Genomic DNA, 57,671 nt, shown 5'->3' with positions numbered 1-57,671 from the left:
AGTGCACGGTAGGCATTGCCGCTGTGGTTGGCGTGGTCGATGCGCGCGCCTTCGATCATCAGTACGTAGCCTTCCGGGTGCCTTGAAAGGTTCTTGATCGCCGCTGCGGTCAGTTCGGCCAGGCTCGGCTCACCGCCCGGATCCTGCGGGCGCTCGTACTCGTAGCGCATGTGGTCCGGCTCGAACAGGCCAAGGATGGCCGGCGCATTTGCGGCTGCGGCCAGCTGCTTGCTGTTCCAGACATAGGCACCCTGCGGATGCGCCTGCTGCCATTCCTGGACCAGGCTGCGGCCGTCCAGGCGCTGGCCGACCTTGTCGTCGTATTCCGGGTCGCGCTCTTCCACGGTGGTGAACTCACCACGGCCGCCACCAAGGGCGACAAGCGGACCGCGCCCATAGCGCGAGGTCGACAGCAGCTGCTGGGCGATGTCCTTGCAGCCGGCCGCCTTGGCCGCTTCAGTCAGGTCGGTGTCGTTTTCCCAGTTGCGCTCGGGCGAGTGCGCGTAGGTGGCAGCGGGGGTGGCATGGGTCAGGCGGGCGGTGGATACCACGCCGGTGGCCAGGCCGGCGCTGTCGGCCAGCTGCAGCCAGGTCAGCAGGCCCTTGGACAGGCTGTCGGCACAGTCGGTGCGGCTTCCGGCACTGACGCCGATCGCGCCCATGTGGGTCTTCACGCCGGTGGTGATGGCGGTCATGGTGCCGGCCGAATCAGGCGTCTGCGAATCGGTGTTGTAGGTCTTGCTGAACGCCGTGGCCGGGAAGCGTTCCCAGGACAGCAGGTTCTCCTCGCCGGAGCCGCCCTTGCGCTGGCCCTCGTAGATGCGCGAGGCGGCCACGGTGGTCAGGCTCATGCCGTCACCGAGGAACAGGATGACGTTCTTCGCCTTGCCGGACATCGCACCATTGGCCGCAGCCTGGGCGGCACCGCTGCGGTACCACCACTGCGGGGTCTCGCCGGCCGGATGGGCGACGGGATCGACGGCGACCTTCAGGCCGGCCGGGGCGGACGCGGGGGCAGTGCTGGCGCAGGCGCCCAGCAGGAGGGTGGTGGCGCAGGCGGCCAACAGGGAGACGGAACGACGCATGGACGCTGGGATCTCACAAACTGTAACGGGACATTCATTATGCCCGCCCCAGCAAGGCACGCCGATGACACACTGATTTGCCGGCCGGGCGGTCGTTCTGCGGGCTGCCTTGGGCTATCGTGCCAGCATCCCTTCCTTCCCCTCTGGATTGCCTATGACGCTGGTCTCTGCCTGGCTGCGGATTCCGTTCTGGCAGCGCGTGGTCGGTGGCTTCGTGCTCGGCGCGCTGGCCGGCTGGGCGCTCGGCCCGGCCGCGGAAACGTGGTTCGGCCCGCTCGGTGAGCTGTACGTCACCCTGATCAAGATGATCGCCGTGCCGCTGGTGTTCTTCGCGGTCATCAACGCGATTTCGTCGCTGCACGGGCAGAAGTCCGTGGCCGCGCTCAGTGGGCGCACCTTCCTGTGGTTCGTGATCACCGCCGCGCTGGCAGTGTGTGTCGGCCTGGCCGTGGGTACGGTGCTGCAGCCCGGCGCGGGTGGCCTGCAGTTGTCGATGGCCAGCAACTACGTGCCGCGCGAAGTGCCCAGCGTGGTGCAGGTGCTGCTGGACGTGGTGCCGGCCAATGTCTTCTATGCGCTGTCCGGCATCGGCACCAAGGTCAACGCGGCCGGTGAGACCGTGCTGGCCGCGGGTCGCGGCTCGATCCTGCCGGTGATCTTCTTCGCCGGCCTGGTGGGCTTTGCCATCGTCAAGCTGGGCGAGAAGGTGACCGAGGCGCGCAAGCTGGTCGGCCAGATGAGCGACATCATGATCCAGGTGACCCGCTTTGTGCTGGAAGTCACCCCGATCGGCACCTTCGGCCTGATCGCGGGCCTGGTCGGCAGCTATGGGTTCGAGAAGCTGCTGCCGCTGGGCCATTTCGTGCTGGCGTTGTACGTGGCCTGTGCGCTGCACATCGTGGTGGTCTACAGCGCGCTGCTGCTGGCGCACGGCCTGAACCCGCTGAAGTTCTTCCGTGGCGCCGCACCGGGCATGCAGGTTGCGTTCGTCAGCTCGTCCAGCTTCGCTGCGATGCCGGTGGCGCTGCGTTCGATCACCCACAACCTGGGCGTGAACAAGGACTACGGTTCGTTCGCGGTGCCGCTGGGCGCCAGCATCAAGATGGACGGCTGCGGCGCGATCTATCCGGCGCTGTGCGCGGTGTTCATTTCGCAGTACAGCGGCGTGCCGCTGACCCCGGAGCAGTACGTGGTGGTGCTGATCGCCTCGGTGCTGGGCAGCTTCGGCACCGCCGGCGTGCCGGGTACTGCGGTGATCATGGCCACGGTGGTGCTGAGCGCGGCGAACCTGCCGCTGGAGACCATCGGTTACCTGTATGCCATCGACCGCATCCTGGACATGATGCGCACGATGACGAATGTGACCGGCCAGATGCTGGTGCCGGTGCTCGTGGCCAAGGAAACCGGGCTGCTCGACCAGGCGGTGTATGACAATCCGTCCAGCAATGTGGGCGTGGACGATCCTGACCCGACTCCGCCACGCAGCTGAGGTTGCGTGGAGATGAAAGGCCCGCCTGACCGGCGGGCCTTTTGCTTGGGGATGGCCGACGCGGTGCCGGCCAAGGGGCATTCCTCGTAGATCCACGCCATGCGTGGAGGGAGAGACACAGTGCCGACCAACGGTCGGCACCTACCAGGGCGGTCGGCGGTGGCACAACGAGCAGGTCCCAGTAGATCCACGCTATGCGTGGATGGGGGGCAATGGATTCCTGCCAACAAAAAAGCCGCTGCAGGGCAGCGGCTTCTCGCGTCAGGCGGCGCCGTAGCGCCAGCGGGTCAGAGGTCGACCCGGCGGGCCTGCATGAACTTGTTGCCCCAGTAGCCACTGAGCAGGGTGTCCACGCGCACGTCCTTGCCCGAACTCGGTGCGTGCAGGAAGCGGCCGTCGCCGACATAGATGCCGACATGGTCGACGCGGCCCTTGCGGCCGAAGAACACCAGGTCACCGGCAGCCAGCGCGGTGCGGTCGTTGATCAGTTCGGCGTTGTCATCGTGGGCCATCTCGCGCGAGACGCGCGGCAGCTCGATGCCCAGGGCCGAACGGAACACATAACCGACCAGGCCGCTGCAGTCGAAACCGCTGTCCGGGTTGCTGCCACCCCAACGGTACGGGGTGCCCAGCAGGGTCATCGCGCGGCGCAGCAGCGACTGCACCTTGCCGTTGTCGGCGGCGGTACCGACAACGCTGCCATTGGCGGCGCTGCTGGTGTCGTAGTTGGCGAGCAGGCGGCTGAGGTCGCCGGCCACCACGGCCGAGCGGTCCATCAGCGGAATGGTGTCGTTGGCGGCCAGGTGCGGCAGCAGGGCGGCCAGCGTGGCGCTGGCGGCGGCATCGACGCGGCTGCGCTGCGGAGCGGCAGCCTCGGCCTTGGCGGCCGGTCGGGCGGCGCTCTCGGCCACCGGGGCCGGGGGCACATCGGAACGGTTCGGAGCAGTCTGCGACCAGGCCGGAAGGCTGGTCAGGCACAGTGCCAGGCCAAGCAACAACGGGCGGGCACTGCGTGAAGATACGGAAGTCTGGCCTTCGCTTTTCAGGTCGTCAGTCGTCACGCGTCGGTCACAGGAAAAAAACGATGGGGCATCATGCCCTGTAAAACCGCCGATAAGTTAAAAATTCCGTTAGTAAAACGTTATTTCAGTAGTGATTTACGTCACAGTTTTGAACATATCGCCTGTTCATTTTAGCGAAGGACGCGTTTCGCCCCTGTGTAGTGGTCTTTCCAGTAGGGGCCGCTGAGCGAGTCGAGGCGTACCGTCCCGCCGGTACTCGGCGCGTGCACGAAACGCCCCTCACCTACATAGATGCCGACATGGGTGACGCTGCCTCGGCTGCCAAAGAACACCAGATCGCCGGTGGCCAGGCGCTGCGGATCGATCTTCGGGCCCTGTACGGCGGCCAGGTCGCGCGAGGTGCGCGGCAGTCGCAGGTCCAGCATTTCGCGATAGACATAGGCGACCAGGCCGCTGCAGTCGAAGCCCGAATCCGGGGTGTTGCCGCCATAGCGGTAGGGCGTGCCGACCAGGCTGATGGCCCGCATCAGCACCGAGTTGGCGGCCTCGGGGTTGTCCGGCACGGTCTTCGGCCAGTTCGCCGTCGGCGGGGGCGGCGCCGGGCGGGTGGCCTTGCCGCCGCCACAGGCGGTCATCAACACGGGCAGGGCCAGCAGCAGGGCCGGGGCGAGAAACCGGCGCGGGCCGGACGAAACTGGCGTGATGTGCATGATCTCCGGATAATGCGCCACCTTGGATTGGCCGTCATGATGGCGGCGTCCCCGCCGGGCGACAACCCGCCCCAACCCGCCTGCCTCCGGCAGATCCAGACAGAGTTGCGCATGAAGATCGAAAAAGACCGCGTTGTCCGCTTCCACTACACCGTTTCCGAAGTCGGCCAGGAGCCGATCGAGTCGTCCAAGGACCGCGGCGAGCCGCTGGCGATCCTGATCGGCCACGGCAACATCATCCCGGGCCTGGAAAACGCCATGATGGACAAGGAAGCCGGCGCGACCTTCAACGTCGACGTCAAGGCGGCCGATGCCTACGGCGAGCGTCGTGAAGGTCTGTCCCAGCGCGTGCCGAAGAAGCACTTCGGCAACACCAAGCTGGCCCCGGGCCAGCAGGTCGTGCTGCAGACCAACTTCGGCCCGCGTGCGGTGACCGTGCAGAAGGTCGGCATGAGCGTCGTCGACGTCGACCTGAACCACCCGATGGCCGGCAAGGACCTGCACTTCGACGTCGAGATCGTCGACGTGCGCGAAGCCGGCAAGGAAGAGATCGACCACGGCCACGTCCACGGCGACGGTGGTCACCAGCACTGATCGCAGCGCGATCGTGATGGATGCAGCGGCCCGCTTCGGCGGGCCGTTGCGTTTCTGGAACACGGCGCGGCCATCCATGGCGTACGGGCCGGCGGCATAATGGCGGACCTGCCTGACGGACGCCCCGTGAACGCCGCTTCTCCTTCCCTGCAGCCGGTCGCTTCCGGCGAACGCATCGCCGTGCTGGACGTGCTGCGCGGTGCCGCGCTGCTGGGCATCCTGCTGATGAACATCGAGGCCTTCAGCGGACCGCTGGACCTGGCCTTCACCGGCATCGACGTACATTGGCAGGGCATCGACTACTGGGCCGATGCCTTTGTGTACGTGTTCGTGCAGGGCAAGTTCTTCACCCTGTTCTCGCTGCTGTTCGGCGCCGGCTTCGCGGTGATGGCGCAGCGCGCTGAGGCCGCCGGGCGCGACTTCACCCCGTTCTATCTGCGCCGCAGCGCTGGCTTGCTGCTGATCGGCCTGTGCCACGCGCTGCTGGTCTGGTCCGGCGACATCCTGGTGATGTACGCGTTGGTCTCGTTGCCGTTGCTGGCCTGCCGGGAGGCGCCGCGCAGCTGGCTGCCGTGGATGGGCGTGACCGTCTATCTGGGCGGCGTTGCGCTGATGCTGCTGGTGGGCGCGATGGTGTCGATGGCTTCGGCCGAAGAGGTGCGGGGCATGCTTGCCGAGGCGCAGCAGAGCATCGACCTGCAGCGGCAGGTGTACGGGCAGGGCAGCTGGGCGCAGGCCACTGTGCAGCGCCTGAGCGAGTTCGGCACCTCGATGGGCGCGCTGCTGATCACCGGCCCGGAAGTGCTGGGCATGTTCCTGATCGGCAGCTGGTTCGCCGCCAGCGGCGCGTTGGCGACGCCGGAGCGCTTTCCGCGGCTGTACGCGGTGCTGCGTTGGGGGGCACTGCCGCTGGGCCTCGTGGTCACGCTGCTGGGTATTGCCTGGAAGCCCTACCTGGCGCCGGGTGCCTACGGCCTGCCGGTGACAGCGGCGATGGCGCTGGTGACGATCGGTGGCCTGCCGATGTGCCTGGGTTACCTCGCGTGGATCGTGCATTGGCGTGCGCGGTTGGCCTGGCTGGCACCGGTCGGGCGCATGGCGCTGACCCACTATCTTGGTCAGTCGCTGCTGTGTACCTGGACCTTCTACCACTATGGCCTGGGCAGGTTCGAGATGATGCCGCGCAGCGTGCAGCTGTTGTTCGCGCTGCTGCTGTTTGCCGCGCAGGTGGTCTTCTCGCACCTGTGGCTGCGCCATTTCCGCTTCGGCCCGATCGAGTGGATATGGCGTGCGATGACCTATCGGCAGTGGCCACCGATGCGGCGCAGCACGGAGCAGGGGTGAGCGATGGGCACGCATGCGCTGTGCCGATCGGCCGCGCGCCCGCGCATCCTCACGTCTGGCTTGCAGCGGGGCATGGCATGCTCGGCATCAGCATGAGCGCCGGCACCGGCCAGCTGATCGCCGATCTCGTCTGCGGCCGCACGCCAGCGATCGATCCTGCCCCTTACCGACCCGAGCGATTCCGATGAGCACTGCACCTTATGATTACGACCTGATCGTCCTTGGCGGCGGTTCCGCCGGCCTGGCCGGTGCCATCCGTGCAGCGCAGCATTGCAAGCGCGTGGCGATGCTGGAACCGGGCGAACTGGGCGGTACCTGTGTCAATGTTGGCTGCGTGCCGAAGAAGGCGATGTGGCTGGCGGCCGACCTGCACGAGCGCATCGGCCTGGCCAATGCGATGGGCTTCGATGTCGAGGCACGCCCGGCGCTGTCGTGGAAGGAGCTGGTGATCCATCGCCAGGCCTACATCACCAACATCCACACCAGCTACCACAAGCGCCTGGATGAAACCGGCGTGGTGCGCATCCCTGCGCGCGGCCGTCTGCTTGATGCGCATACCGTGGCCTGCAGTGACGGCGTGCATTACAGCGCCGAGCACATCCTGATCGCCACCGGCGCGCATCCGCTGCGTCCGGATATTCCCGGCGCGGAACTGGGCCTGGTTTCCGATGACTTCTTCGATCTGCGTGCGGCACCGGCCGAGGTGGCGATCATTGGTGGCGGCTACATCGCGGTGGAACTGGCCGGGTTGCTGCAGGCGCTGGGCAGCAAGGTGAGCCTGCTGGTGCGGGGCAAGCGGTTGCTGGAGCGCTTCGACTACGAGCTGACCGACCAGCTGGCCGAGAACCTGAAGCAGCAGGGCGTGCGGATCCACTTCGACTATCGCCTGCGCGAACTGCAGCGCGATGGCGAGCGCGTGCGTGCGTTCGGCCATGACGGCCCGATCGACAGCGTGTTCGATGCGGTGTTCTTTGCCACCGGCCGCCGCGGCAACAGCCGTGATCTGGGCCTGGAAGCGCTCGGCATCGGCATTGGCGAGCACCAGCAGGTGCAGGTGGACGAATGGCAGACCACCTCTGTGCCGAGCGTGCACGCGGTCGGCGACATCGCTGGCAAGGTCGGCCTGACCCCGGTGGCGGTGGCCGCTTCACGGCGGCTGATGGACCGCCTGTTCGGTGGACGTCCGCAATCGAAGATGGATTACGAGAACGTGGCCAGCGTGGTGTTCTCGCATCCGCCGCTGGGTGCAGTGGGCATGAGCGAAGAGGAAGCGCGCGCGCGTTTTGACCAGGTGAGCGTTTACCACAGCCGTTTCCGCCCGATGCTGCAGGCGCTGGCCAACGGCACCCAGCGCAGCCTGTTCAAGATGGTCTGCGCGGGCCCGGAGGAGCGCGTGGTGGGTATCCACCTGCTGGGCGAAGCGGCCGACGAGATCCTGCAGGGCTTCGCGGTGGCGGTGAAGATGGGCGCAACCAAGGCCCAGTTCGACGACACCGTGGCGATCCACCCGACCTCGGCCGAGGAAGTGGTGCTGATGCGCTGAGCCCGCAGTTGTAGAGCCGAGCCCACGCTCGGCTGCTTTTCGCCCAGGCTTGGCGAAGCCGAGCGCAGGCTCGGCTCTACAGGGCACCGGGGGCGCCCGTGCGACAATGGGCGCCCCCACGCCTTACCGGGCCGCTCTGCGCGGCCCGCCGTCGTCCTGATGTCCACGCCCGCTTCCCGCATCGCTACGGCTTCCCCCCGCATCGCGCTGGGGGGTATCGGCCTGGCTGCGATCGGCGCCATTGCTGCTTCCGGCAAGGCCATCATCGTCAAGCTCGGCCTGCGCCACGGCGTGGATGCCACCACGCTGCTCGCCCTGCGCATGCTGATGGCGCTGCCCTTGTTCGCGTTGATGGCCTTGTGGGCCGCGCGCCGGGCCACACCGCTGTCCTGGGCCGACCGCGCCCGCGTGCTGTGGCTGGGCTTCACCGGCTATTACCTGTCCAGCCTGCTCGATTTCCAGGGCCTGCAGTACATCAGCGTGACGCTGGAACGGCTGATCCTGTACTTGAACCCGACCCTGGTGCTGCTGATCAACGTGCTGCTGGCGCGCCAGCGGCCGGGACGCTGGCAGATCGGCGCGCTGGTGCTGAGTTACCTCGGCGTGCTGCTGGCCTTCGGGCACGACCTGCAGCGCGAGGGCGGCCAGATCATCGTCGGCAGCCTGCTGGTGCTGGGCAGTGCGCTCAGCTACGCGCTGTACCTGTTCGGCAGCGGGCAGGTGGTCGCGCGCATCGGTGCAGTGCGGCTGACGGCCTATGCCAGCTGCGTGGCCAGCGTGCTGGTGCTGCTGCATTTCGCGGTGACCCATCCGCTGCCACTGCTGTGGCAGGCACCGGCGCCGGTACAGTGGCTGTCGCTGGTCAATGCCACTGTCTGCACGGTGCTGCCGGTGCTGGCGATCATGTTGGCGGTGCAGCGCGTGGGTTCGTCGCTGGCCGCACAGGTCGGTATGCTGGGCCCTGTTTCCACCATCGTGATGAGCCTATGGCTGCTCGACGAACCGATGGGGCCGGCACAGATCGCCGGCACCGTGCTGGTGCTGATCGGCGTTCTGCTGGTGACCCGCCTGCGGCGCTGACGCCGGAGCAGGCGCGTGCGCGCATCCTGGCGGTGATCCGCGCGATCCCGGCGGGGCAGGTGATGGGCTACGGCCAGGTGGCGATGCGCGCGGGCCTGCCCGGGCGTGCACGCCTGACCGCGCGCATCCTGGGCCAGAACGACGACCCGGACCTGCCCTGGCACCGCGTGCTGCGCTCGGATGGGCGCATCGCCATGGAAGAAGGGTCGGCGGGCTGGCGCGAGCAGTCGCAGCGGCTGCGTGCCGAGGGCGTGGTGGTTGAGAACGGCCGGGTGCAGATGCCCACGACCGATCCGGCGGTAGCGCTGGATGCTGCCGTATGGGGGCCGGGCTGAGCGCCGCTGGCGACTGAACAGGCCGGACCTGCGGGTCGCCAACAAGGCGCGGTGCTGCGGCTATGATGGAGGTCGTTCCATGCCGGTGCTCCCATGTTCCCGCGACTGCCAACCGTCACCAAGGCCCTGCTGATCGCCAACGCGATCCTGTTCCTGCTGCAGCAGCCGTTCCTGCTCGGCATGCAGACCTTTGAGCCGTTCATGCTGCAACCGCTGCAGCAGGGCTTCGATGCGTTCTCGCCGGGCGGCAACTTCCAGCCTTGGCAGCTGCTGACCTATGGCTTCCTGCATGGCAGCTTCGGCCACCTGTTCTTCAACATGCTGGCGGTCTTCATGTTCGGTGCGCCACTGGAGCAGACCTGGGGCGAGAAGCGCTTCCTGCTGTATTACCTGGTCTGCGTGGCCGGTGCCGGTGTCTGCCAGCTGCTGGTGGGTACGCTGCTGGAGAACCCGGCCACGGTGCTGGGTGCCTCTGGCGGCGTGTTCGGCCTGCTGCTGGCCTACGGCATGCTGTTCCCGAACCAGCGGGTGATGCTGCTGTTCCCACCAATCCCGATGAAGGCGCGCACCTTCGTGATCCTGTTCGGCGTGGGCGAACTGGTGCTGGGCATGACCGGCTGGCAGCCGGGCGTGGCCCACTTCGCGCACCTCGGCGGCATGCTGTTCGGCTGGTTGCTGATTCGCTACTGGCGCGGGCAGCCGCCGTTCAACAAGCGCCGACCGCCCGGCCCACCGAAGCGCCCGAACCATCTGCGCAGCGTCAAATGATCCGAAGGATCATTTGACGCTGTAGGTGCCGACCGTTGGTCGGCACGCCTTCTCCCACGCGGGTAGGTGCCGACCTTGGTCGGCACGCCCTCACAGATCCTGCAACACCACCTGCGCCGCATTGTGACCTGGCGCGCCGGTCACGCCACCGCCGGGATGCGTACCCGACCCGCACAGGTAAAGGCCGGGCAGGGCACCACGATAGCCAGCCTGGCCAACCATCGGCCGTGCCGAGAACAACTGGTTGGCACTGAGCGCTCCGTGGAAGATGTCGCCGCCGATCAGGCCGAAGGTGCGCTCCAGATCCAGCGGTGACAGCACCTGGCGGCCCAGTACGCTGCCAGCGAAACCCGGCGCATACCGTTCAACGGTGGCGATCATCAGATCGGCCACCGTTTCACGATGATCATCCCAGTGACGCCCGCCGGGCAGCACGGGCGCCACGTGCTGGCAGAACAGGCTGGCGACGTGCTTCCCCGGCGGCGCCAGCGAATCGTCCAGCGTGCTGGGAATGAGCATTTCCACGATCGGTTCGCGTGACCAGCCATCGCGACGCGCATCCAGCCAGGCACGGTCCATGTAATCCAGGCTTGGGGCCATGATGATGCCGGCGCTGAGGTGATCGCCGGGACCGGGCAGAGCGCGGAAGTCCGGCAGCTGCGACAGCGCGACATTCATCCGGAACGTGCCGGAACCGCAGCGCCAGTTCGCCATGCGTTCGCGCGTTGCGACCGGTACCTGCTCCGGTGCCAGCATCTGCTCGTACAGCAGCTTTGGATTGACGTTGGCGATCATCGCGCGTGCGCGCAGGATTTCGCCGTTGGCCAGCGCCACGCCCACGACACGACCCTGCTCGATCAGCAGGCGTTGCACACCGGCATCCACGCGCAGCTCAGCCCCGGCCTCCCGCGCGGCAGTGGCGATGGCCTGGCTGATCGCGCCCATGCCACCGATCGCATGGCCCCACGCACCTTTCATGCCATTGCACTGGCCGAATACGTGGTGCAGCAGCACGTAGGCACTGCCCGGTGTATACGGGCTTGCGTAGTTGCCGACGATGCCATCGAAGCCGAACAGCGCCTTGATCGGCTCGCTTTCGAACCAGCGGTCCAGGTACTCGGCCGCCGACAGCGTGAAAAGGTCCAGCAGCTCCTGCCGCAGCGAGGCATCCAGCGTGGCCAGTTCACGACCGAGACGGCCCATCTGCCACAGGGCGGGCAGGGCACGCCAACCGCCTGCTGCACCCAGGTCCGGCGGCGCGCGCAGGGCCCAGGCGCGCAGCACATCAGCGAAGATCCCCAGGCGCGCTTCGTATTCGGGTAGCCGCTGTGCATCCCGCTCGGAGAACTTCGCGACCCCGGCCTGGGTGCGGCCCGGTGCGGACAGCAGGTAGCGGCCGTCCGGCAATGGCAGGAAGTTGTTGGCCGGGCGACTGATGATGCGCAGCCCATGCGCATGCAGCTGCAGGTCGTCGATTACCTTTGGTTGCAGCAGCGACACCGTGTATGACGCCACCGAGTTGCGGAACCCGGGGTGGAATTCCTCGGTGACCGCCGCGCCGCCGAGAACGCCACGACGTTCCAGCACCAGCACCTTCTTGCCAGCGCGTGCGAGATAGGCCGCGCAGACCAGGCCGTTGTGGCCGCCACCGATGATGATCGCATCCCAGGACATCAGCACCTCGGAAAAAGGGGACGGAGGGGATTAAGTCGCAATCCGCATCTGCGCACAGGGGGGAAGAAACGACTTAATCCCCTCCGTCCCCTTTTTTGATTGCCGCTTCGATGGTGGCGATGTCGATCTTCTTCATCGGCATCATCGCATTGAAGGCGCGCTTGGCCAGTGCCTTGTCCTGGCTGGTCACCGCTTCGATCAACATGCGTGGGCTGATCTGCCAGGAAACGCCCCATCGGTCCTTGCACCAACCGCACTGGCTCTCCTGTCCGCCGTTGCTGACGATGGCGTTCCACAAGCGGTCAGTCTCGGCCTGGTCCTCGGTCTGGATCTGGAAGGAGAAGGCTTCGCTGTGCTTGAACGCGGTGCCGCCGTTGAGGCCGACGCAGGGGATGCCGCAGACCGTGAATTCGACCGTCAGTAAGTTGCCTTCCTTGCCGTCCGGGTAGTCGCCCGGGGCGTGGTGGACAGCGGTCACCGCGCTGTCGGGCAGGAGGCTGGCATAGAAGGTGGCGGCCTCGAGCGCGCCGTTGTCGTACCAGATACAGATCGTGTTCTTGTGTGCCATGTCCGGCTCCGCGTTGGACGAAGCCGCAGCGATAGCACGCGCAGTGTTAACCCGGGATCGTGCTGCACCCGCAAAAAAAGAGCGCCCGAAGGCGCCCTTTGTACTACCAGTGCGGCCGCGGGCTCAGCGCCAGACCTTGATCTGGTCGGCTTCGCTGCGCTGCATCGGCTGCCCGGCCTTGCAACTGAAGGTGGCACCGAACGCCGGCAGGTTGGCCAGCGTGCCGTTGCTGCGCCACAGGCCCGGTGCGCGGATGTCGGCGGTCAGGCGGCGCGCGGCCTCGTTCGGCGACAGCTGCTGTGCCCACAGTGCCGACCAGGCGCGGAAGAAGCCCTGCTGCTGTGCCTGCTTGGCCTTCGGTTCCTGCGCCGTATACGCCGCCCAGGCCAGTTCCAGGCCGGCGATGTCGGCTAGGTTCTCTTCCTGGGTCAGCGTGCCGTTGACCTTGGCACCCTTTACGCCCGGGAAGTCGTAGGCGCTGTACTGCGCGGCCACGCGATTGCCGAGCAGGGTCCAGGCGGTCTTGTCGGCCGGGGTCCACCAGCTGCGCAGTTCGCCCTTGGCATCGACCAGCGCGCCCTTGGCATCGATCGCACGGGTCAGCTCGTGGCCGACCAGTCCACCGAAGCTGCCGAACTTGTCGGCGGCGTCGGCCTTGGCGTTGAACACCGGGTCCTGCAGGATCGCGGCGGTGACGATCAGGCGGTTCTGCGCCAGGTCGTAGGCCAGCGACGGCTGCTGCGGCAGCACGTCCCAGCGGCGGTCGGCATTGCCCTTGCCGATGCGCTTCATTTCCTCGCGGTGGCGCCAGGTCGATGCAATCAGCATGTTGCCACCAAACGAGCCGCGCCCCATCGGCTGCACGCTGTAGTCCAGGTCGCGCAGTGGAGTGCCGATCTCGATCTTCAGCGCAGCCAGCTTGGCCTGCGCTTCGGTCTTGGCTTCGGCACTCATCCAGCTGCTGTTCTTTACCGCCTCGATCTGTACTTCGCGCACCTTGTCGACGATCCATGCGGCCTGGCGACGATCTTCGGCCGACAGGTAGCGGGCGGCGTACTCGCGGCCGACCATCGGGCCGGCGGCCACATTGATTGCATCCAGCACGGATTCCCAGCGCTGCGGCGGCAGGGTCTGGCCACGCAGCACACGGCCACGGAATTCGAACTCGGCGTCGCGGTAGGCCTTGGACAGGTACGGCGCCATCGAGTCGCCCACGCGCCAGCGCAGGTAAGCTCTCCACTGCTCCGGCTTGAGCTTGGTGACCATGCCATCGAGCTGCTTGAACAGGCCTGGGTCGGCCAGCGAGACCAGGTCATCGTCCACGCCCTGTGCCTTCAGGAACGCGTCCAGCTGCAGGTTGCGGTAGCGGCTGTTGAGCTCCTTGGTGGAGATCGGCGCGTAGTTGTTGAACGGGTTGTTGATGCCGGCCAGCGACTGCGCGTTGCGCGCCAGCTCGGTCTCCAGCGCGATCACCGCCTGCGATTCGGCATCCAGCTTGGCCGCCGGGGTGCCGGTCAGCGCCAGGATCTGCTTGACGTAGTTGCGGTAGCGGCCCATCAGCGCCACGGTATCGGCGTCGGTGCGGGTATAGAACGCCGGATCCGGCAGGCCCATGCCGCCCTGCATGAAGTAACCGATGTGGCGGTCCAGTGCCTTCAGGTCGACGTCAGGGCCGAAGTTGAAGGCGACCGGGATGCCCACCTGGTGCAGCGCGGCGATCGAGGCCGGCACATCCTTGGCCTTCTTGATGGCGTTGATGCGGGTCAGCAGCGGGGCGATTGGATTGGAACCGTCCGCTTCCACGGCGGCTTCGTCAAGGCCGCTGGCCCAGAAGTCACCCAGCAGCTTCTGCACGTTGCCCTGCGGCGACTTCATCGCGGCATCGAGCAGGTCGCGCTGCTGCTGGCGGCTGCGGTCGACCAGCTGGCCCAGCGCGGTAGTGGCGCCGGTCTGCGGAACCGGGTTGGCCTTCAGCCAGCCTGCATTGGTGGTGTTGTAGAAGTCGCTGCACTGGGCGCTGACGGCCGGGGCGCGTGCGGCCTTCTTCTTGGCGGCGGCAAACGCATCGTGGGTCGGGACCAGAGTCGCCAGGCTGATGCCCAGGGCGATGGCAAGCGGACGGAAGTTGGGCATGTGGAACGAATCCGTGATGGATTGAGGGCGCGCGCACTATAGCAAGCCGGGCATGGGCGCGGCATGCACGCATCACGGTGGCTCCGCCGAGCCGTGCGCCGACCAAGGTCGGCATCTTCCAACGGCGTGGGCCATGCGTGGATGACGGGCGCTGTGAAAAACAAAGGCCCGGGAATTCCCGGGCCCTTGCAGGTACGCCGCAACGTCAGCCGTTGCTTACCAGATCACCACCTGCTGCTCGCCGGTGCGGGCCATCGGCGAACCGGCCTTGCACTGGAACGCGGCGGCGAAGGTCGGCAGGTTCGACGGCGCACCCATGGCCCGGAACTGCGCCGGGGCGTGCGGGTCGGTGGCCAGGCGGACCTTGGCGTTTTCCGGGGTGTACTTGGTGCGCCACACGGTGGCCCAGTTGAAGAAGAAGCGCTGGTCTCGGGTGAAGCCATCGACCTTCGCATCTTCCTTGCCGGCGGAGGCCTTCTGCAGGGCGTCGTAGGCGGTGGCCAGGCCACCCAGGTCGGCGATGTTCTCGCCCAGGGTCAGGTGGCCGTTCACGGCCTGGCCGTCCACCTTGTACTGGTCGAACTGCTTGACCAGCTTGCCGGTCAGGCCTTCGAAGTTCTTCTTGTCGGCCGGGGTCCACCAGTCTTCCATGTTGCCGGTCGGCCCGAAGCGCGCACCCTGGTCGTCGTAGCCGTGGGTCATCTCATGACCGATCACCGCACCGATGCCGCCGTAGTTCAGCGCGTCGTCGGCCTTCGGATCGAAGAACGGCGGCTGCAGGATGGCGGCCGGGAACACGATCTCGTTCTGCAGCGGGTTGTAGTAGGCGTTGACGGTCTGCGGGGTCATGCCCCACTCGGTCTTGTCCACCGGCTTGCCGATCTTGGACAGGTTGAACTTGTAGTTGAACTCGTTGGCCGCGCGCACGTTGCCGAGGAAGCTGTCGCGCTGGGTCTGCAGGCCCGACCAGTCGCGCCACTTGTCCGGGTAACCGATCTTCGGGGTGAAGGTCTCCCACTTGGCGATGGCCTTGGCCTTGGTTTCCTCGCTCATCCAGCTCAGGCCCTGGATGCGGTCCTTCAGCGCGGCGGCCAGGTTCTTTACCAGTTCTTCCATCTTCGCCTTGGCTTCCGGCGAGAAGGCAACCTTCACGTACAGCTGGCCGAAGGCTTCACCGGCATCATTCTCGATGGTGCCCAGCACGCGCTTCCAGCGCGGCTTCTGTTCCTTCTGGCCGTTGAGGGTCTTGCCGTAGAACTCGTAGTTCTCCTGCACGAAGGCGTCAGCCAGGTACGGCGAGGCACTGTCCACGGTGTGGAAGCGCAGGTAGGCGCGCCACACCGACGGGTCGGTATCGCCCAGCGCTTTGCTCACTTCCTCATGGAAAGCCGGCATGGCCAGCGAGAACTTCTCCGGTGCGGCCACGCCCTGCGACTTGAAGAACTCGGTCCAGCTGAAGTTCGGGGTCAGCTTGTCGGCGTCGGCCAGGGTGACCGGGTTGTAGTACAGCTCGACGTTGCGCGACAGCTCGACGCGCGACTTGGAAGCCTTGGCCAGGCGGGTTTCGAACTTGACCACGTCCTCGGCCTGCTTGGCCGCGTCGGCCGCGGCGACGCCGGACAGCTCCAGCACCTTGGCGACGTGCGCCTGGTAGGCCTTCAGCTTGTCGGCGTTCTTGGCATCGGTGTAATAGGTGGTATCCGGCAGGCCCAGGCCGCCCTGGCTGGCGTAGGCCATGTTCATGGCCGAGTTCTTGAAGTCCGCTTCGGCACCGAAGCCGAACAGGACGTTGTCACCCTTGGCGGCGCTGGTGCGCAGGTAATTGGCGATCGCTGCCTTGTCCTGCAGGCCGTCGATCGCCGCCAGGTCCGCCTTCAGCGGCTCGATGCCCTGCGCGTTGATCTTCGCTTCGTCCATGCCGGTCGCCCACAGGTCGCCGACGATCTTCTCGATGTGGTTCGGGTTCTTGACCTGCGCGACCTGTTCGGCCAGCTGGTGCTGCACGGCCACCGAACGCTCGTCGAGGATGGTGAACGCGCCCCAGCTGGTGCGGTCGCCCGGGATTTCGTTGGCGGCCAGCCACTTGCTGTTGACGTAGTCGCCAAAGGCGGTGCAGGCGTCCTTGGTGGTGTCCAGGTCGCTCGGCTGGAAGGCGTTGTAGGCCGGCAGCTTGCTCTCGTCCAGCTTATAGGTGGTGGCTTCGGCGGTGGCCGGGGCGGAGGCGGCGGCATCCTTGGCCGGGGTTTCAGTCTTGCCGCAGCCAACCAGCGCGGCCGAAACGGCCAGGGTCAGCAGCACGATCTTGGGAGTACGGGTCACTTGAATGGCCTCCAGGCCGAGTGAGTCAGGGAGTGGCCGCAGGTGCGACCGTGGGCCGAACGATACGCCGCCGGCCAGACCTGCAAGGGTGTCGAAGGTCATGTCCCCGCGCAAGGGCCAGAACGTGCAAGGGCGCCCGCCGGGCGCCCCTGCTGTAGGCCGGTAACGCTTACAGGCCGCCGCCGCCGCAGCCTTTGCCCAGGTAGTCGTCTATCAGCTGCAACTGGTCGGCCATGATGCGGCGCGTCCAGGCCGGCCCGTGGGCGTAGTCGGCGATGGCGTGGAACTCGACCGGCTGGCCGGAACCTTTCGCCTTGTTCACGAACCACTCCGACTGTTCGATCGGCACCGTGCGGTCGCGATCGCCGTGGTAGACCATCAACGGGATCTTCATCTCGCCGGCCTTGTCCACCGGGTTCAGGCCGGCCACCGTGGGGGCCTGGGCCTGGCGGAAGAATGGGTTGGTATAGAAGCGCGACCAGATCTTCTTGATATCCGAGACGCCGGCGCCGGCAATGGCGCATTTGTACAGGCCGTTGGGGCGCACCGAGGCCGCAAACGCCGAATAGCCGCCATAGGAGAAGCCGAACATGGCGATGTGGCCGGGGCGGGCGATCTTCTGGTCGATCATCCACTGCGCGCCGTCGTCCTTGTCATCCTGCATCTTCTGGCCCCACTCGGCGTCACCGGCCATCCACAGCTTGCGGCCCCAGTCGGCCGAGCCACGGAACTGCGGGCGCAGCACCGCCATGCAGCGCGATGCCATCAGCGGGACCCACATCGAGCCATCGAAGTCCATGCCATCGCGCGCCCAGGGCCCGCCGTGCGGATGCACGACCGCCTTCCAGGGGCCGGCGCCGCACAGCTCGGTGCTGGGCGTGGTGAGGAATGCAGGAATGTCCAGCCCGTCGCGTGCCTTGTAGTAGACCAGCCGGGTCTGGCCCAGCGCGGCAGGCTGGATCTGCGGGTAGGTCTTCGCCAGCAGGGTCAGCTTGCCGTCGTGCAGCAGGTGGTATTCGGGCGGATTGGAAGGCCCGGAGGTAACGACCAGCACGTTGGAAAGGTCCGCCGTGTAGTCGACGATGCGCAGGCTCACGCCGGTATCGTAGTTGGCGGTGAAGCGCTGGCCGTTGGCGGTATCGACCATCGCCAGCGGTTCCTGGGTGATGCCCAGGGCCTGGCGCAGGCCCTGGTCCAGCGCCTTCATGCGCGGCGAGGTCCACTGCATGTCGTCACCGCGCGGACCGGCGTAGCCGATGCCCATGATCTCGCCGAACGGCACCGCACCCTTGCGGAAGCGGTTGATCAGCATCGAACCGGCGTTGAACAGCTTGTGCTCGAACAGCACTTCCTTCTGCTTGCGCGCGCTGATGTCGTACTCATACACGATCGCCTTGTCGCGGCCGACATTGCTGAGCACGAAGGCGATGTTCGGGTCGTCGGCAAAGCCGATCACCTGGTTGACGTCGCGGTTCTTCACATAGGAGCGAAAGTGCTCTTCCCAGGTACCGGTGGCGGGCGACCGGAACTCGGTGGCGACGTAGGCACCGGTGCCGTCGACATCCTGGCGCAGGCGTGCGCGCAGCTCGCTGTCGAGGTCGGTGATGTAGCCGGCCACGCGCTCTTCGGTCTTCTGGATGCGCTGCGAGGTGAAGTTGCGCAGGTCGACCTTGTAGACGTCACCGGAGCTGCTGCCACTGCCGTTGACCACCAGGATGTGGTCCGGATCGTTGGGCAGGGTGTCCAGTACCGTGGCGTTGGCCAGGGCCTGCTCGAGCTCCTCGCTGCGGCTGCTGGCACGTGGCGGCGTGATCGGCTCCTTCCATAGCTTGCCTTCGATGTCGGTGATGAAGAACTTGCTGACGAAGGTCTTGGTCACCCGGTCCGCGCGCAGGTCGTAGGGCTGCCACAGCACCACCGCCAGCTGCCCGTTCTTGATGAACGACACGCTCTGGAACTTCATGCGGTTGGCGCCGATCACCGTTGGCGGCTTGTCCAGTGCATCGGTGCGCCACACCACGATCACGCGCTCTTCGCCATTGGCCCGCAGGCCGGCGATGTGCTGGCCATCCGGCGATAGCGACAGGCTGGAGATGGCGGGGAAGGCCGCCATCTGCTCAATGGTCGGAGCTTCGGGCTTGGCGTGCAGGGACGGGGAAACACTGGCCAGGGCCGCCAGCAACAGGGTTCGCTTCATTGCAACCTCGGAATGCAGTGGCAGCTGCCTGTGGAAAAGGCAGTGCCTGAAATGGAACCGCCGCCCCGAAGGGCGGCGGTTGCAGGGAGCAGGATCAGAACGAACGCGTGATGTTCAGGAAGTAGCTGCGACCGAAGTAGTCAAAGCCGCTGTACAACAGCGCGTTGCCGACGGTGCTGTAGACACCCTGGGAGATGGTCGGCGGCTTGCGGTCGGCGAAGTTGCGCACGCCACCGGTGACCGACCACTTATCCGCTTCATACTTCACCGAGATGGCCTGCAGGAAGTAGTTCGGGGTGTACAGCTTGTACGCCGAGGTAGCCGGATCGAAGTCACCCGGGTTGCGCTCCTCGTAGTACGCGTAGCTGTCCATCTTGTCGATCCAGTCCAGGCCGTAACGCACCTGCCAGTTCTTCCACTTGTAGCTCAGGTCCAGCGAGGCGGTGTTTTCCGGACGCGACAGCATGCCGTTGTAGTCCACCAGCGGATCGTCGGAGAAGACCTTGCTGGCCTGTTCCAGGTAGTGGGTGAACTGCAGCGTGGTGCGCAGGGTGCCCGGGCCGATTTCGCGGACATAGCGGGTGGTGAAGTCCAGGCCACGGACCTTGTCGGTGGACAGGTTGATGAAGCCGTTGGTCACCACCAGCTGGTTGTTGACCGGGTTGCGGGCCACCAGGCGGCACAGACCCGAACCGGAGGAGAAGTCGGCACTGCCGCTGTCATAGCAGCGCGACAGGATGTTCGCGCCGCCCGCGCTGTCGACGCCGTTCTTCACTTCGATGTCGAAGTAGTCGGCGGCGAAGGACAGGTCACCGAAGCCGCTGCCGAATTCTGGCTGGATCACCACGCCCAGGGTCTTGGCCTTGGAGGTTTCGGCTTCCAGGCCGGCCTCGGCACCACCCTGGGTGACCACGGTCACGCCCTGGGTGGCTAGGTAGTCCGGTGCCAGGCCCAGCGATGCGCAGTTCTGGTAGCGCGGCGAGCTCGGGTTGCGATCACCATACTCGTTGCAGGGGTCGGCACTGCTGCTCAGGAAGCCGGTGGTGCCGCCCAGGAACTGTTCGAACAGCGCCGGTGCGCGGTAGGAGGTGCCGTACGAAGCACGGAACGACAGCCACTTCACCGGCGTCCACAGCGCGCCGATCTTGTAGGTCTCATCCGAGCCGTAGGACTTGTAGTCGGTGTAGCGGCCGGACAGGTTGACCGTCAGTTCCTCGGCAGCGGTGACGCCGGACAGCAGCGGCAGTTCCAGTTCGCCGTAGGCCTCGAGCACCGAGTCCGAACCGCGGGTCGGGGTGGCGTTGGTCAGGTTGTACAGGTCGGCATTGATCGAGTACGGCGACGGGGTGTCGTCGATCCGTGCCTTGCGGTACTCGACGCCGAACGCGCCGCCGGCCGAGCCGTAGGGCATGTCGAACAGCGGGCCGTTGACGTTGAAGTTGACCGTGGTTTCCTTGTACAGCGTGTTGCCGGTGACCGGCACGAACACCCAGTCCTTCCAGTCTTGCGGCAGCTTGCCGCCGATGGTGTTGGTGTTCAGCGCCGGCGCGGCGATGCAGCCGTTGGAAGCGTCGCGGCAGACATAGCCACCTGCACCGTTGGAGACCACGTCCAGGCTCTGGCGCAGGCGGCTGGTCAGGAAGCTTTCAAAGGTGTAGTCGGCGTCGCTGCGGGCGTGCATGACGTTGAAGTCATAGTTCCACTCCGAGCTCAGGTGGCCACGCAGGCCGGCATTGAAGCGCAGGAAGTCGACGTTCTGCTTGTTGGTGTCGTTGCCGAAGCCGATGAACGCACGCACGCCCAGGTTCCTGCCGCTGGTCTGGTCGGTCGGGGCGCCGGCTACGCTGTCACGCAGGTTGGCCGGGATCAGCGGGCTGCCCACGGCGTAGTCCAGGGTCAGCTGGCGGTAACCGGTCTGGGTCGACTTGCGCTTGTTGCCCAGGAACTCGTAGTACAGCTCGGCATCACCCAGTGCATTGAGGTCGAAGCCGCCCTGGAAGTACAGGGTGTGGGTCTTGGTCGGCGAGATCAGCGACTCGTTGCGCATGGCCGGGTCGAAGGTGTCGCGGGTGTTCAGGTCCACGCCTTCGTAGCCGACCAGGCCGGTGGTGATCGCCGCGTTCGGGCGCCAGCGGTTGAAGCGGGTGCCGACGCCGCCCGGAGCGGCCACACCGGTACGGGTGTTGGTGCCGATGGTGTTCAGGGTGGTGCCGCCGGCATCGAGCGACCAGCACTTGGGCTTGCCGGTCAGCGGATCGATGAAGTCACCGCTGCCCCAGGAGTCGCCGGCCTCGATGTCACGGTACATGTCGGTCGGGCAGCCGCCTGCCCAACTGCGGTCGGCCAGGGTCAGTTCGTTGCGGGTGTAGTACTCATACGAACCGGAGAAGTGCGAGCGCTCGCCGGTGGAACCGAACATGATCGAGTAACGGCGCTCTTCACCGCCGCCACCGTCGGTGGCGTTGTGCTGCGCTTCGAAGGTGACACCGTCGACCTTGGTCTTGGTGATGATGTTGATCACGCCGGCCACGGCGTCGGAGCCGTAGATGGACGAGGCGCCGTCCTTCAGGATCTCGACGCGGTCGACGATCGAGTTCGGCAGCACGTTCAGGTCGGTCGAGCCGACCGAGCCGCGGGTACCGGCCGGCGATACGCGGCGGCCGTTGAGCAGGATCAGGGTGCGGGTCGGGCCGAGGCCGCGCAGGCCCAGGGTGTTGGCGCCCGGGCCGCCGTCGGTGACGTAGCCGCCGTAGGCGTTGTTGATCTGTGCCGCACCGGCGGTGACCGCCGTGCTCTGCAGGGCGGCGGTGGTCGAGTTGAAGCCGGCCAGGGTGGTTTCTTCACGGGTGACGACCTGCACCGGCGAAACCGAGTTGAACACGTCGCGGCTGATGCGCGAACCGGTGACGGTCACCGTGTCCAGGTTGGTGGCCTTCGACTTGGGCGCTTCCTCGGTCTGCGTCGTGCTGGAGGCGTCTTGGGCGATCGCCGGGGCGGCTGCGGCGAGCAGCACGGCAGAGGCGAGGGCGAAGCTCAGCGGATGCTTGCTGAGCGACTTGCGATTGATCATCTGAAATCCCCTTGAATCGAATGATTGCGTCGTACACCGGGACTGGTCCTTGTCGACGTCTCCGTGTGTCCCTTGCCCAGTGTCGGCAGCGTGCCGCCGCCCGGCGCTGGTACCGGCTTCACGTGCCGATGACTCGAGATTAACATCACATTAACCAAGGCTGTCAAGCATTCATGATGCAGTCATGGAGGTGTGATTCGTCAGCCGCGCTGACTGCGAGAACGCGCGTCGAAATCAACGTATCTGTTTGATCTGTATCGCATTGTCACCATTCCGTTCGAAAGTGACTTTTTTCTGAACGGGACGGTTCGGCCTGATCGTAGGCAAAAAAAAAGGCCCCGCCGAAGCGGGGCCTGGTCCAGACACGCGGTCCGGAATACGACGGGATCAGAAGTCGTACTTGACCTGGGCCGAGATCTGACGGCCGTAGACGCTGTAGAAGCCGTCGTTGAACGGGGTCGATTCGTTGCCCGGGTAGTTGTAGCGCTGGCCTTCCGGCAGCTTGTTGAACACGTTGTTGACCATCAGCGACAGGGTCAGATCGTCCTGTGCCTGGTAGTTCAGGCTCATGTTGTACGTGGTGTACGAGCCCCACTTGCCGGCCTTGGCGCCGGAGGAGTGGACGTAGTCATAGCTGCGGCCGGTGTAGGCCAGGTAGTTCGGGGTGCTGCCGACGTAGTTGGCGTACACGGTGGTGGTGAACTTGGAGATGGCCCAGCCCACCGACACGTCGCCGCGTACCTTGGCGAAGTTGTCGTAGTACCACATGTTGTACGGATCGCTCAGCAGGTCCAGCTTCTGCGCACCCGGCAGGGCCACCACTTCACGCTTGAGCATGTTGGTGTAGTTGCCGGAGAACATCAGCGAACCGAAGCGGCCCAGGTCCTGCTGGTACTTGGCACCGACGGTCACCGCTTCCAGGTTCTGGCTGGCCACGTTGAGCTTCGGGGTGTACACGCGGGTCAGGTTGCCACCGGCGTCGCGGGTCACCCAGTCGGTCACGTTCTGGCAGCTGGCCGAGGTGTTGTTCGGCAGGCCGTTGTGGCACTGGTACTCGGCCAGCAGCAGCTGGTCGGTGCTCAGGGTCTTGACCTCGTTCTTGATCTTCCAGTTGTAGTAGTCGACCGACAGCGAGAAGTTGCTCACCGGGGCCCACACCACGCCTGCGCTCCACACGTCGGCGGTGATCGGCTTCAGGTCCGGGTTGCCGGACTTTTCGCTGTACACCGAGGTGGTCTTGTAGAACGAGCAGGCTTCGTCACGCAGCGCGTAACCCATCTGGCTGCAGCGGTAGTAGTCGTTCTGGCCGGAGGCGAACGAGCCGCTCATCCCCTGGAAGGCATCGGACAGGGTCGGCGCGCGGAACGCGGTGCCGTACTTGCCGCGCAGCAGCAGGCTTTCCACCGGACGGTATTCCAGGCCGATGCTGTAGGTGGCCTTGTCGACGGTCTTGTCGGCGATCTTGAAGGCGTCATAGCGGCCCGAGGCGCTGATGGTCAGCGACTCGAACACCGGCATGCGCAGTTCGCTGGTCACCGCGTAGTTGCTGCGGTGGCCGGCACCGGCCACGGCGCTGGCGCCCCACGCGTTGCCATCGACGAAGGCCTGGTCGGGCGAGTAGTCCCAACCTTCGCTGCCGCCTTCCAGCACGACGGCCAGGCCGGCGTCGCCGCCCGGCAGGGAGAACAGCGAACCGTTGGTCACCTGCACGCGACCCAAGTTCTGCCAGGTCTTGCTGCGGTGGGTGCCATAGCCGGTGAAGCTGGCGAACTGGTCCGGGGTGATCGGCGAGTAGAAGGCGGTGTAGTTCGGGTTGTAGATGCCGAAGCCATCAGCAGTGGTGCCCAGGCGCGGGCCCAGCACGGTGTCGCCGAAGAAGCCTTCGATCTTGTCTTTCCAGCGCGCGAAGCGGTTCTGGTCCAGACGGTATTCGCCGCGGGTGAAGCTGGCGCTGTAGTCCCAGTCGCCGACCATGCCCTTGCCGCCCAGGGTGACCTGGTAGGAACGGCTCTCATCGGAGTTCAGGATGTTGTTGTAGTGGCCCGGGCCGATTTCTTCCGGCGCGAAGGCGCGCTGCAGGTTCACGACCTTGCCCAGGCCCTGGTCGTAGAAGCCGCCCATCACCGACTTGGTGCCCCACCACAGGGCGCTGGAGCCGGAGGTGAACTCGGTCTTTTCCTTGCTGTACAGCACGTCGGCGAACAGCTGGAAGTTGTCGTTCACGTCGAAGGTCATCGACGAGTAGAACTGGCCGCTGTTCTTGCCGTTCTTCAGGGTCTTGTAGCCGGCGCTGTACACCGAGCCGCACGATTCGCCAGATGCACGCTTGCCGACGGTGGTGGTGCCGTCGTACAGGCCTGCCACGTTGGCGCAGCGGGTCGGGTCCATCATGTACAGCTTGTTGTCGGCGTTGCCGATGACAGCAAAGTCGTTCGACGGCAACTGCGCGGTGTAACCGACCGGGTTGTTCTGCTTGGTGATGTCACGCTGGTAGCCCCAGATCGGGCTGCCGTTTTCGATCTGCACGTTGACCAGCGCGTGGAAGCGGTCGTCGAACGCGTTGAAGCCCTTGGCGGCGCTGAAGCGGATGTTGCTGCCACCACCTTCGGTGTAGGTACCGCCACGGATCGACATCGTGCCGCCGTCCATGCGTTCCTTCAGGATGATGTTGACCACGCCGGCGATCGCGTCCGAGCCGTACAGCGACGACTGGCCGCCCGGCAGGACTTCGATGCGCTCGACGATGTCGATCGGAATGCCGCTGATGTTGTTGAACGACTCGCTGCCGTTGTACAGCGCCGGATAGGAGAGCATCGGGCGGCCGTTGATCAGGTACTTGGTGTAGCCCGGATTCAGGCCGAACATGCCGGCGGCTTCGGCGCCCTGAGTGAACGCACCCGAGGTCTGGCCACCCTGCAGGCCGCCGGTGGTCAGCGATGACTGCTGCAGCACTTCAGCAACACTGCTGAAGCCGCGGGTCTGGATGTCTTCGGCGGTGATGGACATCACCGGGGTCTGGGTTTCGACCTGGGTCTGCGGGATCAGCGAACCGGTGACGGTGATCTTGTCCAGGTTGGTCGCCTTGTCCTGGGCCATTGCCGGGGCGGCGGCCATCAGAGCGGAAATCAGGGCGACGGCGAGCGTGTTGCGACGTGCGGTATTGCTGACGTGTTTCATGTAGTTCCAATGGAGAGCAAAAAACAAAAACGGCACTGCGCATGCGCCATCGCGCGGGCCGGAACAACGGGCTCCGCAGCTCAAAACAGTGCTGATCGAACGTAACATGAACTTAACAATTTGTGCACGAATCCGTCGCAATCCTGAATTTCAGTCAGGTTACGTCCAGCTTGTATGATGTCGGGTTATCCCCCTGACTCCGCCGGTGCTCGTTGTGAACAGTTCTCCCCGCCGTCCCCATGCCAGCCAGGTCCAGAAGGGACTTACGCCGCATGCCCGCATCCGCAATGTCATCGCGGTCGGTTCGGGCAAGGGCGGCGTCGGCAAGTCCACCACCTCGGTGAACCTGGCCGTGGCGCTGCAGCAGCTCGGTGCGCGGGTGGGCGTGCTCGACGCCGACATCTACGGCCCCAGCGTGCCGGCCATGCTGGGGCTGTCCGGCCGCCCGGAAAGCCCGGACAACAAGAGCATCGAGCCTCTGCGTGCGTTCGGCGTGGACACCATGTCGATCGGCTACCTGATCGAAGAAGACACCCCGATGATCTGGCGCGGCCCGATGGCCACCTCGGCGATGACCCAGCTGTTCAACGATACCCTGTGGGACGACCTGGATTTCCTGCTGATCGACCTGCCGCCGGGCACGGGTGACATCCAGCTGACCCTGACCCAGAAGATTCCGTTGGCCGGTGCAGTGATCGTCACCACGCCGCAGGACATCGCCACGCTGGATGCGAAGAAGGCGCTGAAGATGTTCGAGAAGGTCGAGGTGCCGGTGCTGGGCATCGTCGAGAACATGGCGGTGCACACGTGCAGCAGCTGCGGGCACATCGAGCACCTGTTCGGCGAGGGCGGCGGCGAGCGCATGGCCGCGCAGTACGGCGTGCCGCTGCTGGGGTCGCTGCCGCTGCAGATCGGCATCCGCGAGCAGGGCGATGCAGGCACGCCGATCACCGTGGCCCAGCCGGATTCGGCACCGGCCCAGGCCTACCGCCATGCCGCGCAGCGCCTGATCGAGGAAGTCGGCAAGCGCCCGCGGGCCTCGATCCCGATCCTGTCCTCGCTGCTGTAAGTGCTGGGGCAGGGGCCGCCGGCGCAGGCCGGCCCCCTGCTAGAATCCTCGCGCCCCCTCGTACCCCCAGGACAAAGCATGAGCATCAAGAGTGACCGTTGGATCCGCCGCATGTCCGAGCAGCACGGCATGATCGAGCCGTTCGAGGCCGGGCAGGTCAAGCAGGCCAACGGCCAGCGCATCGTCAGCTACGGCACGTCCAGCTATGGCTATGACGTGCGCTGCTCGCGCGAGTTCAAGGTGTTCACCAACATCAACTCGACGATCGTCGATCCCAAGCACTTCGATCCGGGCAGCTTCGTGGATATCGTCGGCGATGAGTGCATCATCCCGCCCAACAGCTTCGCGCTGGCGCGTACCGTGGAGTACTTCCGCATTCCGCGCGATACCCTGGTGGTGTGCCTGGGCAAGAGCACCTACGCGCGCTGCGGCATCATCGTCAACGTGACGCCGCTGGAGCCGGAATGGGAAGGCCACGTCACCCTGGAATTCAGCAACACCACGCCGCTGCCGGCGCGCATCTACGCCAACGAAGGCGTGGCGCAGATGCTGTTCTTCCAGGCGGCCGCCGATGACATCTGCGAGACGTCGTACCGCGACCGTGGCGGCAAGTACCAGGGCCAGACCGGCGTGACCCTGCCGCGGACCTGAAGATTGCAGGCGATTTGTAGAGCCGAGCCATGCTCGGCTTCAAGGCAGGGCAGCCGAGCATGGCCCGGCTCCACATGAAGGAAGGCGGCGCAATGCGCCGCCTTTCTTATTTGCCGCGACCGAACAGCATCGCGATGCCGACACCCACCAGGGCCACCGGCCACCAGGTCAGCAGCAGCTTGGACAGGTTCAGGTGCGTCCAGCCGAGATTACTGGCGAGCATGAACAGGCCGATCAGGATCAGCAGGACGGCGGCAACGAGGTTGAATCGCATCGGGTCGGCGAAGGCTCAGGACAGGGCCGGATATCCTAGCCGTTCCTTCCAGTAGGCGACATGCTGGTCCAGCGCCGCCGGCTCGTAGCGGTGCGCCGGGCCGCTGCCCCAGACCGGGCCCGGCCAGGCCGGATCACCGTCATGGCGGCCGATCACATGGAAGTGCAGCTGGCGCACGATATTGCCCAGCGCCCCGATGTTGATCTTTTCCACCCCGTCGGAGCCCTTCAGGGCCTTGCAGGCGCGGTTGAGCTCGGTGCGCAGCTTGTCCTGCTGCTCGCCGTCCAGCTCGATCCACTCGGTGACCCCGGCCAGGCGCGGTACCAGCACCAGCCAGGGGAATCGTTCGTCGTTCATCAGCCGCACTTGCGACAACGGTCCTTCCGCCACCAGCACGCTATCGGTGGCCAGGCGTGAATCGAGTTCGAATTCGCTCATCCAAGATGCTCCGAGAAGAAGTCCAGGGTGCGTTGCAGCGCCAGGGCGGCGCTGTCTGGATCATACGCATGTCCGACCTCCCGGTTGAAGGCATGATCGGCCGGATAGACGTAGGTGGCCATCTGCGGCAGCTTCTCGCGGTGGGCCTGCACGGCTTCCGGTGGGATGCTGCGGTCCTGGGCGCCGAAGTGGAAGATCACCGGCGCCTTGGGTGTCTCATCAAGGAACTGGACGTTGCGGGCGCCGTAGTAGCTGACCGACGGCAGCCCCAGGCGCACTGCGGACAGCATCGCCACCGTGCCGCCCCAGCAGTAGCCGACGGTGCCCACCTTGCCGTAGGGGGCCAGCCGGGTGGCCGCCGCGCGGACCACTTCCAGCGCCCGCTCCATGCCCAGCGCGCCGACCCGTTCCAGGCCCTGCTTCACGCCGTCGGCGTCGTAGGGCAGCGCGTCCGGATCGGCGTCGGGGCCATCGAGCAGGTCAAAGAACGAGGGCGCCAGCACCGCATAGCCTTCCGCCGCGAAGCGCTCGGCCACGCTGCGGATATGCGGATTGGCGCCGAAGATTTCCTGCACCACCACCAGGCCGCCGCGCGCGGTGCCTTCCGGCAGGGCCTGCCAGGCCCGTACCGGGCCGTGATGCGTATCCAGGGTGATCCACTCGGCCATCGTCATCTTCCTCGTTGCTGGAAACAGAACTGCATTGTCGGTGCTGCGCCGGTTAGCGCGGCGTCAGTGGCTGTGCCGTATCGGTCGGCTGGGCATTCAGAGCGCGGCCGCCAACCCCGGTATACTGGCGCCCTTTCAGGCCCCGGCCCCCAGGAACCCCTGCCATGGCGGCAGGGGCCCAGGCCCCCAGAGTCCCGCGATTTCCATGTCCCAGCTGAAGCCCAAAGTCGGCTTCGTCAGCCTTGGCTGCCCGAAGGCCCTCGTCGATTCCGAGCGCATCCTCACCCAGCTCCGCTCGGAAGGCTACGACATCGTCCCGTCCTACGATTCGGCCGACGTGGTGGTGGTCAACACCTGTGGCTTCATCGATTCTGCGGTGACCGAGTCGCTGGACGCGATCGGCGAGGCGATGAACCAGAACGGCAAGGTGATCGTCACCGGTTGCCTGGGCAAGCGCCCGGAGCAGATCCGCGAGGCGTACCCCAACGTGCTGGCGGTGTCCGGCCCGCAGGATTACCAGAGCGTGATGGAAGCGGTGCATGAAGCACTGCCGCCCAAGCACGATCCGTTCGTGGACCTGGTGCCCGACTACGGTATCAAGCTGACCCCGCGGCACTACGCGTACCTGAAGATTTCCGAGGGCTGCAACCACAAATGCAGCTTCTGCATCATTCCGTCGATGCGCGGCAAGCTGGTTTCGCGCCCGGTCGACGAGGTGCTGCGTGAAGCCGAGCGCCTGGTGCGTGGCGGCGTGCGCGAGCTGCTGGTGGTTTCGCAGGACACCTCGGCCTACGGCGTGGACGTGAAGTACGCCGAAAAGATGTGGCGCGACAAGGCCTACCAGACCCGTTTGAAGGCGCTGTGCGAAGGCCTGTCGGAGCTGGATGCGTGGGTGCGCATGCACTACGTCTACCCGTATCCGCACGTGGATGAAGTGGTGCCGCTGATGGCCGAGAACCGCATCCTGCCGTACCTGGATATCCCGTTCCAGCACGCCAGCCCGCGCATCCTGCGCCTGATGAAGCGCCCCGGCGCGGTGGAGAAGACCCTGGAGCGCGTGCAGAACTGGCGCCGTATCGCGCCGGACATCACTGTGCGTTCGACCTTCATCGTCGGCTTCCCGGGCGAGACCGAAGCCGAGTTCGAGGAACTGCTGTCGTTCCTTGACGAAGCGCAGCTGGATCGCGTCGGTGCGTTCGCCTACTCGCCGGTCGCGGGTGCCACCGCCAACGACCTGCCTGACGCCGTGCCGGAAGAGGTGAAGCAGGAACGCCTGGCCCGTTTCATGGAGAAGCAGGCGCAGATTTCCGCCGCGCGCCTGGAGGCCAAGATCGGCACCGTGCAGCAGTGCCTGGTCGACGGCATCGAAGGCGACATCGCCGTGGCCCGCTCCAAGGCCGATGCCCCGGAGATCGACGGTCTGGTGCACATCCAGAATGCCGACCAGGTGCCGCTGCGCGTGGGCGAATTCGTCGACGTGGAGATCACCGAGAGCGACGAGCATGACCTGTACGGTGACGCGCTGGCGGCCGCCCCCCGTCCGGCGTTCGACCTCAAGGTGCTGTGATCGCAGCGACGGCCGCCACCGGCAACGGCGGCGGTTCACGGCGCTTCGTACCGCCGCCACGTGCGGCGGTAGCTGCACGGCGGTTCGAGCACCCGCTGTTTGCCGGGCTTCAGGACTTCCGTGACCTGCTGGACGGCACCGCATGGCCGTCCATCGCGGCGCTCGATGCACGCCTGGCCGTGCCTGGCAAGCGCCTGGTTGAACAGGACGCCGCGCTGCAGGCCGATGGCCTGCACTACGAAGTGCGTATCGCGCAGGGACGCATCGCCACCCGTGCCGGCAACTGGCACGACCTGTTCAATGCGCTGGTGTGGGCCTCACAGCCGCAGCTGAAGCGCGCGCTCAACGTGCGGCAGTGCCTGCATATCGAGGCGATGCCACCCGGCCAGCGCAACCGCGCGCAGGCCGCCTTGACCCAGTTCGACGAAACCGGCGTGATCGTGCGTGTGCGCGATGACTCACTGCTGGCTGCCTGGGACGCACACGACTGGCCCGCGTTGTTTGACCCGGTGAACTGGCAGAGCGGTGACATCGCCATCACTGTGGTATTCGGGCATGCGCTGATGGAACAGGCACTGCTGCCGGGGCGATTGCTGGTCGGCAAGTGCGTGGTGGTGCAGGGTGATGCCGATGCTGCCTGCGTTGACGTGATGACTGCGGCCATTGCCGAGGGCAGGGCAGTGACCGATCCGCTGCAGCTGCGTCCGCTGCCGTTGGCTGGAATCCCAGGCTGGCACGACGTGCAGGATTCCGCCTTCTACCGCAATGCCGACTATTTCCGCCCGCTGCGTGCAGGGCGCACGTACCCGCCACCGTTGTAGAGCCGAGCCCATGCCCGGCTGCGCGGCGCTTCAGCCGAGCATGGGCTCGGCTCTACAACGGCGGCGAGGTCGGGCATGGCTCGACGCTACACAGGCTCGTACTCCACGCCGATCACTGCAAAGGTGAACTGCCCGCCGGGCAGCTCCACCGAGAACTCATCATCCAGCCGCTTCTTCAGCAGCGCACGCGCCAGGGGGGAATCGATGCTGATCCAGCCCAGGCCCGCATCGGTCTCATCCGGGCCGACAATGCGGTAGCGGCTGGTGTCGCCGCTGTCCACGTTCTCCAGTTCCACCCACGCGCCGAAGAACACTGCCAGCGGATCGGTCGGCGTGGTATCGACCACGCGCAGCGATTCCAGCCGCTTGGTCAGGTAGCGCACGCGGCGGTCGATCTCGCCCAGTTGCTTCTTGCGGTAGGTGTACTCGGCGTTCTCGGAACGGTCGCCTTCTGCGGCAGCGGCGGCGAGCGCTTTCACCACCTCCGGACGGCGCACGCGCCATAGCTCATCCAGTTCGGCCTTCAGTCGCGCATGCCCGGAAGCGGTGATCAGGGCGGTGCTTTTTTCTGCGGGGGGACGCCAACGGGACATGCAATACGACTTCTTTTCTGGATGACGAATGAGAGAGCGGCGTCAGATCCCTTTCCAGCGGAAAGGGCTCTGACCCCAGCAGGGGCAGCTAGCGCTTGCCGCCGAAGATGCCACCGAGGATGCCGCGCACGATCTGGTTGCCCAGCTTGGTGCCGACAGTACGCGTGGTCTGCTTGGCCATGGTCTCGATCATGCCCTGGCGGCGCTTGGTGCCGAAGATCGCGTCCTTGATGGCCTGGCCGAAACCCCCTTCCTGAGCTTCGTCCTGCTCGCGGCTGCGCGCGGCCGGCGCCTGTGCCTGCTCGATGCTCTTCTGCGCGCGCTTGGCCAGCAGTTCGGCGGCCGATTCGCGGTTGATCGCGGTGTCGTAGCGGCTGCCGACCGGGCTGCCGGCGCGTACCTGTGCACGCTCGGCCTCGGTGATCGGTCCCATCCGGCAGCGCGGCGGCGCGATCAACGTCTGCTGCACGGGCATCGGCACGCCCTTGTCCTGCAGCGTGGATACCAGTGCCTCGCCGGTGCCGAGCTGGCTCAGCACCTTGGCCACGTCCAGCTTGGGATTCGGCACGAACGTCTCGGCCGCGGTTTTCACCGCCTTCTGGTCGCGCGGGGTGAACGCACGCAGTGCGTGCTGAACGCGATTGCCCAGCTGGCCGAGAATGTTGCCCGGCACGTCGTCGGGGAACTGCGAGCAGAAGTAAACGCCCACGCCCTTGGAACGGATCAGGCGCACCACCTGCTCGATGCGCTGCACCAGCGACGGCGGTGCATCGTCGAACAGCAGGTGCGCTTCGTCGAAGATGAAGACCAGCTTCGGCTTGTCCAGGTCGCCCACCTCCGGCAGCTGCTCGAACAGCTCCGACAGCAGCCACAGCAGGAAGGTGGAATAGAGCTTCGGCTTGAGCACCAGCTGGTCGGCGGCGAGGATGCCGATCATGCCGCGGCCGTCGTGGTTGACCCGCATGATGTCGGCCAGTTCCAGCGCCGGTTCGCCGAAGAATTGCTCGCCACCGTCCTGCGCCAGGCGCAGCACCGAACGCTGGATCGCCGCGATCGACTGCGCACTGACCAGGCCGTACTCGGTGGAAATGTCCTTGCGCTCCTCGGCAACCAGGCCGAGCAGGGCGCGCAGGTCGTCCATGTCCAGCAGCAGCAGGCCGCGGTCGTCGGCCAGCTTGAATACGATGTCGAGTACCCCGGCCTGGGTGTCGTTCAATTCGAGGATGCGCGACAGCAGGGTCGGGCCCATCTCGCTGACCGTGGTGCGCACCGGGTGGCCCAGCTTGCCGTACAGGTCCCAGAAGATGGTGGGGCTGGCGGCCGGCGCATAGTCGGCCACGCCGATCTCGACGGCACGCTCGAGCAGGTTCTCGGCGCCGCTGCCGGGCACGGCCAGGCCGGAGACATCGCCCTTCACATCGGCCAGGAACACCGGCACGCCCCGTCGCGAGAAGCCCTCGGCCAGGGTCATCAGGGTCACGGTCTTGCCGGTACCGGTGGCGCCGGCCACCAGGCCGTGGCGGTTGCCGAGTTTCGGCAGCAGGGTGACGGCAATATCGTCGGTAATGCCTTTGCCGAGCAGAATCGGATCCATGGTCCAGCCCTTGTGATGAATAGCCCAATGTTAACCGCCGGCAGTGACGGTCCGAAGGTCGGCTTGCCCGGACCTTGGCGGCGCCGCTACTCTGCCTGCCTGTTTTGCACACAGTGCCATCAATGCCCGTTCCTGTCCTGATTTCCCGCGGTTGGCCGCTGCTGGCCCTGGCCGGCCTGGTTTCCCTGGCGCCCGACGCCCACGCACAGCGGGTTTCGGCCCGGGACAAGGTGAAGGTGGATGCGCTGCAGCAGCGCATGACCGCCGCCGAAAAGCGCTACGGCGATGCCCTGCTGCTGGTCGCCAATGCCGACCCCAAGGGCAGCAACGAGGCCGATGCCGCGCTGGAGGACATGGAAGATGTCCTCAACGACTGCGTGAAGCAGAAGGGCTGCCAGATGGGGACCCTGCTGGCCAGCTACAAGCGGCTGCTCAAGCACGACGCCGATGCCGCCGCCAGCGATGACGTGGCCGACGAGAGCGGTGACCGCCTGGAAGCCGACCCGGATCACATCGGCCCGCTTACCGCCGACGTGCCCGAGGCCGCACGCGCTGCCGCGCTGCTGAACGACAAGCGGCACGCCTTCGACACGATGGTCGAGTACAACCCGGCGGTGCAGGCCGGCATCCGCCGCTGGCTGACCGACATGCTCCCGGCGCTGCTGACCAGCTACGAGAATTACCAGAACCTGCGCGCGGTGATGTGGCCGGAGTGGGAAAAGCGCGGCCTGCCCGAGGCGCTGCTGTTCGGGATCATGGCCAAGGAATCCAATGGCCGTGTGCATGCTTCCTCGCGCGCCGGCGCCGCCGGCCTGATGCAGTTCATGCCAGCCACTGGCCGCCGTTTCGGCCTGGGCCCGGACGGCACCGGCTTCGATACCCGCTTCGACGCGCGCAGCGCCGCCGAGGCCAGCGCCAGCTACCTCAACGAGCGCCTGCGCGAACTGAACAACAACGTGGAAATGTCGGTGGCCGCCTATAACGGCGGCGAAGGCCGTGCTGCGCGCGTGTTCAAGCAGAGCGGTGGGCAGAGCTTCTGGACCGACAGCGTCTACAACCAGTTCCCGGGCGAGACCAAGGACTACGTGCCGATGGTGATTGCCGCGGCATGGATCTTCCTGCACCCGCAGCAGTACGGCGTGGAGTTCCCGAAGATCAGCGCGCAGCCGGCCACGCTGCGGCTGGCCAAGTCCACCACCATCTATGAACTGACCATCTGCCTGGGCAGCCACGGTACCCGCGATGGCTACATGCGTGCGTTGCGCAACCTCAACCCGCGCTATGAGGCCGATGGCTGGATCCCGGCCGGCACGCTGATCAATGCCACCACCCGCATCGCCGGCCTGTACCAGCGCAACTGCGTCAGTGGCCCGCGTGCCGACCTCGCCCGCACGCTGATCACCGCTGATCTCAACGCGGCGATCAAGCGCCCGGCCGCGTCGAGCTATACCGGCAGCGTGGCGGTGGGCGGCGTGGTGCCGGTGGCCGACGCGGCTGCATCCACCAGCGTGCCGACCGCACCGGTGGCTGCAGTGGCGGCACCGCGCCCAGCGCCGGCCGCCCGGCCGAAGCCGGCGCGCAGCCACAAGGTGGGCCGGGGGGAGACCCTGGGGGCCATCGCCGCCAAGTTCCAGTGCGACCTGCCGACCCTGGCCCGCGCCAACGGCCTGAAGGCGCCGGCCTACAGCCTGCGCCAGGGCCAGACGCTGAAGCTGCAGGGCTGCGACAAGTAATTCCCAAGACCACTGGAATTTGTATGGACCTCGAAGCCACCCGCAACCTGTTCGCCAACCTCCGCGAGAACACCGACTGGGACATCAACGGCCCGTTGCTGTGGGGGTATTTCTTCGTCCACGCCAGTGCCGAGCCGCTGCAGGCGCTGGCCCAGCACCTGCAGGCACAGGGCTACACCTTCGTGGAACTCTTCGAGCAGGAACCGGAAGAGGGCGACGCGCCGTTCCACGTGCTGCACGTGGAGCGCGTGGAAATCCACGACGAAGCCTCGCTGGACCGCCGCAACCAGGAATTCGCGGCGCTGGCGGCGGAGCACGGCGTGGAAGACTACGACGGCATGGACGTCGGACCGGCCCCGGTCCTGCAGTAACGCGCGACCGGTAGTGCCGGCCGCTGGCCGGCATTCCGTTGTGGAAAAAGGGGACGGAGGGGATTAAGTCGTTTATGCATAAACGACTTAATCCCCTCCGTCCCCTTTTTGTCAGCGCAGCTTTGCCAGGGCCTGGCCCAGCTGCACCGGGCTTTCGGCGCCCAGCTGCGGTGCGAACTCGGCCACGCCCGGCGGCAGCAGCACCACCACGGTCGAGCCGTAATTGAAGCGTGCCATCTCGGCGAAACGCTCCAGCTTGATGCCTTGGCCGCGGTAGTCCTTGCGGGTGATGCGATCGCCGTAGGCCGGGATCTCCTCGCCGCTCCACACGGTTTCCACGCCGGACACCAGCAGCGCGCCGACCATCACGCTGACCATCGGGCCGAAGCTGGTGTCGAAGTGGCAGACCAGGCGCTCGTTGCGTGCGAACAGGCGCGGTACGCCGTTGACGGCCGCAGGACCGACACTGAACAGGCGTCCTGGCACGTGCACGGTTTCACGCAGGGTGCCGGTCCACGGCATGTGCACGCGGTGGTAGTCGCGCGGCGACAGGTACACGGTGGCGTACAGGCCATCGTTGTACGGCTTGGCGTCCTCGTCGCTGCCCAGCAGCTCGGCGGCGGTGAATGACTGGCCCTTGGCCTGGAAGATGCGGCCGGCCTCGATCTTCCCCAGCTGGCTGATGCGGCCGTCGGCCGGCATCACCAGGCTGCGCGGATCGGCATCGGCCACGCGCGCGCCCGGCTTCAGCGCGCGGGTGAAGAACTGGTTGAAGGTTGCGTAGCTGCGCGGGTCCGGGTTGGCCGCTTCGTCCAGATTGACGTTGAACTTGCGGGTGACGGTGTCGATCAGCCAGCGCGACACGCGCGGATCGTCCGAGTACGCCAGCGAGCGTGCCATCGAGGACAGCAGGCGATGGGGCAGGGCGTACGTCAGGGCGGTGGTGAGGCTCATGGGGCGGTTTTCTCGGTCAGCTTGTGCAGGTCGCGGGCGATCGCCGGCGCATTGAACGGGGGGCGCACCAGGCCGGCAAGGCGGCCCTGCGGGTCGAGCACGGCCAGGCTGGCCGAATGCTCGACGGTGTAATCCTCGGGGTTTTCGTCGAAATGCTTGCCCGGCACTTTCTGGAACACGAACCCCAGCGAGGTGGCGAAGCGCTCCAGCGAGGGGATATCGGCGGTGGCGGCCAGGGTGTCCTTGTGGAAGCCGTGCACGTACTCGCCAAGGCGGGTGGCGCTGTCGCGGTCCGGGTCGACCGAGATGAACAGCACGCGTGGGCGCAGGCTGTCGGGCAGGGCTTCCCACTGGTTCTGTGCGCCGGCCAGCTCGGCCAGGGTGGTCGGGCAGACGTCCGGGCAGAAGGTGAAACCCAGGAACACCAGGGTCCAGTGGCCCTTCAGTTCGCCCGGGATCAGGCGGGTGCCGTCGGACTGGGCCAGGTTGAAGTCGGGCAGTTCACGCGGCTGCGGGTACAGGGTGATCGCTTCGGTGGCCGGGGCGTTGGCCGGCGGCTTCGGCGCGAACACCTGCTGGGCGGCGAGCAGGCCGAGCCCCGCGGCCAGGGCGATCAGCAGGATGATGCCGGCGTTGCGATTGAACATGGGGGCTCCCGCGCGAAATGGGCTCCATCATACCGGCTGTGGCCCGATCGTTTCCGCCGCAACGGATGCCGCCGCGGGCGCCAGCCCCTATAATCGGGGGCCACTTTGCCCGCAGTACCGCCATGACCGCTGAAACGGCCGCCGAACTCCACACGATCATCGATCTGATCCGCTACGGCACCAGCCGTTTCAACGAAGCCGGGCTGACCTTCGGGCACAGCTACGACAATGCGCTGGACGAGGCCACCCAACTGGTGCTGCACAGCCTGCACCTGCCGCACGACCTCGGCCCGGCCTACGGCCAGGCACGCCTGCTGCAGGCCGAAAAGCTGCGCGTGCTGGAACTGTTCCAGCGTCGCATCGACGAACGCATCCCCGCTGCCTACCTGACCGGTGAGGCCTGGTTCGCCGGCCTGAGCTTCAAGAGTGACACGCGCGCGCTGGTGCCGCGCTCGCCGATCGCCGAACTGATCGAATGTGGTTTCGAACCGTGGCTGGCCGGCCGCGATGTCAGCCGCGCGCTGGATCTTTGCACCGGTTCGGGCTGCATCGCCATCGCCATGGGCCACTACTACCCGAACTGGGAAGTGGACGGCGTCGACCTGAGTGACGACGCACTGTCGCTGGCCGAGGAGAACAAGGAGCGCCTGCACGCGCACAACGTCACCCTGATCAAGTCGGACCTGTTCAATGGCCTGACCGGCCGCCACTACGACCTGATCGTCACCAACCCGCCGTACGTCACCAACGACGAGACTGATGCCCTGCCGCAGGAATATTCCTACGAGCCGGAAATGGGCCTGCGTGCCGGTGACGATGGCCTGGACCTGGTGCTGAAGATCCTGCGCGACGCCCCGCTGCACCTGAGCGAAGACGGTCTGCTGATCTGTGAAGTGGGTGAGTCCGAACAGCATCTGGTCAAGCTGCTGCCGGAAGTCGATTTTTCCTGGATCGAGTTCAAGGTCGGCCAGATGGGCATCTTTGCGGTCGAATGCCGCGAGCTGATCGCCCACAGCGCACGCATCACCGAACTGGCGGCGCAGCGCCCGTGAGCTCCAATTCGTTCGGCAAGCTGTTCACCGTCACCACGTTCGGCGAGTCGCACGGGCCGGCCATCGGCTGCGTGATCGATGGTTGCCCTCCGGGGCTGGCGCTGGACGCGGCCGAATTCGCCCACGACCTGCAGCGCCGTGCGACCGGCAAGAGCCGGCACACTTCCGCGCGGCGCGAGGCCGACGAGGTCGAGATCCTGTCCGGCGTATACGAGGGCCTGACCACCGGCACCCCGATCGCGCTGCTGATCCGTAACACCGACCAGCGCAGCAAGGATTACGCCAATATCGGCCAGCAGTTCCGCCCGGGCCATGCCGACTACAGTTACTGGCACAAGTACGGCATCCGCGATCCGCGTGGCGGTGGCCGTTCCTCGGCACGCGAGACCACCATGCGCGTGGCCGCCGGCGTGGTCGCCAAGAAGTGGCTGGCCGAGCGTTTCGGCGTCACCGTGCGTGGCTACCTGTCGCAGCTGGGCGACATCACCCCGGCCGGTTTCGAATGGTCGGCGGTGGAAGACAATCCGTTCTTCTGGCCGCACGCCGCACAGGTGCCGGAACTCGAGGCGTACATGGATGCGCTGCGCAAGTCCGGTGATTCGGTCGGTGCGCGCGTGGACGTGGTCGCCGACAACGTGCCGCCGGGCTGGGGTGAGCCGATCTACGGCAAGCTTGATGGCGAACTGGCCGCTGCGCTGATGAGCATCAATGCGGTGAAGGGCGTGGAGATCGGCGACGGATTCGCCAGCGCCGCGCAGAAGGGCACTGAACACCGCGACCTGCTGACCCCGCAAGGCTTCGCCAGCAACCATGCCGGCGGCATCCTCGGTGGCATCTCCACCGGCCAGCCGGTCGTTGCGTCGATCGCCCTGAAGCCGACGTCCAGCCTGCGCCTGCGGGGCCCGTCGCTGGATACGGACGGCAACGTGGTCGAGGTGGTCACCACCGGCCGCCACGATCCCTGCGTCGGCATCCGCGCCACGCCCATCGCCGAAGCGATGGTGGCGCTGGTGCTGATGGATCAGGCGCTGCGTCATCGCGCGCAGTGCGGCGATGTCGGCACGATCACCCCGCGCATTCCCGGGCAGATCGATGGCTGACACGCGGCCGACCGTGTGGGTGAGCCAGCCGCTGATCGAGGCGGCCATCGCGCCGCTGCGCGATCGCGTGCAGCTGCGCAGCACCGACACCGTCACCGCCTGGTCGCCGGACCAGATCGCCGCACAGCTGGCCAGCGCCGACGGCGCGATCATCACCCTCAACGAGCGCATCGGTGCGGCGCAGGTGGCCGATGCCACGCAGCTGCAGGTGATCGCCAATGTCGGCGTCGGCTACAACAACCTGGATGTCGACGCGCTCAGCGCGGCCGGCATCCTGGCCAGCAACACGCCGGACGTGTTGACCGAAACCACCGCCGATCTCGGTTTCGCGCTGCTGATGGCAACCGCGCGCCGGATCACCGAGTCCGAGCGCTGGCTGCGTGAAGGGCAGTGGCAGCAGTGGTCGTTCCAGACCATGCTGGGCGCGGATGTCCATGGCAGCACGCTGGGCATCCTTGGCATGGGCCGCATCGGCCAGGGCATCGCCCGCCGCGGCGCGCACGGTTTCGGCATGAAGGTGCTGTACCACAACCGTTCACGGTTGCCGGCCGACACCGAGGCGTCGCTCCGCGCGACCTATGTGGACCTGGATACACTGCTGGCACAGTCCGACCATCTGGTAACGGTGCTGCCCTACACGCCGGCCTCGCATCACATCATCGACGCAGCTGCGCTGGCGAAGATGAAGCCGACGGCAACCCTGGTGAACATCGCCCGCGGCGGCATCGTCGACGAACTGGCGCTGGCCGACGCACTGGCCAACGGCCACCTGGCGGCCGCTGGCCTGGATGTGTACGAGGGCGAGCCGAAGGTGCGCCCGGAGCTGCTGGCGCTGCGCAACGTGGTGCTCACGCCGCATATCGGCAGCGCCTCGCTGGCCACGCGCACGGCGATGGTACAGCTGGCCGTGGATAATCTGGCTGCCGGGCTCGGCCTGGACGGCGGCCCGTCGCGCATGCCGAGCGCGATCAACGCTGACGCGGCGATGGCCGCGCGCGTGATGCTGGGCAAAAAAACCGGGAAACGATAGGGAACCTCCGCGCGCCCCGCTTGAGGAGGTTCCCCGAACCCAGCTGTCGTGCGTGTTTTCCCCCATTCCCGTTTTCGTGAGAGTTCCCCATGAGCAATGCACAGCGCAGTTTCCACGTCGCCGTCGTCGGTGCCACCGGCGCCGTTGGCGAGACCATGTTGTCGATCCTGGCCGAGCGTGATTTCCCGGTCGGCACCCTGAGCGTCCTCGCCTCCGAGCGTTCGGCCGGTGGCGAGATTGAATTCAACGGCCAGAAGGTCAAGGTCCAGGACCTGGCCACCTTCGATCCGACCGGTGTCGAGATCGCGCTGTTCTCGGCTGGCGGCAGCGTGTCCAAGGAATACGCACCGAAGTTCGCCGCCGCCGGTGCGGTGGTGATCGACAACTCCTCGGCCTTCCGTTACGACGATGACGTGCCGCTGGTGGTGTCCGAGGTCAACCCGGAACAGGTCGCCAACCGTCCGCGTGGCATCATCGCCAACCCTAACTGCTCGACCATGCAGATGCTGGTGGCGCTGGCGCCGCTGCACCGCAAGTACGGTATCGAGCGCATCAATGTGTCCACCTACCAGTCGGTGTCCGGCGGTGGCCGCTCGGCGATGGAGGAACTGGGCAAGCAGACCGGCCAGTTGCTCAGCTTCCAGGAGATCGATCCGCAGCGCTTCCCGGTGCAGATCGCCTTCAACCTGATCCCGCACATCGATGACTTCCAGGACAATGGCTTCACCAAGGAAGAGATGAAGCTGATCTGGGAGACCCGCAAGATCCTCGGCGACGACAGCATCTTGGTGAACCCGACCGCGGTGCGCGTGCCGGTGTTCTACGGCCACTCCGAGTCGGTGGCGATCGAGACCCGCGACAAGGTCACCGTCGCTGAAGCGCGCGCGCTGCTGGAGCAGTCGCCGGGCATCGAAGTGGTGGATCGTCACGAGTCCGGTGGCTATCCGACTCCGGTTACCCATGCTTCGGGGACCGATGCGGTGTACGTCGGCCGCATCCGCGAGGACCTGTCGCACCCGCGTGGCCTGAACCTGTGGATCGTGTCGGACAACGTGCGCAAGGGCGCTGCCCTGAACGCCGTGCAGCTGGCCGAGCTGGTCGCCGCCGAGCAGCGCTGATCACAGCGGTTGCCTCACCGGTAGTGCCGGCCGCTGGCCGGCATTGCCGTGATTGGCATGTGGTGCTACCGGCCAGCGGCCGGCGCTACCGAAGGTCCCCTCGGTGGGTGCGGACCCCGGTCCGCACGCTTTATAGTGTCGCCCATGAATAAACGGGCCAGGGGCGCGAAGCGCCCGCTCCTCTATCTTTCCACCGCGCTGCTGGCCCTGGCCAGCAGTTCGGCGCTTGCCCTGGGCTTGGGTGACATCCGTGTCCTGTCCAAGCCGGGCCAGCCCCTGCTGGCCGAAATCCCGGTAGTCTCGGCCGATCCATCCGAACTGGAGAACCTGCGCGTCGCGCTGGCCTCTGCGGTCACCTTCGAACGCGTCGGCCTGCAGCGGCCGGCCGGGCTGGTCAGCGAGCTGCAGTTCGAACTGACCCGCAATGCGCAGGGCAGGGCGGTGGTGCGGGTGACCTCGCAGACGCCGGTCGAAACCCCGTCGCTGAGCTTCCTGATCGAGGCCGACTGGGGCCAGGGCCGCTTGGTGCGCGAATACTCGGCACTGGTTGATGCGCCCTCCAGCGCACTGGCGGTGGCCGAACCGGAAATCGTCGCGCCGGCCGGTACCCTCTCCAACACCATCGTCCGTGACGTTGCACCGGCACCGGCCGCTGCGGAGAGCGCAAGCGCACCTGCGCCGTCCACTGCGGCAGCGCCGGCACCTGCATCGGCTCGCCCGCGTGCAGGGGCTGCACCCGCTGCCGCGCAGGCAGCCGATGGCAGCGTCATCGTCCAGCGTGGGCAGACCCTGTCGCAGATCGCCAGCGCGGTGGCCCGCGGCAACCAGGTCAGCCGCGACCGCGCGATGATCGCCCTGCTGCGGGCCAACCCGGAGGCCTTCATCCGCGGCAACGTCAACTTGCTCAAGCAAGGCGCCGTACTGCGCATGCCCGGCAGCGATGCACTGGCGGCGGTCGATGCCGCCGAGGCCGCAGCGCTGGTGCGCGAGCACGCCGCGCAGTGGCGGCAGGCGCGCACCGTGCCGCAACCGGCGGGTACCGTCGCCCCGGTGGCCGCGGCCGCAACCACGAACGCTTCTTCCCCGGCCGCGGCCAATGGGGCACGACTTGAAATCGCTCCGGCGCTGGCTTCCGACGCCGCGCGCGCGGGCACAACCACCGGCACTGGAGCCGGCAGCGAGGGTGACATGCTGGGCAACGAACAACTGCGCCAGGCACGCGAGGACATCGCGACCCGCGATGCCGAGATTGGCGAGCTGAAGCAGCGCGTCGCCGACCTGGAAAAACTCAAGGAACAGCAGCAGTCGCTGATCGCGATGAAGGACAACGACCTGGCCGCCGCGCAGCAGCGACTGGCGCAGGCACCGGATACCCGCGATGCGGCAACGCCGTGGTACTGGCTGGGGCTGCCGGTGCTGCTGCTGGCGGCCGGTGCAGCCTGGCTGCTGCGTCGTCGCAAGCCATCGCCGCTGCCGCCGCTGCGCGACGAAGACGATGCCGCCGGCCTGACCGCTGCGGTACCGGCGGGCGCGGCGCTGGATACGCTGGCCGAGCAGTCCTCATGGTCGTCTGTGGTGCCCGAAGCGGGCCGCCAGGAGCCGGCGATGCCGGCTTGGGCGAGCGAAACCGGGGGGCAGGATGACGTGGCTGCCGAACCGGTCGCCGACGTCGCCGCCCAGGCTGACTGGCAGGCGCAGACGCTGCGCGATGACGAAGTGATGGAGCTGCCCGAGGCAGTGACCGACCTGCCGCGCTGGGACGAGCCGGTGGTCACGCAGGAGGATTCCGCGCCGGCCGCCGCCGCGCAGGATGAGCCGCTCGCGCAGGCGGCCCCTGGCGAGGTGGCAGTGCCGGACTACGCGCTGCACGCCGAACAGCAGCCGCAGTTCCGCGGCGTGTTCGACCTGCCGGCCGAGCACCATGACGGCGAGGCTTCGGGCGCAGCGCCGCATGACGCGCTGGCCGCGGCGGCGCATGAAGACGGTACTGCGCCGCCGGCCAGCGATGCCGGCTGGGCGCCGCGCGCCGGCCAGGAACGCCTTGAGCTGGCCATCGCCTACCTCGACCTGGGCGATGCCCAGACCGCGCGTACGTTGCTGCAGGAAGTGGCCGAGGGCGGCGACCTGCACTGCCAGGCCCAGGCCCGCGAACTGCTGGCCCGCCTGCCGTGATCGAACCCGCCGACAAGGACCCCGTCATGAGCCGCGAGCGCCGCATCGACTACGTTGAATTCGCTTCCACGGATCCTGCAGCCAGCCGCGCCTTCTTCGAGAAGGCGTTCGGCTGGTCGTTCGTAGACTATGGCAGCGACTACACCGCGTTCGACGACGGCCGCCTGCAGGGCGGCTTCTTCCGCGGCCAGCCGCTGCGTGCCAGCGATGCCGGTGCCCCGCTGCTGGTGCTGTACGCTGACCAGCTGGCACCGATCGAAGCGGCGGTGCTTGACGCTGGCGGTGAGATCGTGCGGCCGGTGTTTTCCTTCCCCGGCGGCAGCCGTTTCCAGTTCGTCGAGCCTGGTGGCAACGAACTGGCGGTGTGGTCCGAACGCGATCCGGCCTGAGCGCCGCCCCTCCCGCAACATCTGAGGTAGCACATGCGTTACGCGCTTGGCGTCGAGTACGACGGCAGCGATTTCAGGGGCTGGCAGAACCTGGGCGAGGGTGGCCCGAGCGTGCAGGCCAGCCTTGAGCAGGCCCTGTCGTCGGTGGCCGATGCGCCGCTGCAGGTGGTCTGTGCCGGCCGCACCGATGCCGGCGTGCACGGCCAGTGCCAGGTCGTGCATTTCGATACCGACGTGGTGCGCGATCCGCGCGCGTGGATGCTGGGCACTACCACCCGCCTGCCGCGCTCGATCGCAGTGCGCTGGTGCGTGCCGGTGGCCGAGGATTTCCACGCGCGTTTCTCCGCGCGCGCACGCCGCTACCGCTACCGCCTGCTCAACCGCGAAGTGCGGCCCGCGCTGGACCGGCAGACCTTGAGCTGGGAGCGCCGCGCGCTGGACGAGACCCTGATGCACGCCGCCGGCCAGGCCCTGCTCGGTGAGAACGACTTCAGCGCGTTCCGTTCGGTGCAGTGCCAGGCGCTGCACGCCCGGCGTAAGCTGCAGTCACTGCAGGTCAGCCGCCAGGGCGAGGTGATCGAGGTCGCCGTGCAGGGCAATGCATTCCTTCATCACATGGTCCGCAATATCGTCGGATCGCTGATCCTGGTGGGCAGTGGCGAGAAGCCGGTGGAATGGATCGCCGAACTGCTGGCCGGGCGCGATCGCACCGTAGCCGGTCCCACCGCACCGCCGCAGGGCCTGGTGTTCCTTGGGCCCCTGTACCCCGACAACTGGCACCTGCCCGCCGAGGTCACGCTATGAGCCGTTCCTACTACCGCACACGCATCAAGTTCTGTGGCATGACCCGGGCCGGCGACGTCCGCCTGGCCGGTGAGCTGGGCGTGGACGCGGTGGGTTTCATCTTCGCCCGTGAAAGCAGCCGCCGGGTCGCTCCGGCCGAGGCACGCGCGATGCGCCAGGCGATCGCGCCCATGGTCGACGTGGTGGCGCTGTTCCGCAACAACAGCAAGGAAGAAGTGCGCGAGGTGCTGCGCACGGTACGACCGACCCTGCTGCAGTTCCACGGCGAGGAAGACGAGAGCTTCTGCCGCAGCTTCAACATGCCGTACCTGAAGGCGATCGCCATGGGCGGCCGTGAAGAGATCAACGCCCGCACCCTGCAGCTGCGCTATCCCAGCGCCGCCGGCTTCCTGTTCGACAGCCACGCGCCGGGCGGCGGTGGCGGCACCGGCGTGGCTTTTGACTGGGGCCGGATCCCGACCGGCCTGCATCGCCCGTTCCTGCTGGCCGGTGGCCTGAACCCGGAAAACGTCTACGACGCGGTGCTGGGTACCCTGCCGTGGGGCGTGGATGTCTCCAGTGGCATCGAACTGGAGCCGGGCATCAAGGACGGCGACAGGATGCGCACCTTCGTCGAGGAAGTGCGCCGAGCCGATTGCACGGTTCTCGAGTGATTGGCGTCATTATTTGCCGTGATTTGGACCTGGATTTGAGCCTGCACGCATTCTTCACATAGGATGGTCCCAAGCGCGCCTGCCATGAGGGCTGGCGCGGGGATCGACGGGACGCACTCGGCGCGCCCCGAACGGGCGGCCGCAGCCCACAGCCCAGGAGGGCAAGCGATGCAGGAGTTCCTCACCGTCGTGTTCGGTTTTCCGACCCTGCCGTACAGCATCGTGCTGGCGGTGGCGGCGCTGTATTGGGCACTGGCGGCCTTCGGTCTGGTCGACGACGGGTTTGGCGATGCCGGCGCCGATGGGGCGCTGCATGGCGACCCACAAGATCTGCAGGGACTGTCCGCACTGCTGGCGCGTTGGGGCCTCGGTGGGGTTCCCCTCATGCTTGTGGTGACGCTGCTGGGTTTCTTCGCCTGGATCGTCACCTATTTCGTCCATCTGTTCGTGCTGTTGCCGCTGCCGGACCTGCTGCGCTGGGCGATCGGTGCGGTCGTGGCCCTTCTGGCGCCGTTGCCGGCGGTTCCGTTCACCGCGCTGCTGCTGCGCCCCGTCCGCAGGTTCCTGCTGCGCCTGCGCCCGGTGGCGCAGGCCTCGCTGCTGGGGCGTACCGGCGTGGTTGCCTCGCCGAAGGTGGATGCCCGCGGCGGTCACGCCACCTTCGACGATGGCGGCGCCGGACTGGTGCTGCAGGTGCGCAGCGAGATCGAACTGCAGCGTGGCGAGCGCATCGTGCTGGTCGAACACGTGGCTGATCAACACCATTACCGGGTGGTCCGCGCCGACGCGGTCGCCCTCGACTTCCAGGACAACCTGCTTCCGGGCAACAAGGAGAATCACTGATGACGTTGGCAACCATGGCCCCCTTCCTGATCGGCGTAGCCGTGCTGCTGGTCGCACTGCTCGGCCTGGCCGGCCTGTTCAAGGCCTTCTACCGCAAGGTCGACCAGGGCGTGGCCCTGATCGTCAACGACATGAGCTCCACGCCCAAGGTGCACTTCACCGGTGCGCTGATCATCCCGGTGCTGTACCGCGCCGAGCTGATGCGGATCAGCCTGATCACGCTGCAGATCGACCGCCGCGGCAAGGAAGGCCTGATCTGCCGCGACAACATGCGTGCCGATATCGCCGTGGCTTTCTACCTGCGGGTCAACGAGACCCAGGCCGACGTCCTGCGCGTGGCCAAGGCCATCGGTGCCGACCGTGCATCGGACAAGCATGCCGTCGACGAGCTGTTCAACGCCAAGTTCTCCGAAGCGCTGAAGACGGTCGGCAAGAAGTTCGACTTCACCGAACTGTTCGAGAAGCGCCAGGAGTTCCGCGACGAGATCATCGCGGTGATCGGCAATGATCTGAACGGCTACGTCCTTGAGGACGTGGCGATCGACTACCTGGAGCAGACCCCGAAGTCGCTGCTGGACCAGTTCAACATTCTCGATGCGCAGGGCATCCGCAAGATCACCGAATTGACCGCCGCGCAGAACGTGGTGACCAACGAGCTGGAGCAGAACGAGAAGCTCGCCATCACCAAGAAGAACGTGGAAGCGCGCGAAGCGCTGCTGGCCCTGGAACGCCAGCAGGCCGAAGCCGAAGCACGGCAGAAGCGTGAGATCGAGACCATCCGCGCACGCGAGGAGGCCGAGACCGCCAAGGTGCAGGAGGAGCAGCGCCAGTTGTCCGAGAACGCCCGCATCGAAGCGCAGCAGCTGATCGAGATCCGCGACCAGAACCGCCTGCGCGAAGTGGAAGTGGCCGAGCAGAACCGCCAGCGTGCCGTGGCCATCGAGGCCGAGCGCGTGGAGCGCGCACGCCAGCTGGAGCAGGTCACCACCGATCGTGAAGTGCAGCTGCAGGGCGTGGAGCGTGACAAGGTGGTCGAGCAGGGCAAGATGGACGTGGCCAACATCACCCGTGAACGCATCTCCATCGACAAGACCGTGGCGCAGGAAGAGGAGCGCATCAAGGAAGTGCGCGAAGTCTCCGAGGCCGACCGCCAGAAGCAGGTGCTGATCCTGGAAGCCGAGGCCAAGGCGCAGGAAGCGCTGGTGCGCGAAGTCAAGGAAGCGCAGGCGCGCGAGACCGCTTCAAAGCATCGCGCGGTGGAACTGACCACGCTGGCCCAGGCCGAGCATGAAGCGGCCGGCAAGCAGGCCGAAGCCAAGCGCCTGTTGGCCGATGCCCTGCGTGCCGAACAGGCAGCGCCGGGCCTAGCCGAAGCGCAGGTGCGTGAAGCTTCGGCGCTGGCCATCGAGAAGGTCGGCATTGCCGAAGCGCGCGTGATCGAAGCCAAGGCCGAAGCCAGCCTGAAGCAGGGCAGCAACGAAGCCCGCGTTCTGGCCGAGACCCTGCAGGCGCAGGCGCAGGGTGAAGAAAAGATGGGCCTGGCCCGTGCCACCGCCACCGAGTCGCTGGGCAATGCCGAAGCCGGCGTGGTGCAGAAGAAGCTGCTGGCCGAGGCCGAGGGCCTGGTGCGCAAGTTCGAAGCCATCGCCTCGCTGAGTGACCAGGCACGTGGCCATGAAGAGTTCCGCATGATGCTGGACAACAGCCTGAAGCAGGCGCTGGCCTCGATCGAAGCCGGCAAGGAAGTCTCGCGCGAGAACGCCAATGTCATCGCCAGCGCGCTGCGCAACGCCGATATCGACCTGGTCGGCGGCGACGGCGGCATGTTCGAGAACCTGGTCAAGGCGGTGTCGCTGGGCAAGTCGATCGAAGGCTTCGCCGGCAAGAGCCCGATCGTGCAGGAGCTGATGCAGCGCTACCTGGGCGTGGCCGTGGCCGAACCGGCGCCGCGCCAGATCGCCGAGGATGCCGAAGCGGTACCGACCGTGTCGGCTACCGTGGTCGACAGCGCCCGTTGATGCATCGGGCGATGGCCGCCGCCATCGCCCGCCCGCGCCGGCCGCAACCGCGGCCGTCCGCCCGTGAGCCGGAAACCTGCTGATGTCTGAAACCCATCCGTCCGCCGAATCCACTGCGCCGGCGGCCGGCGGCAGCACCGTCGACCAGGCTGTCGCCCAGGGCGGCGCCTACGAAGTCCTGCGCCGCCGCCTGGCCGAGCAGGGCCAGCGCCTGCAGGGCCTGGCCGAAACACTCAACCGCCAGCGCCTGGCCGAGTTCGGCGATAGCCGCCTGGAGGTGGTCGGGCGCTTCCGCATCCGCAGCGACAACAACTGCGTCGGCCGTGACATCGTGCAGGTGGGCCCGGACCGCCTGCTGTTCGGCTACAACGTGTTCATCGGGTTGAAGACCCAGACCCGCATCGAGGATGTGTTCGGCCTGTACCGGCTGGTGCAGGGCAGCGATGGCTACGACGTCGCTGCCCTGGAGCTGAAGGGCAGCTTTCTCGACCAGCCCGGCTTCGTGCACGATTTCAACGAGCTGTATGCCTACTACAAGCACGCGCGCCTGCTGCAGCTGATCGTGGTCGGCGACAAGCTGCTGGCCTCGTTCCAGATCGGCGAGCGCAGCAGCGACGTGCGCGTGTTCCGCTGGGCGCTGTCGCGCGAGGGCGAGCTGACCTACCTGGATGCGCGCGGTGAGCGCGATATCGCACTGCCGCCACCATTCGACTTCGAATGGACCCGGGCGACCCGCGACCTGGCGGTCAACGGCCGCCATTCGCACCTGAACATCCTCGACACCCTGTTCGTGGAGACCACCGGCGGCGACCTCACCATCAAGGTCGAAAACAACACCGAAACCGGGCAGGGCATCTACAGCGAACCCGTGGAGGACAGCACGCAGTCGCTGGACGACGCCCAGTTCGAGTTCGCCCGGGTCGGCTCGCTGGTATTGCTGAAGGTGCTGCCGTACCGCGAGACCGAATGGCGCGGCCTGATCTACAACACGCTGACCGGCGGCATCGTGCGCAATGATGCGATCGTGCAGGCCTGCGTGCAGCTGCCCGAAGACCATGGCGTGATCTTCCCGGGTGGCTATTACCTGCAGGGCGGCGAGCACAAGGCATTTGATGCCTCGATGGCCGGCATGCAGTTCAAGCGCAGCATCCGTTCGCCAAACGGCGAGGACGTGCTGTACATCTTCTACGAGCGCGAAGGCGGGCGCTCGGCGCTGTTCGTCTACAACACCATCCAGCGCGTGCTGCAGAACCCGGTGTTCGGCCATGGCTACGCCTTGATGCAGGACGGGCGCATGGTGCTGTTCCATGCCGAGGGCAGCGAACCGACCCGCATCCATCCGATGCAGGTCTGGCAGACGCCGTTCAGCAGTGACGAGTTCGCCGCCAACCGGCCGCCCGGCAACACGTTCATGGGCCGCATCGGCAACGCCGAGCTGGTGCGCGGCATTTCCAACCTGTTCAACCTGGCGCGCGAGATCGATGGCCAGGACGTGTCGGTACAGCGCTACCAGCGCCTGGTGGCCGATACGCGGCGTCTGTTCGATGCGCACCACTGGCTGGGTGACGCGGCCTGCGATGGCGCCGAGGCGCTGCTGCGGCAGATCAGCGCGACCGGCGAATCGGTGCTGGACGAGTACGAGAAGGTGCAGTCGATCCGTCAGCAATCGGCACAGGCGATGCGGGAGGCCGAGGCCGCGCACAAGGCGCTGCTGGGCCGGCTGCAACCGCAGAACTGGAGCGAGGTGCAGGCCTTCGTCGAGGCCCTCAACGCGATCACCGCATTGCGCGGGCGGCTGCTGACCCTCCGCGAGCTGCGCTACATCGACACCGCGCGCATCGAGGCGATGACCGTCGAACTGGTGGAGGCACAGGACCGTGTTGGCGCCGCCACCGGTGACTTCCTCGCTGGCGAGGAAGCGCTGGCGCCGCTGGCCACTCGCCTGCAGGCGCTGGACGATGCCGCGCAGCAGGCACAGACGGCGCGCCAGCTGGACGAGCAGTTGGAAGGCCTGCGTGGCATGGCGTCCGACCTGGACATGCTGTCCGAGCTGATGGCCGGCCTGAAGGTGGACGATGCCACTGCCCGCACCCGCGTGGTCGAGTCGATCTCGGTGCTGTACGGTCGCCTCAACCAGGCGCGCGCGCGTGCCGACCAGCGCCGCAGGTCACTCGGTTCGGCCGAGGCCGTGGCGCAGTTCGCCGCCCAGTTCGCGCTGTTCTCGCAGTCGATCACCAGCGCGCTGGCGCTGGCCACCGACCCCGAACGTGCCGACGAGCAGTTGTCGCGCCTGCTGGTGCAGCTGGAGGAACTGGAGAGCCAGTTCGGCGAACACGAGCAGTTCCTCGGCGACATCCTGAGCAAGCGCGAAGAGCTGGTCGAGGCCTTCGAAACGCACAAGCAGGCGTTGCTGGATGACCGCCAGCGCAAGGCGCGCTCGGTACTGGATGCGGCCAATCGGATCCTCGACGGCCTGGCCAGGCGCACCGAGCGCTTCGCCACCGCCGATGAGCTCAACGCGTTCTTTGCCGGTGATCCGCTGATCCTCAAGCTGCGTGAGCTGGCCGAGCGCCTGCGCACGCTGCACGACAACGTCAAGGCCGACGACATCGAGGCGCGGCTGAAGGGCGTGCGTGACCAGGCGGTGCGCCAGCTGCGCGACCGCAGTGACCTGTACGAAGCCGGCGGCAACGTGGTGCGGCTGGGCCCGCGCCATCGCTTCAGCGTCAATACGCAGGCACTGGACCTGACCCTGTTGCCGCGTGGCGACACGTTGGCCATCCATCTGACCGGCACCGACTTCCTGGAGACCCTGCACGATCCGGAGCTGGACGCACTCAAGCCGTTCTGGCCGGTCACCCTCGACTCGGAATCGCCCACGCTGTATCGCGGCGAGTATCTGGCCGGCAGCCTGCTGCTGGCCGCGCAGGAGGGGCGCGATGGCCTCGATCTGGCTGCGCTGCAGCACGACGTCGCCAACCCGGAAGCGCTGGATCAGCGTGTGCGTGCGTTCGCCGCACCACGCTATCGCGAAGGCTACGAGCGTGGCATCCATGACCACGATGCGGCACTGATCCTGCGTGCGCTACTGCCCTTGCAGCAGGCGGCCGGCAGCCTGCGTCACGCACCGCGGGTGCGTGCGCTGGCGTTGCTGTTCTGGGCCGCTGAGCAGCGGCGCGAAGCGGTGGCGCAATGGCCGGCGCGGCAGGTGGGCGCCGAGGCGCTGGCACGCCTGCTGGGGTCCGACGAAGGGCGCCTGGCGTTGCGCACAGAAATGGCCGAGGCGCTGCTGGGGTATGCGCAGTCCCACGCGTTGCCGTTCGATGCCGATGCCGCGGAGGCTGCAGCCGCCTATCTGGGCGAAGAACTGGCGGCGGGCGATCCGGTGTTCAGCAGCAGCCGCCACGCGGTGGCGCTGCTGGAGGCATTGGCCGAGCAGCTGGAACAGGCGGGGCAGCGTGAGGCGGTCGAGCGTGCCCTGCAGCGCGGCCAGGATCCACTGGCTACGCGTTGGTCATTGGCTGGGCAGTGGCTGCGCGCAGTGGCGCGGATGCCGGCGCATGCCCAGCATGCCGGCTATGTCGACGAAGCCGCCGCGTTGCTGCTGGTGCAGCGCCAGTTGCGCACCCGTGCCAGCGATGCCGCACTGCAGGCGGAGGTCAATGGCCTGCTGGGTGAACACGCACGCATCAGCAATGGCGCGCTGGTGGTATCGCTGGATGATTTCCTCGCGCGCCTGCAGCAGCACCTGCGTCATTTCGTGCCAGCGTTCCATGCCTACCAGGCGCTGCGCCAGGGCATCATCGGTCGCGAGCGCGAGACCCTGCGGCTTTCCGAGTTCAAGGCGCGGCCGCTGTCCTCGTTCGTACGCAACAAGCTGATCAACGATGTCTACCTGGGCGTGATCGGTGACAACCTGGCCAAGCAGATGGGCACGGTCGGCGAGAACAAGCGCAGCGACCTGATGGGCCTGCTGATGATGATTTCGCCCCCGGGCTATGGCAAGACCACGCTGATGGAATACGTGGCGCACCGCTTGGGCCTGGTCTTCATGAAGATCAACGGCCCGGCGCTGGGCCACGAGGTGCGCTCGCTGGACCCGGCCCAGGCACCGGACGCGACCTCGCGGCAGGAGCTGGAGAAGCTCAACCTGGCGCTGGAAATGGGCAACAACACCATGCTGTATGTGGACGACATCCAGCACACCCATCCCGAGTTCCTGCAGAAGTTCATCTCGCTGTGCGATGGCACCCGCCGTATCGAGGGTGTGTGGCGCGGTCGCACCCGCACCTACGACATGCGCGGCAAGAAGTTCTGCGTGGTGATGGCCGGCAACCCGTACACCGAGTCCGGCGAGGTGTTCAAGATTCCGGACATGCTGGCCAACCGTGCCGACATCTACAACCTCGGTGACGTGCTCGGTGGCATGGAGGCCGCCTTCACCCTCAGCTACATCGAGAACAGCCTGACCTCCAATCCGGTGCTGGCGCCGCTGGCCACGCGCGACATGGCCGACCTGTATGTACTGGTCGACCGCGCGATGGGCAAGGAGGTCTCGACCAACGGCCTCAGCCACGCCTACAGCAGCGCGGAGATCAACGAGATCACCGCCACCCTGCAGCGCATGCTGCGTGTGCGTGACGTGGTCTACCGGGTCAACCAGCAGTACATCGCCAGCGCCGCACAGGACGACCGCTACCGCACCGAGCCGCCGTTCCGCCTGCAGGGCAGCTACCGCAACATGAACAAGCTGGCCGAGAAGATCTCCCCGGTGATGAACGAGGACGAACTGCAGCAGCTGATTTCCGACCACTACCTGGGCGAGGCGCAGCTGCTGACCACCGGTGCCGAAGAGAACCTGTTGAAGCTGGCCGAACTGCGCGGCGTACTGGATGACACGCAGGCGCAGCGCTGGGCACAGATCAAGCGCGACTTCCTGCGCAACAAGGCCATGGGGGCCGACGACAGCGATGTGGGCGGGCGCGTGGTGGCGCAGCTGGCCGATATCGCCACCGCGCTGCAGCTGCCACCGCCCGCGCCGGAAGCGATCGCCGTTGCGGACCCGGCACCGTGGCCGGCGCTGCTGGAGGCCCTGCATCGCCTTTCAGAGGCGCGTCCGGCCGCTGCGCCGGCGCCGGTCGCGGCAGCCCCCGGCGTGCCGGCCACGGCCTTGGCCGAAGACCTGCAGGCGGGGCTGGCGCCGCTGGTGGAGCTGCTGGCGGCATCGCAGGCGCAGCAGGTGCAGGTGTCGCAGACCCTGGCCGCGTTCGCCGGCTGGGCGCGACAGCAGGTCGAGCGGGGCACGCCGAGCGCTGTTGTGGCGCAGCGCGCGCGCGTGCGCCGCGCCGCGACGCCGGAGGAGCGGGCGCTGGATGAGGCGCTGATGCGCCACTTCTACGGCGAGTCATTGCCACCGGAAGACGGCGATGGCATGCCGGCATCCACGCCGAAGCCGCCGCCGCTGCCGTGACCACGCGCGTGCCATTGCCGCCACCGATGCTGCCGGGTACGGTCGATGTCGCTGCGCTGGCCGACTATGGTGCGCCGTTGCTGCAGGCGCTGGCGCGGCGCGAAACGCCGTTGCCACCGGATGCGGGCGAGCGCCTGGTGGCTGCGCTTGCGCGCATCGCGCTGGCCCTGCAGGCCGGCAACCCGGCGCAGATCCGGCAGCAGGAAGGCTGGTGGGGGCGGCTGCTGGGGCGCGATGTCGCTCGCGAAGCAGAAGGGCACGCGCTGCAGTCGCAGCTGGGCGTACTGGCCCTGCAGGCGCGTGAGCAGGCCCAGCACCTGCAGCAGCACATGCAGCTGCGGGCCATGGCCATCGTTGAGCATTCCGCGGCGGCCGCGGCGCTGGACGGCTGGGCCGAACTGGCTGCGTCGCGGCTGACGACGCTGGATATCGCCGGTCAGGCCGCGCTGTCGCACCGGCTGGACCATCTTCGCCGGCTGGCCTCGCTGCGCCGCCTGGAAGCCGGCCAATGGCAGCTGCTGCAGGACCAGGACAACATGCTGCTGCAACGCTTCGCGCGCATCCATGACGTGCTGCTGCCAGCCTGGCGGCAGGCTGCACTGGCGGGCCAGGCCGCTGCGGGCGCTGCGTTGGCCGGCAAGGCTGCCACGTTGCACGCACAGATCGATGACGAGGTGGCCGCGGCTCAGGCTAGACTGCCTTGAGCCGGCCGCCGCTGCCGCTTACCCAACTGCAAGGAGACTGCCCGATGACCCAGGACAGCCAGACCCCCGGTGCCCTCGTACCCGGCACGACCACCGCCACTGCGCTCGACGAAGGTGCACTGCAGGCGCTTGGGCTGGTCCGCGAGGATCTGCCGCGCATCGCCGAGATCCGTCTGGAACTGGACGATCTGCGCCCGGGCAACCTGCAGGTGTTCGGCCGCGAGGCGGCCACGCGCACCGCCGCGTTCTCCAGCCAGTTGCTGGACCAGGTGCGCAATCGTGACCTGGATGCCAGTGGCGAGAAGCTGGGCGAGGTGGTGCGCATCGCGCGCAGCCTGAAGCTGGATGGCTTCGCCCAGCGTTCGAAGGTGCCGGTGATCGGTGGCCTGATCGACCGCATGCGCGCCTCCAAGGGCGAGCTGGTGCAGAAGTTCAGCGACACCAACGCGCAGATCGAACAGCTGCTGGCCGACGTCGGCGTGCAGCAGGCGTTGATGGGCAAGCGCGTGGGCGAGTTCGACCGCATGCACGATATCGTCCGCGAAGAACGTCGTGCGCTCGGCCTGTATGCGGCAGCGGGCAAGCAGCGGCTGGCCGAACTGCAGGCCGAACAGCTGGCCGGGCAGGCCAGCGAGGACCCCCAGCAGCGCATCCGCCAGGGCGAGATCGACAATGCGATCCGGTTGATCGAGAAGCGCGTGTCCGACCTGCAGCTGATGCAGCACGCCGCCGATCAGTCGCTGCCGATGATCCGCCTGATCCAGGCCAACGCGCTGCAGCTGATCGAGAAGTTCAACACCGTCCGCGACATCACCATTCCGTCATGGAAGCGCCAGTTCGCCATCCAGCTCTCGCTGGGCGAACAGAAGGCTGCGGTCGAACTGTCCACGGCCATCGATGACGCCACCAACGAACTGATGCGCCGCAATGCCGACCTGCTGCGCCAGGCCTCGGTGGATACCGCGCGCAGCAACCAGCGCGGCGTGATCGACGTGGCCACGCTGCGCCATGTGCACGACCAGCTGATCGCCACGGTGGAAGAAGTGCGCAGCATCCATCGCGAAGGGATGCAGCAGCGGCAGCAGGCGGAAGCGGAGCTGTCGCGCCTGCGCGAAGACCTGCAGCAGCGCCTGGCCACACCGACCGCCAGCTGAAAAAAGGGGACGGAGGGAATTAAGTCGTTTGTGCCACTTGCGACTTAATTCCCTCCGTCCCCTTTTTGTTGTCATCGGAGTTGCTGGCCCAGCCAGTCGGCGAGCGCATCCACGCGCGCATCAGGTGGTCCGTCCGGTTGCGCCAGCACCCAGAAACCACCAGTGGCGGCAAACCCCCACGGCGCGACCAGTCGTCCGGCGGCCAGGTCCTCGGCCACCAGTGGCTCGGGTGCGATCGCCGGGCCCAGCCCGGCCACCGCTGCCTCCAGCAGGTAGTACAGATGCTCGAAGGCCGTGCCCAGCTGCAGCTTCGCGGGGTCCAGAGAGTGCGCCTGCGCCCACGCCGGCCACGCCTGCGGCCGTGAGCTGGTGTGCAGCAGCGTCTCCTGCAGCAGCGCCGAGGGCGGTACATGCCGCAGGCGCTGCGCGGCCGGATGCGAGGGGGCCACTACCACGCCGACCCGTTCCGGGGCCAGCTCACGCACCTGCCAGCCCCGGGGCCACGGCCCCTGTGCCAGCAGCAGTACCGCATCCAGTGCCGCCTGTGCCTCGGTGAAGCTTCCATCCAGCGCTGACCACTGCAGGCGCACGCCGGGCAGGGCGGCCTGCAGCGCAGGCAGGCGCGGGATCATCCAGCGCGCCAGCACGCTGCCGCTGCAGCCCAGTACCAGCGCCGGGGCCGCCGCCGGCCGCCGCAGTTCGCGCACGCAGTCTTCGATGCCGCCGAAGGCCTCGCTGCACGCTGCCTGCAGCCGCGTGCCCGCAGCGGTCAGGCGCAGGCCGCGACCGGCACGCTGGAACAGCGCCAGGCCGAGATGGTCTTCCAGCAGCTTCAGCTGCCGGCTGACCGCACCGTGGGTGACATGCAGGTCGTGTGCGGCGCGGCCGACGCCGCCGAGACGGGCGGTGGCCTCGAACGCACGCAGCGCATTGAGTGGCGGCAGCAGGGAACGGCTCATGTGAGATTTCCTGACGATATGCGCCAGATAATATCCATTTTCCGGTCAAGACCCGTGCGCTAGAGTATCCACCTGTCTCGAACCAGCGGTCGCTTCCATGTCTGCCTCCCCCATTGCCGACTACCACGCCTTCCCGGATGCCCAGGGCCATTTCGGCCGCTACGGCGGCAGCTTCGTTGCCGAAACCCTGGTGGGTCCGCTGCAGGAACTGGCCCAGGCCTATGACCAGGCCCGCCAGGACCCGTCATTCCAGGCTGCCTACGACCGCGACCTGGCCCACTACGTGGGCCGGCCGAGCCCGATCTACCACGCCCAGCGCCTGAGCGACCATGTCGGCGGCGCGCAGATCCTGCTCAAGCGCGAAGACCTGAACCACACCGGCGCGCACAAGATCAACAACACCATCGGCCAGGCGCTGCTGGCCGCGCGGATGGGCAAGAAGCGCATCATCGCCGAGACCGGTGCCGGCCAGCACGGTGTTGCCAGTGCCACCGTTGCCGCCCGCCTGGGCCTGGAATGCGTGGTGTACATGGGCGCCACCGACATCGAGCGGCAGAAGATCAACGTCTACCGCATGAAGCTGCTTGGCGCGACGGTGGTGCCGGTCACCTCCGGCTCGGCCACCCTGAAGGACGCGCTCAACGAAGCGATGCGCGACTGGGTGACCAACGTGCAGGACACCTTCTACATCATCGGCACCGTGGCCGGCCCGGATCCGTATCCGCGCATGGTCCGTGACTTCAACGCCATCGTTGGCCGCGAGGCACGCGAGCAGATGCTGGCCGAGTATGGCCGCCTGCCCGATGCGATCACCGCGTGCGTCGGCGGCGGCAGCAACGCCATCGGCCTGTTCCACGCCTTCCTCAACGATCGCCAGGTCGAGATCGTCGGCGCCGAAGCCGCCGGCGACGGCATCGGCACCGGCCGCCACGCCGCATCGATCGCCGCCGGTCGGCCGGGCGTGCTGCATGGCAACCGCACCTATGTGCTGTGCGACGACGACGGCCAGATCATCGAGACCCACTCGGTGTCGGCCGGCCTGGACTATCCGGGCGTCGGCCCGGAGCATGCTTTCCTGGCCGATACCGGCCGTGCGCGCTACCTCGGCATCACTGATGAAGAAGCGCTGCAGGCCTTCCACCTGCTGGCGCATACCGAGGGCATCCTGCCGGCACTGGAGTCCAGCCACGCACTGGCACAGGCGATCAAGCTGGCGCGTGAGCGTCCGCGTGACCAGATCGTGCTGTGCAACCTGTCCGGCCGTGGCGACAAGGACGTGCACACCATCGCCGCTCGCGAAGGGCTGGTGCTGTGAGCGCGCTGCTGCGGAACAGCGGGGTGCTTCTGCTGGTGCTGGGCCTGGCCGCGTGCCAGCCGCCGGAACCGCCAGTGCTTGCGCCGGCTGCCAAAGCCACCGCGCAGCCCGCACGGCAGCCGGCCGCCAACGATGACCTCGACCCGATGGCGCGTACGCCGATCGTCGATCCGCCGTCTGCGGAAGAGAGCAACGGCGACAACGCCCCCGCCGTCGCCTCGGTTGCACTGGACCATGCCGGCGAAGTGCTGGTTGGCCAGCACATGGGGGACCTGAAGTCACTGGGGCCGTGGAAGGCACAGGGCGCGAAAGAGTTCTTCGAAGGCGACTGCGAGTACTACGACGGCAGGGGGTTGCCGCCGGGCGTGTCGATGATGACTGACGACGACCGCGTGGTCCGAT

46 protein-coding genes and 1 pseudogene (2 of these 47 running past the window's edge) are annotated in these 57,671 nt (G+C 66.8%); 29 read left to right on the top strand and 18 right to left on the bottom strand.

The window, feature by feature from the left end; translation table 11 throughout:
* Positions 1-1,085: the 5' portion of an alkaline phosphatase gene (locus ROV93_RS08840; RefSeq protein ID WP_072168521.1), read on the bottom strand. Its footprint begins 622 nt before the window's first position; the window shows 1,085 of its 1,707 coding nt (coding positions 1-1,085); its start codon is at positions 1,083-1,085; its stop codon lies off the left edge, out of view.
* A gap of 154 nt (positions 1,086-1,239) precedes the next feature.
* On the opposite strand from ROV93_RS08840, the gene ROV93_RS08835 reads away from it, so the two are divergent.
* Complete coding sequence (locus tag ROV93_RS08835; RefSeq protein ID WP_072168520.1) at positions 1,240-2,574, top strand: dicarboxylate/amino acid:cation symporter; 1,335 nt, start codon at positions 1,240-1,242, stop codon at positions 2,572-2,574.
* 287 nt (positions 2,575-2,861) lie between these two features.
* On the opposite strand, the gene ROV93_RS08830 is transcribed toward ROV93_RS08835, so the two are convergent.
* Positions 2,862-3,569: a C40 family peptidase gene (locus tag ROV93_RS08830; protein ID WP_227836959.1), complete on the bottom strand. Its 708-nt coding sequence runs from the start codon at positions 3,567-3,569 to the stop codon at positions 2,862-2,864.
* Between the two features lie 197 nt (positions 3,570-3,766).
* A complete protein-coding gene (locus ROV93_RS08825; protein WP_005418044.1) occupies positions 3,767-4,306 on the bottom strand; it encodes a C40 family peptidase in 540 nt (179 codons plus the stop codon).
* 111 nt (positions 4,307-4,417) lie between these two features.
* On the opposite strand from ROV93_RS08825, the gene ROV93_RS08820 reads away from it, so the two are divergent.
* The 7 genes and pseudogenes from ROV93_RS08820 to ROV93_RS08790 all read left to right on the top strand — a co-directional run bounded on the left by ROV93_RS08820 (position 4,418) and on the right by ROV93_RS08790 (position 9,970).
* Entirely contained in the window at positions 4,418-4,900 is a 483-nt protein-coding gene (locus ROV93_RS08820) for a peptidylprolyl isomerase (protein WP_005418041.1), read from the top strand.
* Positions 4,901-4,999: 99 nt separating this feature from the next.
* The gene (locus ROV93_RS08815) at positions 5,000-6,244 is read left to right on the top strand and encodes a DUF418 domain-containing protein (protein WP_072168519.1); all 1,245 of its coding nucleotides are present in this window, start codon (positions 5,000-5,002) and stop codon (positions 6,242-6,244) included.
* Positions 6,245-6,270: 26 nt separating this feature from the next.
* Positions 6,271-6,432, top strand: a pseudogene (locus ROV93_RS08810) (amino acid dehydrogenase); the annotation flags it as partial.
* Positions 6,429-7,787, top strand: coding sequence for a glutathione-disulfide reductase (gene gorA / locus ROV93_RS08805; protein WP_180890655.1), 1,359 nt, complete (start codon positions 6,429-6,431; stop codon positions 7,785-7,787). The pseudogene ROV93_RS08810 and the gene gorA, both read left to right, overlap by 4 nt.
* Before the next feature lie 159 nt (positions 7,788-7,946).
* Positions 7,947-8,867 carry a DMT family transporter gene (locus ROV93_RS08800; RefSeq protein WP_061479639.1) on the top strand — a complete coding sequence of 307 codons (921 nt, stop codon included), beginning with the start codon at positions 7,947-7,949 and terminating at the stop codon, positions 8,865-8,867.
* Positions 8,864-9,202 (top strand): MGMT family protein, encoded by a 339-nt coding sequence (locus ROV93_RS08795; RefSeq protein ID WP_227836960.1) that lies wholly within the window; start codon positions 8,864-8,866, stop codon positions 9,200-9,202. Before ROV93_RS08800 ends, ROV93_RS08795 begins: the two co-directional genes overlap by 4 nt.
* Before the next feature lie 93 nt (positions 9,203-9,295).
* Entirely contained in the window at positions 9,296-9,970 is a 675-nt protein-coding gene (locus tag ROV93_RS08790) for a rhomboid family intramembrane serine protease (protein ID WP_005410509.1), read from the top strand.
* Positions 9,971-10,060: 90 nt separating this feature from the next.
* On the opposite strand, the gene ROV93_RS08785 is transcribed toward ROV93_RS08790, so the two are convergent.
* From ROV93_RS08785 to ROV93_RS08755, 7 genes are all read right to left on the bottom strand, one after another.
* Positions 10,061-11,644 carry an NAD(P)/FAD-dependent oxidoreductase gene (locus ROV93_RS08785; RefSeq protein ID WP_072168542.1) on the bottom strand — a complete coding sequence of 528 codons (1,584 nt, stop codon included), beginning with the start codon at positions 11,642-11,644 and terminating at the stop codon, positions 10,061-10,063.
* A gap of 73 nt (positions 11,645-11,717) precedes the next feature.
* Positions 11,718-12,212, bottom strand: coding sequence for a VOC family protein (locus tag ROV93_RS08780; RefSeq protein WP_072168517.1), 495 nt, complete (start codon positions 12,210-12,212; stop codon positions 11,718-11,720).
* Between the two features lie 123 nt (positions 12,213-12,335).
* Complete coding sequence (locus ROV93_RS08775; RefSeq protein WP_312539319.1) at positions 12,336-14,345, bottom strand: M13 family metallopeptidase; 2,010 nt, start codon at positions 14,343-14,345, stop codon at positions 12,336-12,338.
* Positions 14,346-14,561: 216 nt separating this feature from the next.
* Positions 14,562-16,664: a M13-type metalloendopeptidase gene (locus ROV93_RS08770; protein WP_072168541.1), complete on the bottom strand. Its 2,103-nt coding sequence runs from the start codon at positions 16,662-16,664 to the stop codon at positions 14,562-14,564.
* A gap of 169 nt (positions 16,665-16,833) precedes the next feature.
* A complete protein-coding gene (locus ROV93_RS08765) occupies positions 16,834-18,861 on the bottom strand; it encodes a prolyl oligopeptidase family serine peptidase (RefSeq protein WP_312539315.1) in 2,028 nt (675 codons plus the stop codon).
* 94 nt (positions 18,862-18,955) lie between these two features.
* On the bottom strand, positions 18,956-21,931 hold the full coding sequence (locus ROV93_RS08760) for a TonB-dependent receptor (protein WP_005418015.1): 2,976 nt from the start codon (positions 21,929-21,931) through the stop codon (positions 18,956-18,958).
* 387 nt (positions 21,932-22,318) lie between these two features.
* A complete protein-coding gene (locus ROV93_RS08755) occupies positions 22,319-25,108 on the bottom strand; it encodes a TonB-dependent receptor (protein ID WP_072168514.1) in 2,790 nt (929 codons plus the stop codon).
* Positions 25,109-25,322: 214 nt separating this feature from the next.
* On the opposite strand from ROV93_RS08755, the gene apbC reads away from it, so the two are divergent.
* Positions 25,323-26,177: an iron-sulfur cluster carrier protein ApbC gene (apbC, locus tag ROV93_RS08750; protein ID WP_005418013.1), complete on the top strand. Its 855-nt coding sequence runs from the start codon at positions 25,323-25,325 to the stop codon at positions 26,175-26,177.
* Between the two features lie 78 nt (positions 26,178-26,255).
* Complete coding sequence (gene dcd / locus ROV93_RS08745; RefSeq protein WP_005418012.1) at positions 26,256-26,828, top strand: dCTP deaminase; 573 nt, start codon at positions 26,256-26,258, stop codon at positions 26,826-26,828.
* A gap of 106 nt (positions 26,829-26,934) precedes the next feature.
* On the opposite strand, the gene ROV93_RS08740 is transcribed toward dcd, so the two are convergent.
* The 3 genes from ROV93_RS08740 to ROV93_RS08730 are packed head-to-tail and all read right to left on the bottom strand — an operon-like array spanning position 26,935 to position 28,208.
* The gene (locus ROV93_RS08740) at positions 26,935-27,102 is read right to left on the bottom strand and encodes a DUF5668 domain-containing protein (protein ID WP_005418011.1); all 168 of its coding nucleotides are present in this window, start codon (positions 27,100-27,102) and stop codon (positions 26,935-26,937) included.
* A 15-nt stretch (positions 27,103-27,117) separates the two neighbouring features.
* On the bottom strand, positions 27,118-27,540 hold the full coding sequence (locus ROV93_RS08735; RefSeq protein WP_049414742.1) for an HIT family protein: 423 nt from the start codon (positions 27,538-27,540) through the stop codon (positions 27,118-27,120).
* Entirely contained in the window at positions 27,537-28,208 is a 672-nt protein-coding gene (locus tag ROV93_RS08730; protein ID WP_065179170.1) for a dienelactone hydrolase family protein, read from the bottom strand. The genes ROV93_RS08735 and ROV93_RS08730 overlap by 4 nt, the downstream gene beginning before the upstream one ends.
* A gap of 205 nt (positions 28,209-28,413) precedes the next feature.
* Between ROV93_RS08730 and rimO the strand changes: the two genes are divergently transcribed.
* Both rimO and ROV93_RS08720 read left to right on the top strand, forming a co-directional pair.
* Positions 28,414-29,775, top strand: coding sequence for a 30S ribosomal protein S12 methylthiotransferase RimO (gene rimO, locus ROV93_RS08725; RefSeq protein ID WP_312539308.1), 1,362 nt, complete (start codon positions 28,414-28,416; stop codon positions 29,773-29,775).
* The gene (locus tag ROV93_RS08720; protein ID WP_072168512.1) at positions 29,772-30,596 is read left to right on the top strand and encodes a DUF3025 domain-containing protein; all 825 of its coding nucleotides are present in this window, start codon (positions 29,772-29,774) and stop codon (positions 30,594-30,596) included. The genes rimO and ROV93_RS08720 overlap by 4 nt, the downstream gene beginning before the upstream one ends.
* Before the next feature lie 86 nt (positions 30,597-30,682).
* Here ROV93_RS08720 and greB read toward each other — a convergent pair whose 3' ends face one another.
* Complete coding sequence (gene greB / locus ROV93_RS08715; RefSeq protein WP_005418006.1) at positions 30,683-31,189, bottom strand: transcription elongation factor GreB; 507 nt, start codon at positions 31,187-31,189, stop codon at positions 30,683-30,685.
* 88 nt (positions 31,190-31,277) lie between these two features.
* Positions 31,278-32,783 (bottom strand): helicase HerA-like domain-containing protein, encoded by a 1,506-nt coding sequence (locus ROV93_RS08710; RefSeq protein WP_072168511.1) that lies wholly within the window; start codon positions 32,781-32,783, stop codon positions 31,278-31,280.
* A gap of 122 nt (positions 32,784-32,905) precedes the next feature.
* Here ROV93_RS08710 and ROV93_RS08705 point away from each other — a divergent pair, with 122 nt between their 5' ends.
* Together ROV93_RS08705 and ROV93_RS08700 are read left to right on the top strand one after the other, a co-directional pair.
* Positions 32,906-34,516 (top strand): transglycosylase SLT domain-containing protein, encoded by a 1,611-nt coding sequence (locus ROV93_RS08705; protein WP_180890657.1) that lies wholly within the window; start codon positions 32,906-32,908, stop codon positions 34,514-34,516.
* A 23-nt stretch (positions 34,517-34,539) separates the two neighbouring features.
* Entirely contained in the window at positions 34,540-34,887 is a 348-nt protein-coding gene (locus ROV93_RS08700; protein WP_049414732.1) for a ribonuclease E inhibitor RraB, read from the top strand.
* A gap of 111 nt (positions 34,888-34,998) precedes the next feature.
* Here ROV93_RS08700 and asd read toward each other — a convergent pair whose 3' ends face one another.
* Positions 34,999-35,841, bottom strand: coding sequence for an archaetidylserine decarboxylase (gene asd, locus ROV93_RS08695; protein WP_053501139.1), 843 nt, complete (start codon positions 35,839-35,841; stop codon positions 34,999-35,001).
* Complete coding sequence (locus ROV93_RS08690; protein WP_072168509.1) at positions 35,838-36,488, bottom strand: SCO family protein; 651 nt, start codon at positions 36,486-36,488, stop codon at positions 35,838-35,840. The genes asd and ROV93_RS08690 overlap by 4 nt, the downstream gene beginning before the upstream one ends.
* Positions 36,489-36,610: 122 nt before the next feature.
* Between ROV93_RS08690 and prmB the strand changes: the two genes are divergently transcribed.
* From prmB to ROV93_RS08625, 13 genes are all read left to right on the top strand, one after another.
* Positions 36,611-37,540: a 50S ribosomal protein L3 N(5)-glutamine methyltransferase gene (gene prmB / locus ROV93_RS08685; RefSeq protein ID WP_312539298.1), complete on the top strand. Its 930-nt coding sequence runs from the start codon at positions 36,611-36,613 to the stop codon at positions 37,538-37,540.
* On the top strand, positions 37,537-38,640 hold the full coding sequence (gene aroC, locus ROV93_RS08680) for a chorismate synthase (protein ID WP_072168508.1): 1,104 nt from the start codon (positions 37,537-37,539) through the stop codon (positions 38,638-38,640). Before prmB ends, aroC begins: the two co-directional genes overlap by 4 nt.
* Positions 38,633-39,670, top strand: a complete 1,038-nt coding sequence (locus ROV93_RS08675) for a D-glycerate dehydrogenase (RefSeq protein WP_072168507.1) — start codon at positions 38,633-38,635, stop codon at positions 39,668-39,670. Before aroC ends, ROV93_RS08675 begins: the two co-directional genes overlap by 8 nt.
* 89 nt (positions 39,671-39,759) lie before the next feature.
* Positions 39,760-40,788 carry an aspartate-semialdehyde dehydrogenase gene (locus ROV93_RS08670; RefSeq protein ID WP_072168506.1) on the top strand — a complete coding sequence of 343 codons (1,029 nt, stop codon included), beginning with the start codon at positions 39,760-39,762 and terminating at the stop codon, positions 40,786-40,788.
* A gap of 144 nt (positions 40,789-40,932) precedes the next feature.
* A complete protein-coding gene (locus tag ROV93_RS08665; RefSeq protein ID WP_072168505.1) occupies positions 40,933-42,960 on the top strand; it encodes a FimV/HubP family polar landmark protein in 2,028 nt (675 codons plus the stop codon).
* 26 nt (positions 42,961-42,986) lie between these two features.
* Positions 42,987-43,349, top strand: coding sequence for a VOC family protein (locus ROV93_RS08660; RefSeq protein WP_049414720.1), 363 nt, complete (start codon positions 42,987-42,989; stop codon positions 43,347-43,349).
* 33 nt (positions 43,350-43,382) lie between these two features.
* Entirely contained in the window at positions 43,383-44,153 is a 771-nt protein-coding gene (gene truA / locus ROV93_RS08655; RefSeq protein WP_072168504.1) for a tRNA pseudouridine(38-40) synthase TruA, read from the top strand.
* On the top strand, positions 44,150-44,806 hold the full coding sequence (locus tag ROV93_RS08650) for a phosphoribosylanthranilate isomerase (protein ID WP_072168503.1): 657 nt from the start codon (positions 44,150-44,152) through the stop codon (positions 44,804-44,806). Before truA ends, ROV93_RS08650 begins: the two co-directional genes overlap by 4 nt.
* A 168-nt stretch (positions 44,807-44,974) precedes the next feature.
* Entirely contained in the window at positions 44,975-45,649 is a 675-nt protein-coding gene (locus ROV93_RS08645; RefSeq protein WP_072168502.1) for a DUF1449 family protein, read from the top strand.
* A complete protein-coding gene (locus ROV93_RS08640; RefSeq protein ID WP_005417967.1) occupies positions 45,649-47,667 on the top strand; it encodes a hypothetical protein in 2,019 nt (672 codons plus the stop codon). Before ROV93_RS08645 ends, ROV93_RS08640 begins: the two co-directional genes overlap by 1 nt.
* Positions 47,668-47,749: 82 nt before the next feature.
* Positions 47,750-53,137 (top strand): DNA repair ATPase, encoded by a 5,388-nt coding sequence (locus ROV93_RS08635; RefSeq protein ID WP_312539290.1) that lies wholly within the window; start codon positions 47,750-47,752, stop codon positions 53,135-53,137.
* The gene (locus ROV93_RS08630; RefSeq protein WP_072168500.1) at positions 53,134-53,841 is read left to right on the top strand and encodes a cell division protein FtsY; all 708 of its coding nucleotides are present in this window, start codon (positions 53,134-53,136) and stop codon (positions 53,839-53,841) included. The genes ROV93_RS08635 and ROV93_RS08630 overlap by 4 nt, the downstream gene beginning before the upstream one ends.
* A gap of 44 nt (positions 53,842-53,885) precedes the next feature.
* Entirely contained in the window at positions 53,886-54,995 is a 1,110-nt protein-coding gene (locus tag ROV93_RS08625) for a toxic anion resistance protein (protein WP_072168499.1), read from the top strand.
* Between the two features lie 71 nt (positions 54,996-55,066).
* On the opposite strand, the gene ROV93_RS08620 is transcribed toward ROV93_RS08625, so the two are convergent.
* Positions 55,067-55,954, bottom strand: a complete 888-nt coding sequence (locus tag ROV93_RS08620) for a LysR family transcriptional regulator (protein ID WP_072168498.1) — start codon at positions 55,952-55,954, stop codon at positions 55,067-55,069.
* A gap of 97 nt (positions 55,955-56,051) precedes the next feature.
* Here ROV93_RS08620 and trpB point away from each other — a divergent pair, with 97 nt between their 5' ends.
* Both trpB and ROV93_RS08610 read left to right on the top strand, forming a co-directional pair.
* Positions 56,052-57,269, top strand: a complete 1,218-nt coding sequence (gene trpB / locus ROV93_RS08615) for a tryptophan synthase subunit beta (protein ID WP_072168497.1) — start codon at positions 56,052-56,054, stop codon at positions 57,267-57,269.
* Positions 57,266-57,671 carry the 5' portion of a hypothetical protein gene (locus tag ROV93_RS08610; protein ID WP_072168496.1) on the top strand. The gene runs 275 nt beyond the window's last position, so 406 of the gene's 681 nt are visible here — the first part of the coding sequence; its start codon is at positions 57,266-57,268; its stop codon lies off the right edge, out of view. The genes trpB and ROV93_RS08610 overlap by 4 nt, the downstream gene beginning before the upstream one ends.

This window comes from Stenotrophomonas maltophilia group sp. msm4, assembly GCF_032025605.1.
Classification (GTDB): domain Bacteria; phylum Pseudomonadota; class Gammaproteobacteria; order Xanthomonadales; family Xanthomonadaceae; genus Stenotrophomonas; species Stenotrophomonas sepilia.
Note: the sequence above shows the minus strand (reverse complement) of the source record. Positions and strands in the feature narration are given on the sequence as shown.

What these genes read in the sequence shown, in the direction of transcription:
- ROV93_RS08835 (WP_072168520.1), top strand. Translation starts at nt 1,240, where the DNA reads ATGACGCTGGTCTCTGCCTGGCTGCGGATTCCGTTCTGGCAGCGCGTG.
- ROV93_RS08825 (WP_005418044.1), bottom strand. Translation starts at nt 4,306, where the DNA reads ATGCACATCACGCCAGTTTCGTCCGGCCCGCGCCGGTTTCTCGCCCCG.
- ROV93_RS08820 (WP_005418041.1), top strand. Translation starts at nt 4,418, where the DNA reads ATGAAGATCGAAAAAGACCGCGTTGTCCGCTTCCACTACACCGTTTCC.
- ROV93_RS08815 (WP_072168519.1), top strand. Translation starts at nt 5,000, where the DNA reads ATGGCGGACCTGCCTGACGGACGCCCCGTGAACGCCGCTTCTCCTTCC.
- gorA (WP_180890655.1), top strand. Translation starts at nt 6,429, where the DNA reads ATGAGCACTGCACCTTATGATTACGACCTGATCGTCCTTGGCGGCGGT.
- ROV93_RS08800 (WP_061479639.1), top strand. Translation starts at nt 7,947, where the DNA reads ATGTCCACGCCCGCTTCCCGCATCGCTACGGCTTCCCCCCGCATCGCG.
- ROV93_RS08790 (WP_005410509.1), top strand. Translation starts at nt 9,296, where the DNA reads ATGTTCCCGCGACTGCCAACCGTCACCAAGGCCCTGCTGATCGCCAAC.
- ROV93_RS08785 (WP_072168542.1), bottom strand. Translation starts at nt 11,644, where the DNA reads ATGTCCTGGGATGCGATCATCATCGGTGGCGGCCACAACGGCCTGGTC.
- ROV93_RS08780 (WP_072168517.1), bottom strand. Translation starts at nt 12,212, where the DNA reads ATGGCACACAAGAACACGATCTGTATCTGGTACGACAACGGCGCGCTC.
- ROV93_RS08775 (WP_312539319.1), bottom strand. Translation starts at nt 14,345, where the DNA reads ATGCCCAACTTCCGTCCGCTTGCCATCGCCCTGGGCATCAGCCTGGCG.
- ROV93_RS08765 (WP_312539315.1), bottom strand. Translation starts at nt 18,861, where the DNA reads ATGAAGCGAACCCTGTTGCTGGCGGCCCTGGCCAGTGTTTCCCCGTCC.
- ROV93_RS08760 (WP_005418015.1), bottom strand. Translation starts at nt 21,931, where the DNA reads ATGATCAATCGCAAGTCGCTCAGCAAGCATCCGCTGAGCTTCGCCCTC.
- ROV93_RS08755 (WP_072168514.1), bottom strand. Translation starts at nt 25,108, where the DNA reads ATGAAACACGTCAGCAATACCGCACGTCGCAACACGCTCGCCGTCGCC.
- dcd (WP_005418012.1), top strand. Translation starts at nt 26,256, where the DNA reads ATGAGCATCAAGAGTGACCGTTGGATCCGCCGCATGTCCGAGCAGCAC.
- ROV93_RS08740 (WP_005418011.1), bottom strand. Translation starts at nt 27,102, where the DNA reads ATGCGATTCAACCTCGTTGCCGCCGTCCTGCTGATCCTGATCGGCCTG.
- ROV93_RS08735 (WP_049414742.1), bottom strand. Translation starts at nt 27,540, where the DNA reads ATGAGCGAATTCGAACTCGATTCACGCCTGGCCACCGATAGCGTGCTG.
- ROV93_RS08730 (WP_065179170.1), bottom strand. Translation starts at nt 28,208, where the DNA reads ATGGCCGAGTGGATCACCCTGGATACGCATCACGGCCCGGTACGGGCC.
- rimO (WP_312539308.1), top strand. Translation starts at nt 28,414, where the DNA reads ATGTCCCAGCTGAAGCCCAAAGTCGGCTTCGTCAGCCTTGGCTGCCCG.
- greB (WP_005418006.1), bottom strand. Translation starts at nt 31,189, where the DNA reads ATGTCCCGTTGGCGTCCCCCCGCAGAAAAAAGCACCGCCCTGATCACC.
- ROV93_RS08710 (WP_072168511.1), bottom strand. Translation starts at nt 32,783, where the DNA reads ATGGATCCGATTCTGCTCGGCAAAGGCATTACCGACGATATTGCCGTC.
- ROV93_RS08705 (WP_180890657.1), top strand. Translation starts at nt 32,906, where the DNA reads ATGCCCGTTCCTGTCCTGATTTCCCGCGGTTGGCCGCTGCTGGCCCTG.
- ROV93_RS08700 (WP_049414732.1), top strand. Translation starts at nt 34,540, where the DNA reads ATGGACCTCGAAGCCACCCGCAACCTGTTCGCCAACCTCCGCGAGAAC.
- asd (WP_053501139.1), bottom strand. Translation starts at nt 35,841, where the DNA reads ATGAGCCTCACCACCGCCCTGACGTACGCCCTGCCCCATCGCCTGCTG.
- ROV93_RS08690 (WP_072168509.1), bottom strand. Translation starts at nt 36,488, where the DNA reads ATGTTCAATCGCAACGCCGGCATCATCCTGCTGATCGCCCTGGCCGCG.
- prmB (WP_312539298.1), top strand. Translation starts at nt 36,611, where the DNA reads ATGACCGCTGAAACGGCCGCCGAACTCCACACGATCATCGATCTGATC.
- ROV93_RS08675 (WP_072168507.1), top strand. Translation starts at nt 38,633, where the DNA reads ATGGCTGACACGCGGCCGACCGTGTGGGTGAGCCAGCCGCTGATCGAG.
- ROV93_RS08670 (WP_072168506.1), top strand. Translation starts at nt 39,760, where the DNA reads ATGAGCAATGCACAGCGCAGTTTCCACGTCGCCGTCGTCGGTGCCACC.
- ROV93_RS08665 (WP_072168505.1), top strand. Translation starts at nt 40,933, where the DNA reads ATGAATAAACGGGCCAGGGGCGCGAAGCGCCCGCTCCTCTATCTTTCC.
- ROV93_RS08660 (WP_049414720.1), top strand. Translation starts at nt 42,987, where the DNA reads ATGAGCCGCGAGCGCCGCATCGACTACGTTGAATTCGCTTCCACGGAT.
- truA (WP_072168504.1), top strand. Translation starts at nt 43,383, where the DNA reads ATGCGTTACGCGCTTGGCGTCGAGTACGACGGCAGCGATTTCAGGGGC.
- ROV93_RS08650 (WP_072168503.1), top strand. Translation starts at nt 44,150, where the DNA reads ATGAGCCGTTCCTACTACCGCACACGCATCAAGTTCTGTGGCATGACC.
- ROV93_RS08645 (WP_072168502.1), top strand. Translation starts at nt 44,975, where the DNA reads ATGCAGGAGTTCCTCACCGTCGTGTTCGGTTTTCCGACCCTGCCGTAC.
- ROV93_RS08640 (WP_005417967.1), top strand. Translation starts at nt 45,649, where the DNA reads ATGACGTTGGCAACCATGGCCCCCTTCCTGATCGGCGTAGCCGTGCTG.
- ROV93_RS08635 (WP_312539290.1), top strand. Translation starts at nt 47,750, where the DNA reads ATGTCTGAAACCCATCCGTCCGCCGAATCCACTGCGCCGGCGGCCGGC.
- ROV93_RS08625 (WP_072168499.1), top strand. Translation starts at nt 53,886, where the DNA reads ATGACCCAGGACAGCCAGACCCCCGGTGCCCTCGTACCCGGCACGACC.
- ROV93_RS08620 (WP_072168498.1), bottom strand. Translation starts at nt 55,954, where the DNA reads ATGAGCCGTTCCCTGCTGCCGCCACTCAATGCGCTGCGTGCGTTCGAG.
- trpB (WP_072168497.1), top strand. Translation starts at nt 56,052, where the DNA reads ATGTCTGCCTCCCCCATTGCCGACTACCACGCCTTCCCGGATGCCCAG.